The 45698-nt window shown below is 73.3% G+C and carries 47 protein-coding genes; 23 read left to right on the plus strand and 24 right to left on the minus strand.

What is annotated here, in order from left to right; translation table 11 throughout:
• Positions 1 to 665: class F sortase (locus tag ACFWFZ_RS30440; RefSeq protein WP_387126498.1), on the plus strand; the 665-nt coding region annotated here is incomplete at its 5' end.
• Positions 666 to 737: 72 nt separating this feature from the next.
• On the opposite strand, the gene ACFWFZ_RS30445 is transcribed toward ACFWFZ_RS30440, so the two are convergent.
• Entirely contained in the window at positions 738 to 1121 is a 384-nt protein-coding gene (locus ACFWFZ_RS30445; protein ID WP_387126500.1) for a CATRA system-associated protein, read from the minus strand.
• A 145-nt stretch (positions 1122 to 1266) separates the two neighbouring features.
• Here ACFWFZ_RS30445 and ACFWFZ_RS30450 point away from each other — a divergent pair, with 145 nt between their 5' ends.
• From ACFWFZ_RS30450 to ACFWFZ_RS30465, 4 genes are all read left to right on the plus strand, one after another.
• On the plus strand, positions 1267 to 2646 hold the full coding sequence (locus tag ACFWFZ_RS30450; RefSeq protein WP_387126502.1) for a macro domain-containing protein: 1380 nt from the start codon (positions 1267 to 1269) through the stop codon (positions 2644 to 2646).
• On the plus strand, positions 2643 to 4421 hold the full coding sequence (locus ACFWFZ_RS30455) for a CATRA conflict system CASPASE/TPR repeat-associated protein (RefSeq protein WP_387126504.1): 1779 nt from the start codon (positions 2643 to 2645) through the stop codon (positions 4419 to 4421). Before ACFWFZ_RS30450 ends, ACFWFZ_RS30455 begins: the two co-directional genes overlap by 4 nt.
• Positions 4422 to 4483: 62 nt before the next feature.
• Positions 4484 to 4804 (plus strand): YkvA family protein, encoded by a 321-nt coding sequence (locus ACFWFZ_RS30460; RefSeq protein WP_387126506.1) that lies wholly within the window; start codon positions 4484 to 4486, stop codon positions 4802 to 4804.
• 74 nt (positions 4805 to 4878) lie between these two features.
• Positions 4879 to 7410: a CHAT domain-containing protein gene (locus ACFWFZ_RS30465; protein WP_387126508.1), complete on the plus strand. Its 2532-nt coding sequence runs from the start codon at positions 4879 to 4881 to the stop codon at positions 7408 to 7410.
• Positions 7411 to 7424: 14 nt separating this feature from the next.
• On the opposite strand, the gene ACFWFZ_RS30470 is transcribed toward ACFWFZ_RS30465, so the two are convergent.
• The 3 genes from ACFWFZ_RS30470 to ACFWFZ_RS30480 form a co-directional block, all read right to left on the minus strand.
• Positions 7425 to 8057 carry a hypothetical protein gene (locus tag ACFWFZ_RS30470; RefSeq protein ID WP_387126510.1) on the minus strand — a complete coding sequence of 211 codons (633 nt, stop codon included), beginning with the start codon at positions 8055 to 8057 and terminating at the stop codon, positions 7425 to 7427.
• Complete coding sequence (locus ACFWFZ_RS30475; protein ID WP_387126513.1) at positions 8054 to 8392, minus strand: hypothetical protein; 339 nt, start codon at positions 8390 to 8392, stop codon at positions 8054 to 8056. The genes ACFWFZ_RS30470 and ACFWFZ_RS30475 overlap by 4 nt, the downstream gene beginning before the upstream one ends.
• A gap of 243 nt (positions 8393 to 8635) precedes the next feature.
• Positions 8636 to 9793 (minus strand): glutamate--cysteine ligase, encoded by a 1158-nt coding sequence (locus ACFWFZ_RS30480; RefSeq protein ID WP_387126515.1) that lies wholly within the window; start codon positions 9791 to 9793, stop codon positions 8636 to 8638.
• A 216-nt stretch (positions 9794 to 10009) separates the two neighbouring features.
• On the opposite strand from ACFWFZ_RS30480, the gene ACFWFZ_RS30485 reads away from it, so the two are divergent.
• On the plus strand, positions 10010 to 11272 hold the full coding sequence (locus tag ACFWFZ_RS30485; RefSeq protein WP_387126517.1) for an MFS transporter: 1263 nt from the start codon (positions 10010 to 10012) through the stop codon (positions 11270 to 11272).
• Positions 11273 to 11453: 181 nt separating this feature from the next.
• Here ACFWFZ_RS30485 and ACFWFZ_RS30490 read toward each other — a convergent pair whose 3' ends face one another.
• Complete coding sequence (locus ACFWFZ_RS30490) at positions 11454 to 11816, minus strand: cupin domain-containing protein (RefSeq protein WP_387126519.1); 363 nt, start codon at positions 11814 to 11816, stop codon at positions 11454 to 11456.
• Between the two features lie 48 nt (positions 11817 to 11864).
• Between ACFWFZ_RS30490 and ACFWFZ_RS30495 the strand changes: the two genes are divergently transcribed.
• On the plus strand, positions 11865 to 12710 hold the full coding sequence (locus tag ACFWFZ_RS30495; protein ID WP_387126521.1) for a helix-turn-helix domain-containing protein: 846 nt from the start codon (positions 11865 to 11867) through the stop codon (positions 12708 to 12710).
• A gap of 112 nt (positions 12711 to 12822) precedes the next feature.
• Here ACFWFZ_RS30495 and ACFWFZ_RS30500 read toward each other — a convergent pair whose 3' ends face one another.
• Positions 12823 to 14166 (minus strand): carboxyl transferase domain-containing protein, encoded by a 1344-nt coding sequence (locus ACFWFZ_RS30500; protein ID WP_387126523.1) that lies wholly within the window; start codon positions 14164 to 14166, stop codon positions 12823 to 12825.
• A gap of 248 nt (positions 14167 to 14414) precedes the next feature.
• On the minus strand, positions 14415 to 15086 hold the full coding sequence (locus ACFWFZ_RS30505; protein ID WP_387126525.1) for a LysE family transporter: 672 nt from the start codon (positions 15084 to 15086) through the stop codon (positions 14415 to 14417).
• Positions 15087 to 15156: 70 nt separating this feature from the next.
• Here ACFWFZ_RS30505 and ACFWFZ_RS30510 point away from each other — a divergent pair, with 70 nt between their 5' ends.
• Positions 15157 to 15597, plus strand: a complete 441-nt coding sequence (locus ACFWFZ_RS30510; RefSeq protein WP_387126527.1) for an Lrp/AsnC family transcriptional regulator — start codon at positions 15157 to 15159, stop codon at positions 15595 to 15597.
• 13 nt (positions 15598 to 15610) lie between these two features.
• Here the strand turns inward: ACFWFZ_RS30510 and ACFWFZ_RS30515 are convergent, their stop codons facing one another.
• Together ACFWFZ_RS30515 and ACFWFZ_RS30520 are read right to left on the minus strand one after the other, a co-directional pair.
• Entirely contained in the window at positions 15611 to 17266 is a 1656-nt protein-coding gene (locus ACFWFZ_RS30515; RefSeq protein ID WP_387126529.1) for a GAF domain-containing protein, read from the minus strand.
• Positions 17263 to 18300, minus strand: a complete 1038-nt coding sequence (locus ACFWFZ_RS30520) for a rod shape-determining protein (protein WP_030037471.1) — start codon at positions 18298 to 18300, stop codon at positions 17263 to 17265. Before ACFWFZ_RS30520 ends, ACFWFZ_RS30515 begins: the two co-directional genes overlap by 4 nt.
• A gap of 211 nt (positions 18301 to 18511) precedes the next feature.
• On the opposite strand from ACFWFZ_RS30520, the gene ACFWFZ_RS30525 reads away from it, so the two are divergent.
• Positions 18512 to 19225 carry an esterase/lipase family protein gene (locus tag ACFWFZ_RS30525; protein WP_387126531.1) on the plus strand — a complete coding sequence of 238 codons (714 nt, stop codon included), beginning with the start codon at positions 18512 to 18514 and terminating at the stop codon, positions 19223 to 19225.
• A 101-nt stretch (positions 19226 to 19326) separates the two neighbouring features.
• The gene (locus tag ACFWFZ_RS30530) at positions 19327 to 19758 is read left to right on the plus strand and encodes a hypothetical protein (RefSeq protein WP_387126533.1); all 432 of its coding nucleotides are present in this window, start codon (positions 19327 to 19329) and stop codon (positions 19756 to 19758) included.
• A 7-nt stretch (positions 19759 to 19765) separates the two neighbouring features.
• Here ACFWFZ_RS30530 and ACFWFZ_RS30535 read toward each other — a convergent pair whose 3' ends face one another.
• On the minus strand, positions 19766 to 20314 hold the full coding sequence (locus ACFWFZ_RS30535) for a hypothetical protein (protein ID WP_387126535.1): 549 nt from the start codon (positions 20312 to 20314) through the stop codon (positions 19766 to 19768).
• A gap of 78 nt (positions 20315 to 20392) precedes the next feature.
• Between ACFWFZ_RS30535 and ACFWFZ_RS30540 the strand changes: the two genes are divergently transcribed.
• Complete coding sequence (locus ACFWFZ_RS30540; protein WP_387126537.1) at positions 20393 to 21115, plus strand: hypothetical protein; 723 nt, start codon at positions 20393 to 20395, stop codon at positions 21113 to 21115.
• Between the two features lie 9 nt (positions 21116 to 21124).
• Here ACFWFZ_RS30540 and ACFWFZ_RS30545 read toward each other — a convergent pair whose 3' ends face one another.
• On the minus strand, positions 21125 to 21547 hold the full coding sequence (locus ACFWFZ_RS30545; RefSeq protein WP_356810373.1) for a MarR family transcriptional regulator: 423 nt from the start codon (positions 21545 to 21547) through the stop codon (positions 21125 to 21127).
• 96 nt (positions 21548 to 21643) lie between these two features.
• Here ACFWFZ_RS30545 and ACFWFZ_RS30550 point away from each other — a divergent pair, with 96 nt between their 5' ends.
• The 3 genes from ACFWFZ_RS30550 to ACFWFZ_RS30560 all read left to right on the plus strand — a co-directional run bounded on the left by ACFWFZ_RS30550 (position 21644) and on the right by ACFWFZ_RS30560 (position 24020).
• Complete coding sequence (locus ACFWFZ_RS30550) at positions 21644 to 22666, plus strand: NADP-dependent oxidoreductase (RefSeq protein ID WP_387126539.1); 1023 nt, start codon at positions 21644 to 21646, stop codon at positions 22664 to 22666.
• Positions 22667 to 22731: 65 nt separating this feature from the next.
• Positions 22732 to 23154, plus strand: coding sequence for an organic hydroperoxide resistance protein (locus ACFWFZ_RS30555; RefSeq protein ID WP_387126541.1), 423 nt, complete (start codon positions 22732 to 22734; stop codon positions 23152 to 23154).
• A 65-nt stretch (positions 23155 to 23219) separates the two neighbouring features.
• Positions 23220 to 24020, plus strand: a complete 801-nt coding sequence (locus tag ACFWFZ_RS30560; RefSeq protein ID WP_387126543.1) for an EI24 domain-containing protein — start codon at positions 23220 to 23222, stop codon at positions 24018 to 24020.
• A gap of 19 nt (positions 24021 to 24039) precedes the next feature.
• Here ACFWFZ_RS30560 and ACFWFZ_RS30565 read toward each other — a convergent pair whose 3' ends face one another.
• Complete coding sequence (locus ACFWFZ_RS30565) at positions 24040 to 24927, minus strand: NAD(P)-dependent oxidoreductase (RefSeq protein ID WP_387126545.1); 888 nt, start codon at positions 24925 to 24927, stop codon at positions 24040 to 24042.
• Between the two features lie 147 nt (positions 24928 to 25074).
• On the opposite strand from ACFWFZ_RS30565, the gene ACFWFZ_RS30570 reads away from it, so the two are divergent.
• The 3 genes from ACFWFZ_RS30570 to ACFWFZ_RS30580 all read left to right on the plus strand — a co-directional run bounded on the left by ACFWFZ_RS30570 (position 25075) and on the right by ACFWFZ_RS30580 (position 28806).
• On the plus strand, positions 25075 to 25359 hold the full coding sequence (locus ACFWFZ_RS30570) for a winged helix-turn-helix transcriptional regulator (protein ID WP_387126547.1): 285 nt from the start codon (positions 25075 to 25077) through the stop codon (positions 25357 to 25359).
• A gap of 164 nt (positions 25360 to 25523) precedes the next feature.
• Complete coding sequence (locus tag ACFWFZ_RS30575; protein ID WP_387126549.1) at positions 25524 to 27206, plus strand: hypothetical protein; 1683 nt, start codon at positions 25524 to 25526, stop codon at positions 27204 to 27206.
• A gap of 13 nt (positions 27207 to 27219) precedes the next feature.
• On the plus strand, positions 27220 to 28806 hold the full coding sequence (locus ACFWFZ_RS30580; RefSeq protein ID WP_387126551.1) for a DUF2142 domain-containing protein: 1587 nt from the start codon (positions 27220 to 27222) through the stop codon (positions 28804 to 28806).
• A gap of 13 nt (positions 28807 to 28819) precedes the next feature.
• On the opposite strand, the gene ACFWFZ_RS30585 is transcribed toward ACFWFZ_RS30580, so the two are convergent.
• Positions 28820 to 29536 (minus strand): carbon-nitrogen hydrolase family protein, encoded by a 717-nt coding sequence (locus ACFWFZ_RS30585; RefSeq protein ID WP_387126553.1) that lies wholly within the window; start codon positions 29534 to 29536, stop codon positions 28820 to 28822.
• Positions 29537 to 29814: 278 nt separating this feature from the next.
• On the opposite strand from ACFWFZ_RS30585, the gene ACFWFZ_RS30590 reads away from it, so the two are divergent.
• Positions 29815 to 30138 carry a putative quinol monooxygenase gene (locus ACFWFZ_RS30590; RefSeq protein WP_387126555.1) on the plus strand — a complete coding sequence of 108 codons (324 nt, stop codon included), beginning with the start codon at positions 29815 to 29817 and terminating at the stop codon, positions 30136 to 30138.
• Positions 30139 to 30157: 19 nt separating this feature from the next.
• Here ACFWFZ_RS30590 and ACFWFZ_RS30595 read toward each other — a convergent pair whose 3' ends face one another.
• Positions 30158 to 30742, minus strand: coding sequence for a TetR/AcrR family transcriptional regulator (locus ACFWFZ_RS30595; RefSeq protein ID WP_387126557.1), 585 nt, complete (start codon positions 30740 to 30742; stop codon positions 30158 to 30160).
• Positions 30743 to 30912: 170 nt separating this feature from the next.
• Here ACFWFZ_RS30595 and ACFWFZ_RS30600 point away from each other — a divergent pair, with 170 nt between their 5' ends.
• Positions 30913 to 33390 carry a beta-glucosidase gene (locus ACFWFZ_RS30600; RefSeq protein ID WP_387126560.1) on the plus strand — a complete coding sequence of 826 codons (2478 nt, stop codon included), beginning with the start codon at positions 30913 to 30915 and terminating at the stop codon, positions 33388 to 33390.
• A gap of 85 nt (positions 33391 to 33475) precedes the next feature.
• Here ACFWFZ_RS30600 and ACFWFZ_RS30605 read toward each other — a convergent pair whose 3' ends face one another.
• Positions 33476 to 34372, minus strand: coding sequence for an SGNH/GDSL hydrolase family protein (locus ACFWFZ_RS30605; RefSeq protein ID WP_387126562.1), 897 nt, complete (start codon positions 34370 to 34372; stop codon positions 33476 to 33478).
• Positions 34373 to 34621: 249 nt separating this feature from the next.
• Here ACFWFZ_RS30605 and ACFWFZ_RS30610 point away from each other — a divergent pair, with 249 nt between their 5' ends.
• Positions 34622 to 35116 carry a DUF3145 domain-containing protein gene (locus ACFWFZ_RS30610; protein WP_030657058.1) on the plus strand — a complete coding sequence of 165 codons (495 nt, stop codon included), beginning with the start codon at positions 34622 to 34624 and terminating at the stop codon, positions 35114 to 35116.
• An 82-nt stretch (positions 35117 to 35198) separates the two neighbouring features.
• Here ACFWFZ_RS30610 and fabF read toward each other — a convergent pair whose 3' ends face one another.
• From fabF to ACFWFZ_RS30635, 5 genes are all read right to left on the minus strand, one after another.
• Positions 35199 to 36464 carry a beta-ketoacyl-ACP synthase II gene (gene fabF, locus ACFWFZ_RS30615; protein WP_387126564.1) on the minus strand — a complete coding sequence of 422 codons (1266 nt, stop codon included), beginning with the start codon at positions 36462 to 36464 and terminating at the stop codon, positions 35199 to 35201.
• 79 nt (positions 36465 to 36543) lie between these two features.
• Complete coding sequence (locus ACFWFZ_RS30620; protein WP_030026030.1) at positions 36544 to 36792, minus strand: acyl carrier protein; 249 nt, start codon at positions 36790 to 36792, stop codon at positions 36544 to 36546.
• 55 nt (positions 36793 to 36847) lie between these two features.
• Entirely contained in the window at positions 36848 to 37852 is a 1005-nt protein-coding gene (locus tag ACFWFZ_RS30625) for a ketoacyl-ACP synthase III (RefSeq protein ID WP_387126568.1), read from the minus strand.
• Positions 37853 to 37871: 19 nt separating this feature from the next.
• A complete protein-coding gene (locus ACFWFZ_RS30630) occupies positions 37872 to 38789 on the minus strand; it encodes an ACP S-malonyltransferase (protein WP_387126570.1) in 918 nt (305 codons plus the stop codon).
• 89 nt (positions 38790 to 38878) lie between these two features.
• On the minus strand, positions 38879 to 40096 hold the full coding sequence (locus ACFWFZ_RS30635) for a PucR family transcriptional regulator (protein WP_387126572.1): 1218 nt from the start codon (positions 40094 to 40096) through the stop codon (positions 38879 to 38881).
• 80 nt (positions 40097 to 40176) lie between these two features.
• Here ACFWFZ_RS30635 and ACFWFZ_RS30640 point away from each other — a divergent pair, with 80 nt between their 5' ends.
• Positions 40177 to 40833, plus strand: a complete 657-nt coding sequence (locus ACFWFZ_RS30640; RefSeq protein WP_387126575.1) for a pirin family protein — start codon at positions 40177 to 40179, stop codon at positions 40831 to 40833.
• A 76-nt stretch (positions 40834 to 40909) separates the two neighbouring features.
• Here ACFWFZ_RS30640 and ACFWFZ_RS30645 read toward each other — a convergent pair whose 3' ends face one another.
• On the minus strand, positions 40910 to 41755 hold the full coding sequence (locus tag ACFWFZ_RS30645; protein WP_387126590.1) for a serine hydrolase domain-containing protein: 846 nt from the start codon (positions 41753 to 41755) through the stop codon (positions 40910 to 40912).
• A 78-nt stretch (positions 41756 to 41833) separates the two neighbouring features.
• Here ACFWFZ_RS30645 and ACFWFZ_RS30650 point away from each other — a divergent pair, with 78 nt between their 5' ends.
• Entirely contained in the window at positions 41834 to 42217 is a 384-nt protein-coding gene (locus ACFWFZ_RS30650) for a MerR family transcriptional regulator (RefSeq protein ID WP_387126577.1), read from the plus strand.
• A 25-nt stretch (positions 42218 to 42242) separates the two neighbouring features.
• Positions 42243 to 43268 (plus strand): aldo/keto reductase, encoded by a 1026-nt coding sequence (locus ACFWFZ_RS30655; protein ID WP_387126579.1) that lies wholly within the window; start codon positions 42243 to 42245, stop codon positions 43266 to 43268.
• Between the two features lie 12 nt (positions 43269 to 43280).
• Here the strand turns inward: ACFWFZ_RS30655 and ACFWFZ_RS30660 are convergent, their stop codons facing one another.
• From ACFWFZ_RS30660 to ACFWFZ_RS30670, 3 genes are read right to left on the minus strand one after another with little or no spacing between them, the layout of a single operon-like run.
• A complete protein-coding gene (locus ACFWFZ_RS30660) occupies positions 43281 to 44195 on the minus strand; it encodes an ABC transporter permease (RefSeq protein WP_387126582.1) in 915 nt (304 codons plus the stop codon).
• Positions 44192 to 45079: an ATP-binding cassette domain-containing protein gene (locus ACFWFZ_RS30665; protein WP_387126584.1), complete on the minus strand. Its 888-nt coding sequence runs from the start codon at positions 45077 to 45079 to the stop codon at positions 44192 to 44194. The genes ACFWFZ_RS30660 and ACFWFZ_RS30665 overlap by 4 nt, the downstream gene beginning before the upstream one ends.
• A complete protein-coding gene (locus tag ACFWFZ_RS30670; RefSeq protein ID WP_045320762.1) occupies positions 45076 to 45462 on the minus strand; it encodes a GntR family transcriptional regulator in 387 nt (128 codons plus the stop codon). Before ACFWFZ_RS30670 ends, ACFWFZ_RS30665 begins: the two co-directional genes overlap by 4 nt.
• Positions 45463 to 45698 lie beyond the last annotated feature (236 nt).

Below are 45698 nucleotides of genomic sequence, written 5' to 3' on the forward strand. Positions count from 1 at the left end.
GTGTCGCGGCCGGCGCGGCCGCGGCCGCCGTCCCCGCCTGGCTGTTGTCCCCCTCGGGTGATCGGGGCCGGTGGGCCGCCTTCGGGCAGGGGCCCGAAGGCGGCCGCGGTACGGGGACGGCTGCGAATCCTTCTGCCCGGGCGGCAACGCCGCCCGGGCAGAAGCCCGTTCCCTCCATAGGGGCCTCCGACCAGAACAGCACCACCAGGGCCCAAGGCGCTCCACCGGTTCGCGTCGTCATCTCAAGAGCCGACCTGTCCGCCCCCGTCGTTCCTGTCGGCGTGCGGGACGACGGCCGGGCCGAGGTGCCGGCCGACCCCGCCCAGGCGGGCTGGTACCGCTTCGGGCCGGCGCCGGGCGACGCTCACGGCTCGGCTGTCCTCGTCGGACACGTCGACTCGCGTACAGGAGGACTCGGCGAGCTCGCAGCCCTCTACGACGTACGCGCCGGCGACCGCGTCGACGTCCAGCGAGGAGACGACACGACGATCGCGTATGAGATCGTCGCCCGACGCATCGTCAAGAAGGACCGGATGCCAGCCGACGTCTTCCGGCGTGAGGGCGAACCAGTCCTTACCCTCATCACCTGCGCACCCCCATACGACCCCGACCGAGGCGGCTATCAGAGCAACCTCATCGTGACAGCCGTCCGCTCAACGTCTTGAGCGGTTTCTCCTTCGCGGCCGCCGGACCGAATAGCAGGAACCCTCGCCATCGGTGCCGATGCCGCGCCGAGGTCAGCGGCGGTCGTCGGGCGGCGCGGACCGCGGGGCCGGCGCAGCCGCGGGGGGCACGGGGGGCGTCAGGGTGTGGATCAGGTGGTTCATGCGCTCGCGGTGGCGCGCGCTCATCCCCACCGGCCGCACGGAGCCGATCGGGATCACCCGGTCGGGGGCCGCGAGCTGCAGCTGCACGAGGGTGCGGCGCAGGGCCTCCTCCTCGCCGCCGCGGGCCTCCGCGGCGATCAGCGTCTCGACGGTCACGGCGAGCTTCTCCCAGCGGTGCGGGGGCAGCTCCCAGTCCGTCAGCGCGTGGTCGAGGAGGGCCAGGATCCGGTCGACGAGGGCGGTACGCCCGTCCGGTCCGGGGGGTGTCCGAGGAGAGGCTCCGGGCGCTGACATGGCGTCAGCATAGCCAGCGGAGCCCGCCCGGGAGGGCGTTCGCGCAGGAGACGGCGATGATCCCGGACCACCCTTCGCGGCCGGTGCTCCCTTGGTACGCTCGACCGGCCGCATGGGGGGCACGGAGCCTGCGATGGAGTCCTGATTGACGGACGTTTACGTGAGCGTGCTGGGGGCCACCACGCTCGAACGGGGAGGCACCGGCATCCGGCTCACCCCCCTCACGACCAAGCTGCTGTTACGCCTGGTCGCGGCGGAGGGCGAGGCCGTCGCCTCCGGGATCCTGTACACGGATCTCTGGGGGAAGCCGGAGCGGGGCCGGATCACCCGGGCCCACCGCACCGAGGTGCAAAAACGCGTCCTTGAGCTGCGCCGGGCGCTGGAACCCGCCCCCGGCGGTGCGGACGAGCCCGTACTGCGGACCGAACAGCTTCTGACCCAGGGCGGCCAGGAGTCGGCCTACCGGCTGGTGCTCGGCCCGGACCGCCTCGACGCCCTGCAGTTCACCGACCTCTTCCACCGGGCCGCCCACACCGGGTCGGCCACGTCGACGATGCTCCTCAACCGGGCGCTCGGGCTGTGGCGGGGACGCCCGCTGGGCGACGTGGCCGACGCGGAGTTCGCCCGGCCCCTGGTGCGGCGGCTGGCGGGGATGTACGAGGCGGCCTGCGCCGAACTGATCCGGACCCACACCCAGTGGGACCGGCCCGAGCTCGCCCTCCCGGTCGCGGAGCGGCTCGTGGCGCAGCGGCCCGACGACGAGGCGGCGCTGGCGACGCTCCAGGGGCTGTGGGCGCAGCTGCGCGAACGCAACGGCGCCGAGCTGCTGCGCCACGAGTTCCCCCGGCTCCGGACCACGGTCGTCGTCAAGAGCGGGGACCTCTTCGAGGAGACCGACGCGAGCCTCGTCGCCGGCTTCGGGGACACCTTCGACACGGCCACCGAGGACGACCTCGTCATCAGCCGGGGCAGCGTGCAGGGGCAACTGCTGCACCGGGTCTTCGACGGCGACCGGGCGCTGCTCGACCGGGAACTGCGCAAGGGGCTGCGACCCGTCCAGCCGGTCGGCCGGGAGAGCGCCCGGGACAAACCGAGGGGCAAACGCCTGCGCTACCCGATCGGGACGGTGGTCCCGGTGCCGCTGGCCGAGCCCGGCCGCCGGGTGTTCGCGGTCGCCTACAGCAGACAGGGGCTGGACCTGGTCGCCCGGTCGAGCCCGGACGAACTGCGGGTCGCCCTCGACCGGCTGTGGGAGTCCGTCGCAGTCCATGGCCTGCTCAGACCGGTCGCGCTCCCGCTGGTGGGATCCGGTCTGGCGCGGGTCACCGCGCTCCAGGGGCACGAGTTGATCGCCCTGATCGCGGACACCTTCCTGCGCGCCTGCCGGGACCGGCCGGTCACTCCGGAACTACGGGTCGTCGTACGCCCGGAAGACCTGCGCGGGGTCGGGCTCCCCGATGTCGCACGCTACTTCGAGGGTCTGGACGGCGACGGGCTCCGATCGCAGGAGGCGGCGCCGCGGTGATCCTCGATCAGCAGTTCGTCGCGCACCTCGTCCTGCCGGCCGACGGCCCCGCGGCCGATGCCGCCCACCGGGGGCTGGTGCAGATCTGGCGGGGCTGCACAACCCTGTTGCACCTCACCGACCCCGTCCCGGGCACCGGGCTCCCGCCGATGCCCCCGGCCACTCCCGACGGCCTGCCGCACGCGGGCGAGCACGCGGTGGCCGCCCTCCAGCACCCGGCCGCCCACTCCCAGGTGATCCTGCGCCGCCACCACGACGTGCTCCTGTTGTCCGTGGCGCTGGCCCCGCCGGAGGCCGCCGCGCCGGCCGGCCCTGCGCCGTCGGCCCCGTGGCTGTGGTGGCGCATCCTCGACCACCAGTGGGAGGCACTGGTCGGCGCCCACCTCCCGTACGCGATCGGCGAGTCCCGGATCTACCTGGCCCGGGTCGACGCGCGGGAGCAGGTCGCATCGGCGGATCCGGCGCTGCACCGGGCGCTGGACGAAGTGCTTCCGGACGCGGCCCGGGGACGGCCCGGACAGTATCCCGGCGTACGGCTGTCGGCGAGCCTGGCGCTGTGGGAGAACCTGCCCGAACCCGACGAGCGCGCGCTGCGCAGGTTCGTCCTCGCGGTACGTCAGGACGCCGACCCGGAGGCCAGCGCGTGGATCTGGTCCGACGGCGGCAGCGCCGTCCCCCCGCTGGCGCGCTACCTCCTGCACGCTGCCAAGATCCGCTACCAGCTGCTGGTCTGGCAGCGTGACGGGCAGGCACGGCGGCTCCGGGAGGCGATCGACCTGCTGGTCCCGCAGGTACGGGTGCCAGGGGCGGACCGCCGCGCGAAGGCGGAGCAGCTCCGGGAGTACCGGCGCGACGCCCTGCTGCTGCGTTCCGGCCTGCAGGACATGCGCCGCACGGCGGAGATAGCCGCCGACAACCTCGGCCGGGCGCTCGACCTGGCGGGGCCGTGCGAGCGGGGCGGTCCGTTCGCCGACGACCTGGAGCTGGCCCACTCCTTCGCGGAACGGATGGAGGACGAGGTGGCCTACCTCGCCGCGGCTGCCTCCCGCGCGGGCATCGCGGCCGCCCCCGTTCCCGCGCCCGAGGTGCCGGGCGCGACGGAGCCCGGCGCCGGCACAGCCCCCGTCCCACCGATCACCTCCGGGTCCGCGGACCCGGAGACGGCGCGGAACGTCTTCGTCGTCTACGGCCGGGACGAACCGGCCCGCAGCGCGGTCTTCACCTTCCTGCGCGCGCTCGGGCTCAATCCCCTGGAGTGGGAGGAGCTGGTGGCCCTCACCGGGAAGGCCACCCCGTCCCTGGGCGAGGCGATCGGCCGGGCGCTGCCGCTGGCCGGGGCGGTCGTCGTCCTGCTGACGCCCGACGACGTCGTCGGCCTCCACCCCGACCTGCACGAGGGACGGGAGTCGCGGGCCGAGAAGGGTCCCAGCCTCCAGGCGCGCCCCAACGTCCTTCTGGAACTCGGCATGGCACTCGCGGTCCATCCGACGCGGACGGTGATCCTCCAGTTCGGTGACCTGCGTCCGGTCACCGACCTGGGCGGCCTCAACTACATCACCGTCTCGGACTCCCCGGGCTTCCGCTCGAAGGTCGCCAACCGGCTGGCGCTCATCGGCTGCCCGGTCAAGCCCCGGGGGCAGGACTGGCTCACCGCGGGCGACTTCGGGGCCCTGACCGCCTACGACCGCAGCCCGCGCGTACCGGGCGGGGAACCGCCCCGGAAGCGCACCGGAAGCAGCGGGGAGCTGCCGGGGGAAGCAGGACGGGACCTCTGATGGACCGCACGAGAAGGGTCGTCCGCGGCCCTTCCCACCTGCGCGGTACAGAGGAGAAGCGGTTGAGTGAACTGTCCACAGGCGTGCTGATCGTCCTGGCTGTCGCGGTCCTCGTGATGCTCGGCATCGCGATCGTGCTCGCGGTGAAGCTCGTGAGGATATCCAAGCTGCTGCGCAGCGAGGACCTCCCCCTGTCCAACAAGGTGGCCTTCTGGGCCTCCCTCGTCTACACCGTCAGCCCGGTCGACCTGATCCCCGACCCCGTCTACCTCGATGACATCGGAGTACTGCTGCTGACGGTCCACTTCATCCAGAACACGGCGAAAAGGCTCGGTGTGCTCACCGGCTCCGCCTCCGACGGGGCGGCACGCATCGAACGATGAGCGGCGGCCCGGTTCCGAACGAGCGGCCGCCGGAGCACGCCGGCGGCCGCAGGCACAAGTAAGGATGACGACGCATGATCGGGAAGCTGTTCGGCATACTCCGTCAGGCCCGGCTCCGGCACGACGCCAGCCGCATGGAGGCCGAACTCCTCGCAGCGGGGAAGGGGCGGCTTTCCGACCAGCGGCTCGACGAGCTGATCGAGGCCCTTGAGGCGACCGACCCGGCGGACCCCGGTTTCGGACTCGCCCAGCACCACCTGCAGCTCGCGCTGCTCCTGCGCTACCGCGGCCGCGGGGCCGCCGCCGACCTGGACCGCAAGCTGGAGCTGGCGACGGACATGCTCGGCTGGGTGCCCGAGGACCATCCCGGTCACCTACTGGCCCAGGGGCACCGCCTGGCCACCCTGCTGATGGTCCACGAGAAGGAAGGCGCCCCGGCCCTCCTCGACGAGGTGGCCGGCACCGGACAGCCGCTCCTGGCGGACGACACACTCGATCCGCAACTGCGCCTGTGGCTCGCCGACATCGTCGCCAGCGCCCTGGTCAGCCGGTTCAAGCGGAACGGGCGCAAGGAAGACCTGACCCAGGGCGTCGACCTGCTGCGGGAGATGTGCGACGGCACCCGCCCCGGCTCTCCCGACCGGGAGCAGTTCCTGGCGAAGCTGGGCCTGGCCCTGCTGTTCCTCCACGAGATGTCCCAGGACGCGGCCGATCTGGACGAGGCGGTGCGACGCTGCCGGGAAGCGGCCCGCACGACCCTGCCCTCGTACCCGGAACACCCCTCGATCCAGTCCAGCCTCGCCCTGGTCCTCGCCCACGCGGGCCGGGCCCGCGCCGCCACCCCGGAGGGGAGGGCGATGCTGCTGGAGGCGGTGGAGGCGGGCCGCACCTCGGTGCGCTCCACCCCGCCGGGGCATCCGGCACTGATCGACCTCCTCAACCACCACGTGGGATCCCTGATGACGGCCGGTGAACTGCTTGCCCGGACCGACCTGCTGGACGAGGCGCTGCAGACGTGCGCGGTGATTGTGGAGCGGCTGCCGGCCGACCACCCGACGTACGCCGAGTGCCTGACCAACCGGGGTACCGCCGCACGGATGCGCTACGACCTGACCGGGGACGCCGCGGACGCGGCGACGGCCGTCGCCGCCTGGCGGGAGGCGGTCGGTGCGACCGGCGGACGGCCGTGGGCGCGGCTGGACGCCGCCCAGAAGTGGGGTCTGCTGGCGGGGAAGCGCGGCGAGTGGGCCACGGCCCTGGAGGGCTACCGGGCCGCCGTGCACCTGCTGCCGGAACTCGCCCACCGCGGGCTGGAACGATCCGACCAGGAACTGCACCTGTCACGGCGGGCCTGGGCCGGCATGGCGGCGGACGCGGCCGCGTGTGCCCTCCACGCGCAGGAACCCGCGGCGGCCGTGGAACTGCTGGAGCGGGGCCGTGCCGTGACCTGGGCGCAGTCGCTGACCGGCCCGGACGCCACCGATGCGGACGCCGGACCGTCCTTGCTCACCTTGGAGGACCTGGTCTCGGGGTGGGCGGTGGACGGCCCGGCCGTCCTGATCAACTTCAGCCGCTGGCGCAGCGACGCGCTCGTCGTCTCCTCCGACGGGCTGCGGGTGGTGCCGCTTCCCGACCTGCGCTTCGAGGAGACGGTCGACCTGGTCGCCGGACACCTCGGGGTCCTTCTCGGCGAGGAGGAGGCCGAGCCCGAGGACCGGCAGACCCGCGCCCGCATGCTGCTGGAGTGGGCCTGGGACGTGATCGCGGAGCCGGTCATGACGGCGCTCGGCCTGGAGCCGGACGAGTCCGGGCAGGAACTGCCCCGCATCTGGTGGTGCCCCACCAGCCTGCTGTCCTTCGTACCACTGCACGCCGCCGGACGCCACGACGGCGCGGCGGGCCGCGGAGCGAGCGTGATCGACCGGGCCGTCTCCTCCTACACGCCCACGCTGCGACTGCTGAGCGGTGCCGCGCCCGCACCGGAGGCGACGAAACCGACGGGACCCGGCGGCGTCCCGCCCCGGCTGCTCATCGCGGCGGTGCCGGAGGCCGAAGGCCTGCGGCACTTGAGAGTTCCGGAGGCCAAGCGGCTGGCCGAGCTCTTCCCGGGGGACCGGCACACGGCGCTGCATGGACCCGAGGCCCGCCACGAGCGGGTCCGGGAGGAGCTGCGCCGCCATCCGTACGTGCACTTCGGCTGCCACGGCCGGCAGGACCTCGCCGACCCCTCCGAGGGCGGACTGGTCCTGTACGACGGGGTACTGACCGTCGCCCGGCTCGTGGAGGACGCGCACCCCGGCCGGCTGGCCTTCCTCGCGGCCTGCCACACGGCGACCGGCGGACTGGTCAACATGGACGAGGCCATCAGCCTGACCGCCGCGCTGCGGTTCGCGGGCTGGCAGGACGTGGTCGGTTCGGTCTGGTCGGCCAGCGAGATCAGCATTCCGGACGTCGCCGAGGCGGTCTTCGCCGCCGTGGCCGGGCAGGAGGACCTGCCGCCGGACGCCGTGGCCCGGGCCGTGCACGCCGCGACCCGCGAGCTACGGGACGGGTTCGGCGACGAACTCCCGGCCCTGTGGGCCCCGTTCCTCCACATGGGGCGCTGAGCCCGGGCGCCGGTTCACCTGGGCGGGCAGGCCTCCACGGCCGTCAGGTCGAGCACCTGGTCGAGCGGGATCCGCATGTCCACGGTGCGGGTCCGCACCGTGAGCGCTCCGCCGCCGACGCTCCGTACGGTGCCGCATGCGGTGACGTCCGGGGTGACCACCTTCACCTGCGGCTTCGCCCGCTCCGGGCCGTACCAGGTGACGGCGACGGCGGCGATCAGCAGCGTCGCGTGGACCACCACCAGGGCGCTGCCCCGGCGCAGGTCGCGGGCGGCGGCGGTGGCCAGCTGGTGCTCGTGCGCCACCCGGCCGGGCAACTGCTCGGCCGGGACCACCCGGGGCAGGCCGTGCGCGGCCCGCAGTACCAGCCAGGCGGCGAGTGCCCCGAGCAAGGCCGCGAGGCCCAGCAGTACGCCCACCGCGGCGGCCGCGTCGGGTGCCAGCTGGGTGACGTCGGAGCGGCCCTTGACCAGCCCGAAGCCGATCAGGCCGGCGATCAGACCGGCCAGGCCGTTGCGCCAGGCGAGCGCCGCGGAGCGGATGCGCTCCAGTTCGCCGCCCTCCAGCAACTCCTCCTGGTACTGGGCGCGGTGCAGGTCGTCCGGGGTCGCGGGAGGCCCCGGGCGCAGCGTCGGACCGGTCGTCACGGCTGCCTCCGCTGCTCGACGAGGACATTCCAGTACGCGCCGCAGCCGCGCAGGCTCTCCGGCCGTCCGGGGTGCGGAGCCCGGCAGTTGCACCGCACCGTCCGGTACGGCTGCGGCGGTGCCTGCCGGGCCCGTCGGCGCACTCCGCGGCGCAGGACGTCGTTGACCAGGTGGACGGAGATCACCGCCCGGCAGCGGGGGCAAGGCCCCGTCAGCAGGCTGACGCCTTCGGCGAGCCGGCGCGCGCCGAACGTGCCTGCGGCAGCGGTCGCGTAGGCGTCGGAGGTGGCTTCCCGGTAGGGAAGGGCGTCATCGTGGCCGGGGGCGGCCGTCATCGCCGTGCACCCCGGCGGGCTACCGGCTCCCGCTGTCCTCGTTCCCCGCTCATGGCGGCCTCCCTCGCTCCGGCGCCCGCATCCGCGGACCTCCGTCAGGAGACCCGGTCGGCCGCTGCCGGGGAAAGCCCCGGACCGCTTCCGGTCCGCTTCCGGCCGCCACGGTCTCGCAGCCGCAGGTGCGCGCGGGCACCTGCGGCTGCGGCGGGCGCAGGCGCCCCGCCGCAGCGGCGGGCATTCGGGTCAGAAGTCCTCCGTTTCGTCCACGAGGTGGCGCAGGACGTCCGACAGGTCCTGGCGGCGGGCGTAGGCCGCTCGCTGGCGGTGGGCTCCCGAGCCGTCGCGCAGGAGGCCGGCCAGGGTCTTGGCCGCGTGGTCCAGGTCGCCGGCGGCGGCCAGTTCCGGGGCGACCAGGTCCAGCAGGGCCTCCGCGAGGTCGGCCGCCGGGAGTTCCGCGCCCGTGTACGGGTCGAGGCCGAAGCCCTCCAGGCCGTCGTGGGCCGCCCGCCAGCGCGCGAGGTGCAGTACGTCGTCCCGCAGGGCCGGCTCGGGGCGCTTCTCGCCGATCTCGCGCAGCGCCGTGGCCACCAGCGCGCGGGCCAGTTCGGCCTGCAGGACCGCCGAGTCGACGGCCGGGGACATGTCCGGCGCGCGGAACTCCAGCGTCGGCCAGTGACCGGAGGGGCGGAGGTCCCAGTAGACCATCTTGGTGTCCAGGGCCGCCCCCGACCCGAGCAGGGTCTGCACGGAGCGCCGGAAGTGGGCCGTGGACGTGAAGTGCGGAGGCGGGCCCGCCGAGGGCCAGCCGGACCAGGCCATCGCCCGCCAGCTGGAGTGGCCGGTGTCGCGGCCACCCCAGAACGGCGAGTTGGCGGCCAGCGCGATCAGCGTGGGCAGCCATGGTCTGATCCGGTTGGACACCGCCACCGCCGTGTCCACGTCGAGCGTGCCGATGTGGATGTGGCGGCCGCAGCTGACCAGGGTGTCGGTGAGCGCGCCGAAGCGGCGGTGCTGCTCGCGCTGGCGCGGCAGGTCATCCGTCAGGTGCAGCGGCCCCTCCACCGCGACGACCGGCGAGGGCGCGGCCAGGAGCCGGCAGCCGTGGGCGCGGGCCGCCCGCCCGAGGGTGCGCCGCAGCGCGACGAGTTCGGCGCGCAGCGAGGCCGCCGAGTCGGCGACCGGGGTGGATATCTCCACCTGGTAGCGGGTGCCTTCCGGGTGCATCTCGCCCGGCATCCCGGCGGCCGTCGCCAGGACCAGCGGGGCGGCGGGGACCACCCGGAGCGTGCGGGCGTCGACGAGCAGGAACTCCTCCTCGACGCCGACGGTGAGGGGCACGGTGGGGGGCACCGTGTTCTGCGTCGTGCCGGTGCTCGTGGTGCTGTTGCCAGGTTCGATCACTACGCCTCCCTGGACATACGAGTCTTTTCATCATGAGCCGAACACGAGGTGGGGAGCGCACGGCGAATCAGTCAAATGTCCGGTGATAGTGGCGGGTTACCGGCAATGAGCCGCCCGTGCCGGGAGCCCGGAGCAGGGTGGGGCGACTGTTGCCGGTGTGTGAGGACGGCGGACGGCGTCCTGGGGGCGCCGACGGGCTGATGCTTATCATCCGATGTGACTCGTACCAGTGCGCCGCCCCGCCCCCGGCGGCGAATATTCGCCGACCTCACCCCGCTGCGCACGTCCCCGGACTACCGGAGACTGTGGTTCGGCGGGACGATCTCCTGGGTCGGCCAGGCGATGACCGCCCTTGCGATCTCGCTCCAGGTCTACGACATCACGCGTTCCAGCTTCGCCGTCGGCCTGGTGGGGCTCTTCTCCCTCGTCCCGCTGATCGTCTTCGGCCTCTACGGCGGGGCCATCGCCGACACCGTGGACCGGCGCAAGCTCGGCCTCTACAGCTCCCTCGGCGCCGCCGCGCTGTCGATCGTGCTCGCCGCGGCGGCGCTGCTCGGCTACCACCATGTCTGGTTCCTGTACGCCGTCGTCGCGCTCCAGGCCGTCTGCGGGGCGCTGAGCGGTCCGGCGCGGTCCGCCATGATCCCGAGGCTGCTGCCGGTGGAACAGCTTCCCGCGGCCAACGCCCTGAACTCCGTGACCATGACGTTCGGCACGATGGTCGGCCCCGCCCTGGGCGGGCTGATCGTCGCCGTCGGGGGTTACGAATGGGCGTACCTGATCGACGCGGTGACCTTCACCGCCGCGCTTTACGCGATGTGGCGGCTGCCGTCGATGAAGCCGGACCGGGCCGAGGGCGCGCGGGGGAGGGCCTCCGTCGCCGACGGCCTGCGCTTCCTCGGTACCCGGCCCAACATCCGGATGACGTTCTTCACCGACATGGCCGCGATGGTGCTGGCCCAGCCGAAGGCGCTGTTCCCCGCCATCGCCGTCCTCTGGTACGGGGACGACGCGAAGACGGTCGGCCTGATGGTGGCCGCGATAGCCGCCGGGGCGCTGATCGGCGGGCTGTTCTCCGGCTGGCAGTCCCGCATCCGGCGGCACGGGCTGGCGATCCTGCTGGCCGTGGCCGGATGGGGGCTGGCCATCGCGGTGTTCGGCCTCACGCGGAACCTGTGGCTCGGCCTGTTCTTTCTGGCCCTCGCCGGGTACGCGGACACCGTCTCGATGGTGTTCCGCACCACCATGCTCCAGGCCGCCACCCCCGACGACATGCGCGGGCGCCTCCAGGGCGTCTTCATCGTGGTCGTCGCGGGCGGGCCCCGGCTCGGGGACTTCCTCGCCGGGACCGCAGCCGACCTGACCTCCCCGGCCATGGCCGTCACATGCGGCGGGCTGGCCTGCGTACTGGTGGTGGGCCTGCTCGCCCTGCGCTGGCGCAACTTCGCCCGCTACGACGCGCACTCCCCGCAGGCGTAGCCGCTGGGACCGCTGGGCCGGACGGCATCGGGTGGTTGCCGGGCGATGCTGCCCGCTGCCGGCTGGTGGGGGTCGACGCGCGTGCCGGCCCGCGCCGACCCGCGCCGGGGCCGGTCGCGCCGGGTCCCGGTCGTGCCGGTCCGGGCGCGCACCCCGGCACACCCGGCCGCGGCCGGACCGGCTACGCGTCCACCGGCTCGCGGGTGCGTTCGCCGCCCGCATCACCGGTGTTGGCGGTGCCGGAGGGTTCGAAGAGCAGGATGTGGGCCTCCTCGTCGGCCGCCGGGCAGTGCTCCACCCCGCGCGGGACGACGAACATCTCGCCCGGGCCCAGGACCACGTCCCCGTCGCGCAGGCGGATCGTCAGGGTGCCCGAGACGACGAGGAACAGCTCGTCGGTGTCCTCGTGGGCGTGCCACACGAACTCCCCCCGGACCTTGGCGACCTTGACCTCGTAGTCGTTGACGCGGGCGATGCGGCGCGGCGACCACTGCTCGGTGAAACCGGCCAGCTTCCCGGCGATGTCGATCTTCTGTGTCGTCATGCGGACAGCCTGGCGTCGGGCGGGCGGCCGGTCTTGTACGTTCCTGACATGGCCGCGATACCTCCGCCGCGCAGCACCGTGCGCGCCTGGCAGCCGCCGGTGCCGGGCATCGCCGAGGTCTTCCACGCCCGCTTCACCGAGCACGCGTATCCGGCCCATGTGCACGACACCTGGGCGCTGATGATCGTGGACGGCGGGCGGGTGGACTTCGCCCTCGACCGGGAACGCCACGGCGCCGGGGTGTCGGACGCGGTGGTCCTGCTGCCGCCCGGGGTGGTCCACGACGGACGGACCGTCACCGAGGCGGGCTTCTGCAAGCGCGTCCTGTACCTGGACACCACGGTGCTGCCGGAGCGGCTGACCGGAGCCGCCGTGGACGCGCCGCTGCTGGCCGACCCCGCGCTGCGCGAGCGCGTGCACGGGCTGCACCTGGCGCTCGGGGAGCGGGAGCGGGACCCTCTGGAGGCACAGTCGCGGCTGGCCTTCGTACAGGAGCGGCTGCACGGGTGGCTGGCGGGGCGCGGGGAGCCGTCGGCGGCCGGGGCGACCGGTGCGGCCGGGTCCGCGCCGGGCGCGCGGCTGGCCGTACGGCTGCGCGAGCTGCTGGACGCCCGCGTGGTGGAGGGGATCACGCTGGCGGAGGCGTCGGCCCGGCTCGGCCACGTCCATCCCACCCACCTCATCCGCAGCTTCCGGACGGCCTACGGGCTGCCGCCGCACGCGTACCTGACGGGGCGGAGGGTCGCGGTCGCACGGAGCCTGCTGCTCGCGGGGGCCCGGCCGGCGCAGGCGGCTACGGAGGCCGGCTTCTACGACCAGGCCCACCTCGCACGGCACTTCGCGCGGCACGTGGGGACCAGCCCGGCCAGGTTCGCCCGATCCCGCGGGGTGTGAAGGAGGGGCACGGAATCATCCGGGAGTCCGCCGTCATACCCGGCAGGTGACACGGCTTTGGCGCAGGGGCCTCCGGCCGCCGGCCCGCCGCCGACGGGCCGTGTCCTGTGGATCAGGCCGGGCCGACGATGCCGCGGGCTACGCCCAGGGCCACCAGGTCCTGGGGGCGGATGCGGAGCTGGTCCGCCGTGGCGGGGGCGGCCGACGGGGGGCGCTTGAGGATGGCCGCGGCCAGTTCCGGGGCGATGACCGAGAAGTAGCTGTCCGGCGTCACCCAGGTGTTCCCCGGCGCGGCCAGCGCCAGGGCGCCGCCCGAACCGCCCTCCCCGATCAGGAGGGTGGTGACGGGGACGGTGGCCGCCGCCAGCGCCGCGAAGGTGTCGGCGATGGCCGCGCCCGCGCCCGCGTGCTCGGCGGCGGCGTCGTTGGCCGCGCCCGGGGTGTCCACCAGGGTGAGCACGGGGACCCCGAGCCGGTCCGCGAGGCGGACCACGCGGGCGGCCGTGCGGTATCCCGCCGGGCGGGTGGCGCTGCCGCACTGGGCGGCGTAGGCCACGGCCCGGCCCTCCCGCAGCCCGAATCCGCACAGCACACCCGGGTCCGTGCCGCCCGCCCGGTCCCCGGAGAGGTGCAGGCGGAGCTCGAAGTACGCGTCCAGGTACGCCTCGGCGCGTGGTCGGCCGGGGTCCCGGGCCTGCCGTACGGCGTCCCAGCCGGTGGCGGGCGGGCGTACGTCGGCCAGTGCGGCCGGGGGCTCGACCGGCCCGCCGGAGCGGGGCGCGGCGAGGACGCGGAGCCAGCCGGCGAGGGTGCCCGGCAGATGGGCGGCGGGGACCACGGCGTCCACGTGACCGGCGGCGTACTGCCCCTCGGCGGTGTACGCCGTAGGGTCCGCGTCCGCCGGGCGCACCCGGGACCCGGCGAAGCCGACCTGCGCGCCGGGCAGCGCGAGGACCACGTCTGCGCCGGCCCCGAGGGTGGCCCAGCCGCCGCCGGTGGTCGGATCGCGCAGGACGGCGAGCTGGGGGAGTCCGGCGGCCCGGGTCAGGACGCTCTGGCGGGCCACGCGCTGCAGCTGGGTCAGCGCGAGCATGCCCTCCTGCATACGGGAGCCGCCGGTGGCGATGAGCGAGACCAGGGGGAGGCGGTGCTCGCGGGCGTGCGCGTACGCGGCTTCGAGCCGGTCTCCGGTGCGCCGGCCCAGCGAGCCGCCGAGGAAGCCGAACTCGAAGGAGACCAGGACGGCTTCATGGCCGCCGATGCGGGCGGTGCCGGTGACGACGGACTCGTGCTCGCCGGTGCGCTCGGTGGCGCGTGCGCGGGAGGCGTCGTAGCCGGCCCAGGCCAGCGGGCCGTCGGCCGGGGACTCCCCGGGGGGTGCGGGCAGTTCGGTGAAGCTGCCGGTGTCGGTCACGGAGGCGATGGCCGCGCGGGCCGAGAGCCGGGTCGTCGTCACGGGTCCACCCCAGGTCGGATCGGTCGAAGTCGTCTACGGGCGACAGTACTTCGGCCGGGGCCCGCGCGGTCGGCGCGGGAACCGGACGGCGCACGGCACGCCGATCCCCCGGCCGACGAGCGCCGCCAGCCGTGGTCCGTGCGTGTGCCGGACCGCGTCGACTCCCACCAGGAAGGGCGGCTCGAAACCGCAGATCCCCCTCTTCACGGGACCGAGTACCGCGGCCGCCGGCCCGGAGGGCGGGGCGGTCACGGGAGCGGGAAGGCGATCTTCAGCGCGTAGGCGGCGACCAGGCCGTAGCCCAGGCGGAAGGTCCAGACGCGGGCCGTCGGGGAGATGCGGGCGCCCGCGAGGGAGCCGATGGCCACGAGGGACTGCTGCCAGAGGAGGGAGGCGACGCCGACGCCGAGGAGGAAGGCGGCCCCCGCCGGGCCGGAGCCGAGGACGGCGCCCTGGGCCGTGGTGAGGGCGGCGAAGTACAGGGCGGTGGTGGGGTTGACCGCGGTCAGGGCCACATAGCGGGCGAAGGTCCTGGCGGGGCGGAGGGCGGTGGCGGTCCGCGCACCTCCCGCGGTGCCGCCGGCCGCGCCCGGACCATCCGGACCCGGGGGCGGCGGGGCCGGGGCTCCGCGGCGGGCTCCGGCGAGGCCGTGGGCCGCGATGGCCAGCAGGATCACCGCCGAGGCCAGCCGCACCCAGGCCTCCACCGGGGAGATGTGGGAGGCCACCCAGGGGCCGACGGCCGTGGCGAGGGCGGCGTAGCCGAGGTCGACCACGGCTACGCCGGCGGCCGCGGCCATCGCCGTCCGGTGGTGCCGTATCGCCTCCTGGAGCAGCAGCACGCTCATCGCACCCATCGGCATCGCCACGCCCAGACCGGCGGCGGCGCCCGCCAGGGCCGGCGTCATCAGGTCGCTCATACGGGGCAGCGTCGGCCTTCACCCCCGCGGTACGAGCGCGCATATCGGCCCCGACTGCGAGAATCGCGGCATGGACCGCCTCGACAGGGAAATCCTCGGCATCCTGCAGCAGGATGCGCGGATCTCGTACCGCGACCTCGGTGTCCGCGTCGGCCTCAGCGCCAACGCCACCGCCGACCGGGTGCGCCGGATGCGCCGGGAGGGGGTGATCCGAGGGTTCACCGTCGTGGTGGATCCGGCCGCCGACACGGCCGGCGGCCTCGTCGTCTTCATCGACGTCACCCTGCGCCAGGACACCACCAACGAGGAGTTCGAGCGGCAGGTCGACAAGCTCCCCGGGATCACCGAGGTCGTCCATGTGACCGGCGCGCACGACTACCTCGTACGTGCCCGGGCGGCCGACCCCGCCGCCCTCGACGGGCTGCTGCGCCGCCTGAAGCGGGAGGCGGGGGTGGCCCAGTCCCACACCCGGATCGCCCTGCGCGCGGCCAACCGCCCCGACCGGCTCTGAGGCGAGGCCGATATCAGAGCGCCGACTCCCACGTCACCGTCGTGCCCCACGCCCCCGATTCCGTGCGCCCGTCGTCCGTCACCGTCAGGCGGACCCGGGCTGGCGACGCGTCGACCAGCACCTCGATCGCGGTGACCCCGCTGCGCCGGTGCGCCGCGGCCAGGGCGCCGCGCAGGGCCGTGAGCAGGCCGCCCGCCGCAGCCGCCGTGAGCAGGGCGTCCACCGCGCCCGTGAAGTGCACCGACGGCTGGAAGCCGAGCAGGACCGCGGCGCCGCCCGTCTCGCGCAGGACCCGCCCCCGGAAGGTGGTCGGGGCGTCGGTCGGCGGCTGCTGGAGGGCGAAGATGGCGGTGCGGACGTCCTGGATCGTGGAGTCCAGCTCGTCCACGGCGCGGGTGAGTTCGTCGCCGACCGTGTCCCCGGAGGGGGCGTTCTCGGCGCGCCGCCGCGTGCTCTCCAGCATCATCTCGGTGGCGAACAGCCGCTGGACGACCAGGTCGTGCAGGTCCCGCGCGATCCGGTCGCGGTCCTCGTACACCGCGAGCTGTTCCCGGTCGTGCTGGGCGTCCGCCAGTACGAGGGCCAGCGCGGCCTGGGAGGCGAACTGCGAGGCGAGCAGCCGGTCGACGGCGTCGTACGCCGGGCCGCCCCGTGCGCGCGGCAGGGCCAGGGTGCCGATCAGCTGACCGCCGCTCTGCAGCGGCAGCATCATGCTCGGCCCGAACCGCATCCGGACGTGGGTGGTCATCCGGGGGTCGGTGGCCGAGTCCTCGATGAAGACGGGTTCGCCGCCGAGCAGTTGTTCCAGCACCGGTGAGCCGGGGGCGATCGCCGTCCCCACCAGGTCCCCCGGGTCCCCCTGGGTGGAGGCGGCCACGATCTCCATGCCGCCCTCGGGGGTCGGCTGGAGCACCACCCCGGCCGCGGCATCGGCGAGCAGCCGGGCCCGTTCGGCCACGCACATCAGGGCGTCCGCCGCGGGACCCCCCGCCAGCAGGGTCGTCGTCACGGCGGCCGCTCCGTCGATCCAGCGCTCCCGGCGGCGCGCGGTCTCGTACAGCCGGGCGTTGCCGATCGCTATGCCCGCCTGGGCGGCCAGGACGCGCACCAGGGCGAGATCCTCCTCGGTGAAGGGGCCGCCGCCGCGCCTCTCGGCGAGGTAGAGGTTTCCGAAGACCTCGCTGTGGACCCGGATCGGGACGCCGAGGAAGCTGCGCATGGGCGGGTGGCCGGGCGGGAAGCCGACGGCCCGGGGGTCCTGGGCGAGGTCGTCCAGGAGCAGCGGCCTCGGGTCCCCGGCGAGGACGCCGAGCAGGCCGCAGCGGCCGTCCGGCAGGTGGGGGACGGCCGCCCGCTCCTCCTCGGTCAGCCCTGCCGTGTACAGCGCGGTCACCCGGACGCGCTCGGGATCGATGATCCCGAGCGCGACGTACCGGGCCGAGCACAGCTCGGCCGCCGAATCCACGATGTGCTGGAGCGTGGCGCGCAGCTCCAGCTCGGAGCCGACGCTCAGCACGGCTTCCAGCAGCACGTGGAGGCTCGCCGCGTCCTCGTCGGACCGGGCGGCGGGCCTCCCGTGCCCTGCGGCGCGCCCTGCCTGCCCTTCGAGGCGTCCCTCGTGGGGATCTCCGGCGGGTTCCCCGGCTGCTTCCTGTGCGGCGTCCGTCATCCGGCCAGCGGGTTGAGGACCATGGGGGCGATCTTCCCTTCGAGCATCGCGCCGAGACCCATCACGGCGCACACGTCGGGCCGTTCGGCGATGGCGACGGGCATTCCGGTGGCGTCCCGCAGCATCTGGTCCAGGCCCGGCAGCAGGGCGCTGCCACCCACCATCATGATCCCCCGGTCCGTCAGATCGGCCACCAGGTCGGGCGGGCAGTCGCGCAGCACCTTGCCGATCCCGTCGAGGACGGCGGTCAGCGGAGTGTGGATGGCGTCCCGTACGGCCGCGGTGTCCACATGGACGGAACGCGCCAGTCCGGTGGCGACGTCACGGCCGTGGATGAGGGTGGAGGCCGGACCTCCGGAGGTGAGGCCGTTTCCGTGCAGGGCCAGTTGGAGCGGCCGGACGGCCTGGCTGGGCAGCATCAGCTCGTGCGCGTGGCGCAGGTGCTGGACGACGGCGTGGTCGATGGCCTCGCCGCCGACGGGGATCCGCTGGGCGGTGACGATCGAACCGAGGGAGAGGACGGCGACCTGGGTGGCCGCGGCCCCGCACACCATGATCATCGTCGCGGTCGGCTGCTCCACGGGCAGTCCGCAGCCGACGGCCGCGGCGATCAGGGTGTCGACCAGTTCGACGCGCCGGGCGCCGAGTCCGACCAGGGTCTCCACGGCCGCGCGCTGGGCGAGCGGGTCCGCGTCGTGCGGCGTGCAGGCGGCGGCCCGCAGCCGCGGCTTGCGCCGCAGGGCGCGCCGCAGCTTCTCGCCGAGGAGGTGGCGCAGCATCCGCTGGGCCATCTCGATGTCGACCACGGTGCCGCCGGACACGGGGCGCACGACCCGGATGTAGTCGGGCGTGCGGCCGGTCATCCGCTCGGCGAAGGTTCCGACGGCGATGAGTGCGCCGGTGCGCGTGTTCACCGCGGCGACGCTGGGTTCGTCGACGACGAGGCCGGCGCCCTTGACGTACACGCGGGTCCTCGCCGCCCCCAGGTCGACGGCGACGTGGCAGCGGCGCAACTGCTCAAGACTGACGGTCACGGCAGAACCTCCCGAGAGCGCTGACGCAAGAGGACCGGCGGAAGTGCCGGTCGCTTGTCCTATCATCTCGGGTATTTCGTACTATCCGCCCGCTGGAATGCTCCGGCCGTGGGTGTGTCGCGGCTGCATGGGGGTGGATTTCTGTACCGACAGGCAGCAGCATGCCCGCACTGCACGCGCTACTCGTGCGTAACAAGGTAAGGGGAAACCGATGCTGACGGCCCGACAGGGACCGATCGCGCTCCTGACGCTCTGCCTGGCGCTCATGGCGCCCGCCGCGGCTGCCCATGCCGCCGGCCGGAGCCCGGTCCCCGCCCCTGACCGGTTATCACCGCGCACCCCGGTGGTCTTCGTGCACGGATACAACGCCGGCCCGGGCGTCTGGGGGTCCCTCCGAGCCGACCTGCGCGCCGACGGGTACACCGACGCGGAGCTCTTCTCCTTCGGCTACGACACCCACCAGTCCGTCAACGAGGTCCTCGCCGGCCGGCTCGCCGCCTACGTCGAGCAGGTCCGCCGGGATACCGGCGCCGCGAAGGTCGACGTCGTGGCGCACTCCTTCGGCTCACTGGTCAGCCGCTGGTACGTCAGGTTCGGCGGGGGCGCGTCCGCCGTCGACCACTGGGTCTCGCTGGCCGGCCCCAACCGGGGCACCTCCACCGCCTGGGCCTGCGCCCTGTGGGACCAGGCGTGCCGGGACATGACCCCCGGGTCGTACGTCGTCAGGAACCTGGGCAGCGGGGACCCGACCCCCGGTGCGGTGAAGTACGCGACCTTCTGGTCGGCCTGCGACGAGGTGATCAACCCCGACGACAGCGTCCCGCTCACGGGCGCCGCCAACACGCCGGTCGGCTGCCTGGCGCACAACGACCTGCTCGGCGACGACGGCACCTCGGCCGGAGTGCGCGCCTTCCTCGCGTCGTAGGCGCGCGTCCCGCGCCGGGGCGGCGAACGGCGCTGACGCTCTGTTGAGGGAACGCGCGCGACCATCGGGGAGGCCGTCGCGTCCTGAGGGGGAAAGTGCCGATGCCGTACCGGGCCCGAGCCCGCGCCGCCGACGAGCGGCGGCCCGCGCCGCCGAGGCGTTCCGTCACCCGCCTGCGCCTCACCTGCCTCTACGGTGGGGTGTTCATGCTGGCCGGGACGGCGTTCGTCACCGTTGCCCTGCTGCTGGCCGAACAGGCCGTGAGCAGGGGCAGCGGGCCGCTCCTGGGGTCGGGCTCCGCAAGCAGGGCCGTCCTCGCGCCCGCCGACTGCCCGGACGCGGCGGCCGGCGGGCCCTCCTGCCCGTCCCTCGGGCAGGAGCGCCCCCACGACCCGCTGTTCCTGTCGGCCCTGCCGCTCCTGGCCGCGCTCGGGCCCCTGTCGGTGGGCGCGGGGTACGTGACGGCGGGGTACGCCCTGTCACGGGTCCGCCGGATCACCCGCACCGCCCGCAGCGCCCACCGCCACGCCTGAGGACCGGCTAAGGACCGACCCGCTGGAGCAGGCCGTAGGTGAACTCCGCCACGCAGGGGCGGCCCTGTGCGGTGAAGGCGAGGCGCCAGCGCGTCGGGGCGGTGCCCTCCATCGGCCGTACCGGCGCGAAGGCCCGCGCCACCTCGTCCACCGTCGCCGACCAGGGCAGCAGGTCGTCCGGAGACTCCAGTACGGGCCCGCGCGCGCCCGGGGCCCGTACGAGCCACTCGTTCCACACCGCCCCGTCCGGAGCCGCCAGCACCTCGAAGCGCAGGTCCGGCCAGAGCGGCAGCGGCCACAGCAGGGCCTCGCACTCCAGATCGCCGATCGTGCGGTGCTCGACCGACTCTGGCGCCCCGAGCACCGAGCGGTACCGGGCCAGCGCCCCGCGGGCGCGCGGCGAGCGCACCATCGCCTGCCAGCGCTTGTTCGCCTCCCGCTGGTCCGCCAGGGAGGAGCCCAGCCGGCGGCGGGCCTCGTCGGCGAGGTCGGGCTGGAAGTCGGCCATCCGCCGCAGCAACACCAGCTGGAACGCGGCCGGCCCGAAAGTTGTCATGGAGGAAACGATTCCACACAGGATCCTTACGTTCTCGGGATCCGGATGTTGCCGCGTACGGCATAGCCTGCGGGCGCCATGAACTTTTGCCACGCCTGCCGGAGGCACCTCAACGGCGCGCTGGCGTGCGCCGGATGCGGAACCCCCGCCGAGTACCTGATACCCGCCGCGCCCGCCGCCGGGCCGCCGCAGCCGCCCATGGTGGAGGGGCCCGCCGCGGATCCGCCGACCGCACTGGCCGATGTGTACGCGGACTCGCTCGTGGTGCTCTCCGCCCCGAACGAGCGCAGAGCCGGCGCCCGGCGGCGGGCCACGAACCGGCGCCGTCGCCGGACCGCGGTCTCCCTCTCGCTGGGCGTACTGCTCGCGGCCGCGGGCTCCCTGCTGGTGGCGGGCATGGCGGCCGACGGGGAGACCACCGACCGTGCCTCCACAGTGGTGCTGACCGACGACGGCCCCCGGCAGCCCGCCCCGCTGCCGGACACGCCGACGGCCGGGGCGCCCACGGGCTCCGGCAAGGCCACCGCGAAGGCCGGCGGCTCGACCACGAAGAAGTCCGGGACCGCAGCGCCCTCCGGCAGCGCCGGCCAGCCGGGGCCGACCCAGTCGGCTCCGGCACCGACCGTGTCGGGGTCGGCGTCCGGCACCCCCGGGCGCGGGCCGTCCGTACAGGCGTCCGGGATGGGCACGCCCTCGCAGGGCGCCACCGGCACCAGCCAGGCGCCGTCCCCGGTGCCGCCGACGCAGTCGCCCACGCCCACGCCGACCAAGAGCTGTGTGTTCTGGATCTTCTGTTCGTGACAGGCGGGGTCAGGCCAGCATCCGCTTGAGCAGGTCCCGCAGCACGGCCCGCTCCGCCGGGGACAGCCCGGCCAGGGGTTCGCGCGCGAAGTCCAGCGACTCGCGCAGCCGCTCCGCCGTCCGCAGGCCCTCCTCGGTGGGGGCGGCCAGCTTGACCCGGCGGTCGGCGGGATCCGGACGGCGCTCCACCAGGCCCCGGCCCTCCAGCCGGTCGATGATGCCCGTCACGTTGGAGGGCTCGCAGCGCAGCTTCTGCGCGATGCGCCGCATGGGCGTCGGCTCCATCGCGAGCAGGTTCAGCACCTTGGCCTGGGCACCGGTCAGCTGATGGCTGGCCGCCGCGTGCTCGTACTCCATGTGGTACCGGGTCACGACGTCACCGATGAGTTCGACGACCTCGACGGTCACTGGGTCTACACGACGACTGGGCATGGATCCAGCGTACCCGTTTACTTGACAACATGAAATATCCAGGCGCATGGTTGTTTCACCTAGTGAAGCAATTTCGTTCTGACCAGGAGCGCCGCAATGCCTGAGATTCCCGCCGTGAGCCGCGAGTGGCACCTCGTCCGTCGCCCGCAGGGCTGGCCCGTCGCCGAGGACTTCGCCCTGCGTGAGGTGCCCGTGTCCGCCGAGCCCGCCGCCGGCCGGATCCTCGTGCGCAACCTGCACATGTCCGTCGACCCGTACATGCGCGGACGGATGAACGACGTGAAGTCCTACGTCCCGCCCTTCCAGCTCGACCGGCCCATGGACGGCGGCGCGGTCGGCGAGGTCGTCGCCTCCGACGCCGAGGGCTTCGCCGTCGGCGACCACGTCCTGCACGGCCTGGGCTGGCGCGAGTACGCGGAGCTCGATGCCAAGCACGCCACCAAGATCGACGCCTCCCTCGCCCCGCTCTCCGCCTACCTCGGCGTCCTCGGCATGCCGGGCCTGACCGCCTACGCCGGCCTCTTCGAGGTCGCCTCCTTCAAGGAGGGCGATTCCGTCTTCGTCTCCGGCGCCGCGGGTGCGGTCGGCGGCCTCGTCGGCCAGTTCGCGAAGATCAAGGGCGCGTCCCGGGTGATCGGCTCCGCCGGCTCGGACGCGAAGGTGACGCTCCTCACGGAGAAGTACGGCTTCGACGCCGCCTTCAACTACAAGAACGGCCCCGTCGCCGAGCAGCTGCGCGCGGCCGCCCCCGAGGGCGTCGACGTCTACTTCGACAACGTCGGCGGCGACCACCTGGAGGCCGCCATCTCCTCCATGAACGTGGGCGGACGCGCCACCCTCTGCGGTGCGATCGCCCACTACAACGACACCGAGGTCGCCCCCGGCCCGCGCAACCTCATGCAGGTCATCGGCAAGCGCCTGCGCCTGCAGGGCATCCTCGTCAGCGACCACGCCGGCCTGCAGCAGCAGTTCGTCCAGGACGTCGCCGGATGGCTGCGCTCCGGCGAGCTGCGCTACGACGAGACGGTCGTCGAGGGCGTCGAGAACGCCGCCTCCGCCTTCCTCGGCATGCTCCGCGGAGAGAACACCGGAAAGATGATCGTTTCCTTCACCGGTTAGGCTCACCCCACAACCGTCGTGACCGTGGGCGCGAGTCGCGGCGATTACCAGAAGGAACATTCTTCATGTCCATCCAGCAGTCCGACGTCGCGTACACCGCCGTGGCCACCGCCGAGAACGGCCGCGACGGCCGCGTCGCCACCAGCGACGGCCGGCTCGACGTCGTCGTGAACCCGCCCAAGGAGCTCGGCGGCAGCGGTGCCGGCACCAATCCGGAGCAGCTCTTCGCCGCCGGCTACAGCGCCTGCTTCCAGGGCGCCCTCGGTGTCGTCGCCAAGAACGTGAACGCCGACATCTCCGGCTCCACGGTCACCGCCGAGGTCGGCATCGGCAAGAACGACGAGGGCTTCGGCCTGATCGTCAAGATCTCCGCCATGATCCCGAACGTGGACGCCGCCACCGCGAAGGAGCTCATCGAGAAGGCCCACGAGGTCTGCCCGTACTCCAAGGCCACCCGCGGCAACATCACCGTCGAGCTCGCCGTCTGATCCGGCAGCCGCAGGGCGAAGGCCGCACCCCGATCGGGGTGCGGCCTTCGCCGTACACTGGCGCCATGCACGATCTTGCGGGGGGCTTCCGGTACTTGCTGGCCGGACAGCGATGGGTGTTGCGACACGGGCGATGGCTGGGCTTCGGGCTGCTGCCGGGGCTGGTCTCGCTCGCCCTCTACGCCGGCGCCCTCATCGGGCTCGGCTACGGCGCCGACGACCTGACCGCCTGGGCGACCCCCTTCGCCGACGACTGGTCCGCCCCCTGGATCGGCCTCTTCCGCGGCTTCCTCACCGCCCTGTTCTTCGGCTTCGGGCTCTTCCTCGCGGTGATCACCTTCACCGCCGTGACCCTGCTGATCGGCCAGCCCTTCTACGAGTCCCTCTCGGAGCAGGTCGACCGCAGCGAGGGCGGCGAGGTCCCGCAGTCCGGCCTGCCGCTCTGGCGGGAGCTGTGGATCTCGGCCCGGGACAGCGTGAGGGTGCTCGGGCGGGTGGTGCTGTACGGCATCGGGCTCTTCGTCCTCGGCTTCGTCCCGGTGATCGGCCAGACGGTCGTCCCGGTGATCGGGTTCTGCGTCTCCGGGTACTTCCTCACCCAGGAGCTCACCTCCGTCGCCCTCCAGCGCCGCAAGGTGGAACTGCCCGAGCGGCTGGTGCTGCTGCGGTCCCGGCGGATGCTGGTGCTGGGCTTCGGAGTGCCGCTGGTGCTGGCGTTCCTGGTGCCGCTCGTCGCGGTGTTCCTGATGCCGGGCGCGGTGGCGGGAGCCACCCTGATGGCGCGCGACCTGATGCGCACCGACGAAGCCCCGGCCGCCGAGGCCACCCCCGCGGGCTTCGGACCGCCGCCGCCGGCCTTCCCGTAACCACCCGCCCGGCGGGCCGCTACGGCTTCAGCAGCAGGATGGCCCCCGCCGTGTCCTCCCCGCCGTGAGCCGCCGGGTCGGCCGTCAGCCGGCGGCGCATCAGGTCCAGGTACGGGGAGATCAGCTCCGCGCTGACGTTCTGCTCCTGCGCGGTGCGCAGCAGGGTGCCGCTGGCCGCGACCTGCATGGCGAGGTTGGACACCACCCCGCTGGTGAAGTCGCGCGAGGTGAGCCGCTCGGCGGCGTTGCCGACGAAGAAGCCCATCGCGCCCAGCCACTCGGACAGCAGCGGAGCCAGGTCCTTCGGGGCGATGTCCTCGCCCTCGGTCAGCGCGTAGGCGTGCGAGATGCCGGCGAACAGTCCGTACATCGCGCTGAGCAGCGCGACGTCGTGCAGGGCGGCGTGCCCGGGGTCCTCCCCGACGAAGCGGGCCCCGGCCGGGACCTCCAGCGTCGCGCGATGGGCGTCGAAGAGGGCGCGCGAGCCGCTGTAGAAGACGTACCCGCCGGCCTCCGGGACGCCGATCATCGTGGGCGTGGCCATGATCCCGCCGTCCGTGTACCGGGCGCCGCGGGCCTCGGCCCAGGCGGCCCGGGCGCGGGCCTCGGCGGGGGTGCCGGTGGTGAGGTCGACGAGGTCCTTGCCGGTCAGGTCGACGCCCTCCAGGGCGGAGCGGACGCTGGCGTCGTCCAGCAGGCAGGTCACGACCAGGGTGTTCGCCGCGACGGCGGCCGCTGCGCTCGCGGCGGTGACGGCGCCCTCGGCGGCGAGCGGCCCGGCCTTGGCGGGGGTGCGGTTCCAGACGGTGAGGTGGTGCCCGGCGGCGAGCCAGGTGCGGGCGAGGGCGGTGCCCATGTCGCCGAGGCCGAGCAGGGTGAGCGATTTCCGCGGTGTGGTGTCGGTCATGGCGTTTAGCCTGGTGGCAGGCAGTGGGGCGCTCAAGTACGCACTTCGGAGTGGGTGGTTACCCCAAGGTGAGCGAGCAGGTCGGGAGGGTGCGCGATGGCGGGGGCACGAAGGCCCGGTGCGGATGAGTGCGGGATCGCCGCGGCGATGTCCGTGATCGACGGGAAATGGAAGGTGTCGCTCCTGTGGGAGCTGGAGCAGTGCCCGCGCCGCTTCGGTGAACTGCGCCGGCTCGTCCCCGGGGTCTCCGAGAAGGTGCTCGCCGCCCAGCTGCGCGAGCTGGAGACCGACGGCATCGTGCACCGCGAGGTGTACGACGAGGTACCGCCGCGCGTCGAGTACTCCCTGACCCCGCTGGGCCAGGACCTGAACGCGGCTCTGGAACCGCTCGGGGAGTGGGGCACCAAGCACCTCCTCCCGGATTCGGCCTAGAATCCCGGGCCCGTAGGATGCATGGCAGCAAGTGCCAAGGCTGTCTCTCACTGCCCTTGAGTTCGCCCTGGCCGGAGCTTCGGCGGGGGCCGCAGTCGCGCGGCGGCTTGCCGAGCCACGACCGGCCACCGGGCCGAGGACCGACCAGCAGTAGGGACACAGCAGTGACAGTCAGTACCGAGGGCACGGCGACCGTGCTGCCCCCGGGCGGACCGGCCGCGCCCGCCCGCCCGATACCGGCCGCCGGGCGCGGGGTCGGCTCACGCGGCACGCTCCTGCTCCTCGAAGCCGCCGTCGCCTTCGCCGCGGCGCTCGTGCTCCCGCTGCTGGCGCGCGGCTTCAACTTCAACCCCCTCGACCGGATCGCGCAGGTCAGCGGCCTCGCCGCGATCCAGCTGCGGTTCGCGCTCATAGGCCTGCTCCTCATCGGCGCGGTGGCGCTGGCCGTGCGGCTGCGGGGGGGCCGGCACTTCGACCTGGCCACCCGGTTCGCCTCCGCCGGCCTGGCCGGCCTGGCCAGCGGCTTCGTCGCCGCCGGCGCGGTCGTCGCCCTCCACGGGACGCCGTGGCCGATGTTCGGCCTCAACGGCGACAGCGGCCGCATCGTCGAATGGGCCCACGCCGTGGCCAACGGCCGCCCCTCGGGCTCGCCCGTCTACCCGCCGGCCCCCCTCCACACCCTCGGCTACTACGCCGAGTGGTTCCGCGGCGGCAACACCGCGTACGCCTTCAAGGACCTCCAGATCCTCGGCGCCGCCGCGTTCGGACCGCTGGTCTACCTCTCCTGGCGCCTGCTGCTCGGCCCCGTCCGGGCCCTCGCCTTCGGCGTCGCCCCCGCCTTCGCGCTGATCGACGCGTACAAGCCGTACAGCCAGAGCGTCCTCGTGGTGCTCGTCCCCGTCCTGGTGGCGATGGTGGTCTCGCTCAGCCGCAGCGGCACACAGGGCTGGCGCCCGCTGCTGCTCAAGGGCGCGGGATTCGGCGCGCTGCTCGGCGTGCTCTTCCTCACCTACTCGGGCTGGTTCCTGTGGAGCGCGGCGGGCGTGCTGTTCGCCGCACTGCTGTACTTCCCGTGGCGGGACGGCCGGCTCGGCCGGATCAAGGGCGCAGCCTTCCTCGGCGCGTCCATGGCGGCGTTCCTGGTGGTCGCCGGCCGCTACCTCATGGTCATGCTGACCGAGGGTCAGACCACCAAGGACTACAACTTCCGGTTCGACAACTTCACCGACCCGGCGTACTACCTCATGTGGCGCACGGACATGCCCGGCAAGGTCGGCGAGTGGCCGCTGCCCGGCGAGTACGGCGGGGTCGGGCTGTTCGCCCTGGTCACCTTCGCCGGCCTGGGCGCCGCGATCTGGCTGGGCATCGCCAAGCCGATGGTGGTCACCATCGCCGCCATGTTCATCAGCGCGTGGGTGATGCGCATGTACATCGCCTCGCACATGTACGAGACGCAGACCGTCCAGCTCTACACCCGCACGAACAACCAGCTGCTCTACTGCGGGCTGCTGCTGTGCGCGCTGGTCGTCCACCTGGTCTCGCAGCGGATGGCCGCGCGCCGCGCGCAGCCCACGGCGGACGCCGAGCCCGCGGCGGGTGCGGGGGGCAGCGGTTTCCCCGGCCGTGAAGGCGCGGTGATCGGGGCCATGTGCGCCCTGCTGCTGCTCCTGGGCACCGTCTCCTCCTCGATGGCCGACCGCTACATGCCGGCCAAGGAGAACACGTACCGGATCCTGCCGTGGGTGTCGCACACCATCACGGAGCAGGACGGCAGCTGCCCGAAGTACGCGCCCGGCGGCACGTGCTCCAAGGACGGCGACCAGAGCTGGCTCAGCTTCATCCGATGACCCCGGGGGACCGATGACTTCCGCACTGACGCGGCTGGCCGACTGGTCGGCCAGGACACCCAAGCGGCTCTGGCTGATCGCCTTCGCGCTGTTCTTCACACTCACGGGCGCGTGGGCGGCTGCCAGCCCGCTGGGCAGCTCCCCCGACGAGCACGCGCACTTCATCCGTGCCGCCGCCGTCGCCAGGGGGCAGATCGGCGGGACCGAGGTGATGGTCCCGCACACGGTCGCGGGCATCGAGGGCCACTTCGCCGAGACCGGGGTCCAGCTCCCGGCGTGGTACCGGAACCTGCCCACCGTGCACGAGTGCTACTCGTGGCGGGAGGCGCAGCCGGCGTCCTGCGCGCCCTCGCTCGGGAACTCCGAGAAGACCGTGCAGGCCACCACGGCGGCCGGCCGCTACCACCCGGGCTACTACCTGGTGACCGGCTGGCCGAGCCTGCTGGTCGACGGCCCCAAGGGGCTGTACCTCATGCGCTTCATGTCGGCGCTGCTCTGCTCGGCGCTGCTGGCGAGCGCGGTGGTCACGGCCGCCGAATGGCGGCGGCGCTCGCTGGCGATGCTCGGTGTGTTCGCCGCGGCCACGCCGATGACGCTCTACATGGCGGGCATGGTCAACCCCAGCGGCGGCGAGATCGCCGCCGGGATCCTGGTGTGGACGGCCCTGCTGTCGATCGTCCTGTCGCCCGACCCTGTCCTGCTGAACCGCCGCCTGGCCAGGCTGGGCGTCGGCGGCCTGGTGCTGATCAACATCCGGCCGCTCGGCCTGATCTGGTTCGGCGGGGCGGTCTTCTTCTGCCTGCTGCTGACGCAGCGGCGCGGGGTACTGGGACAGGTGCTGCGCCGCAAGGCGCTGTGGCTCTGGACGGGCCTGCTGGGCCTGGCGACGGCCGGTGCGCTGCTCTGGGCGGCGAGGCACCCCGACAACTCGAAGATCGACATTCCCGACTCGCTGACCACGGGCGTGGCCGCGAAGAAGACCCTCGGCAACACCGAGGTCTACATCAAGCAGATGCTCGGCTTCTTCGGCTGGCTGGACACCCCCGCACCCGCCCTCATGTACCTGATGTGGATGGCGGTCCTCGCGACCGTCGTCGCGCTGGCGCTCGCCCACGGCCGCGCGCGCGACGTGGTCGCGGTGCTCGGCATGCTCGCGGCCGTCGTGATGGTGCCGGTCGTCGCGCAGGCCTCCCAGGCGGAGCGCATTGGTATGGTGTGGCAGGGCCGCTACCTGCTGCCCTTCGCCGTCGGGCTGCCGCTGATGGCCGTGCTGATCTGCGCCACGCGCGCGCCCGGGCGCGGCTTTCCCTGGCGGCGGCTGGTCGGGTTCTCCGTCGCCGGCCTCGCGCTGGCGGACCTGGCGGCCTTCTACTGGACGCTGCGCCGGTTCGCGGTCGGCACCAAGGGCTCGTGGGTGGCGACCTCGGCGCACTGGGCGCCGCCCGGCGGCTGGGCCCTGTGGACCTGCGTGTACGCGGTGGCCGCCGTCGCCGTCGTGCTGCCCGCCCTGCTCGCCGACCGCGAGGACGCCGCCGCGCAGCACCCGGACCGCACCACGCCGCGTCCGGAGCGCCACCCGCGGGTGCCCGAGCCCGCCTGAGGCACCCGCCCCGTCAGCCGGCGGCGCCGATCTCGGCGGTCACCACCGACGGGGTGCGGTCGTCCGCCTCGGCGAGCAGCGCGCCGCCCGGGGCCCACACGGCCGCGCCGCCGCAGCCGGTCCACGGGCCCGCCGGGCCGACGTGGTTGGCGAGGACGACGTACAGGCCGTGCCGCTCGGCGATCCCCGGGTGCACCGTGGCGCGCTCACGGATCCCGTCGCCGGTCCCGTAGAGGGAGCTCGCCAGGTGGACCCGGCAGCCATCGGCGGCGCCCCGGCCCGGCGGCCCGGGGAAGTGGTTGTCGTAGCAGACGCCCAGCGAGAAGCGGACCCCGAGGAGTTCGAAGCGCCCGTCGTCCGTGCCGGCCTCGAAAACGTCCTGCTCGTGCCGGAACAGGTGCTGTTTGCGGTACGTCGTCACGTGCGCGCCGTCCGCGTCGTGCACCAGCGTCGCGATGGCGGGCCGCGGGCCCTCGCCGGGCAGGGCCACGTTGACCGCGGTGGCGATCCCGGCGGCGCGCAGCGGGTCCAGCCGCGGGTCGTCGGCGGCGGTCCACAGGCCGGGGTCGGCGGCGAGCGCCTCCAGCTCGTAGCCGGTGAGTGTGAACTCGGGGAACACGACCAGCGCGGCGCCCTGCTCACGGGCCGTCACGGCGAGGGCGGCGGCCCGCGCGGCGTTCGACCGGACATCGGCGGGGACGCACGTCATCTGTGCGGCGGCGATCTTCACCGGCTCAGGATGCCAGTCCGTCCGCGGCCTCCTTCAGCAGGGTCGGCAGGGCCGGCAGGGCCGCGGCAGCGGGGGAGCCGTGGGTGCTGGCGGTCGGCGGTCCGCTGCCCGGCCCGGTCCGGCGGGTCCTGGAGGCCCTCGGCGAGGTCACCGTGTGCGGGCCCGGCGGGATCGGGCGCGGCCCTGAAGCCGGTGCTGAACACCACGGCGGTCGGCGGGGTGGCCCTGGTGGCCGGACCTCGCCCCACGGTGTGGATCAACCTGCATAAAATGGCTGTGTGATCTTCATTGTGGTGAAATTCCCCGTCAAGCCCGAATACGTCGACGCGTGGCCCGACAAGGTCACGCCCTTCACCCGCGCCACCCGCGCCGAACCAGGGAACCTCTGGTTCGAGTGGTCGCGCAGCCTGGAGGAGCCGGACACCTACGTCCTGGTCGAGGCCTTCGAGGACGACGCCGCCGAGGCGCACGTCACCTCGGAGCACTTCCGCGCCGCGCTGGAGACCATGCGGCCGATGGTGACCCGTACGCCCGAGATCGTCAGCACCACCATCGAGGGTGCGAACGGCTGGAGCCGGATGGGCGAGCTCGAGATCGGCTAGGGGGCCGCAAAGGCCCCCCTCAGGGGCTGTCCTGCCCTCGCAGCAGGGTCAGGAAGGCCCGGAAGGCGGCGGGCATGTCCACGGACTCGGGGGCCAGCAGCCACTGGTACTGCAGGCCGTCCATGACCGCCGTCAGCAGCGGGGCCGCCTGCTCCGGGGTGAGCCCCGAGGGCAGGCGCTCGCCGAACTCGGCGCGCAGCACCGCCGCCATCTCCGTACGGACCTGCGCGTAGCGCTCGGTGAAGAACTCCCGGGCCGGGTGCCCTTCGGTGACGCTCTCGCCCAGCAGCGCCGAGAAGGTCTGCACGATGCCCGGGCGCATGGCGTTGTACTCCACCAGCGAGGCCAGCAGGTCGAGGCGCCAGGTGTCGGCCGCGGCGCGCGAGCCGCCGCCCGTGTCCCACCGGTCCCGTTCCTCCAGCACCGCGACGAGCAGCGCCTCCTTGGTCGGGAAGTAGTGCAGCAGCCCCTGCTGGGTCAGGCCCACGCGCTCGGCCACCGCGCCCAGGGACGCGCCCCGGTAGCCGCGCTCCGCGATCACCTCGACGGCCGCGCGCACGATCTCCCCACGGCGTTCCTCGCTCCTCGCCCTGGCCGTCGCCATGGCACCCCTTCCGTCCGCTCCCGTCCGCAGGACCGTAGGAGGACCGTACGGCATTCGAATATCACGAAGAGATAACAAAGCCTACCGCTCAACAGGCGACGGGTCCACGATGGGGCGCCCGCACCGCGCCGCACGCGCGACCGCACCGCTCTCGACGAGGAGGCTCGGCCGTGACCGATGCCGATCAGGTCCGCGACCAGATACGGGACGACGCCGTGGAGGCGGCGCTCGGCAAGCTCGATCTCGACACCAAGACCCTTCTCCTGGCGGGCCGGGACATGTGGTCCCTGCCCGCGATCCCCGCCGTGGGGCTGCGGTCCCTGGTCATGTCCGACGGCCCCGTCGGGGTCCGCGGCGTGCGGTGGACCGCCGACGACCCGTCGATCGCCCTGCCCTCCCCGACCTCGCTCGCCGCCGCCTGGGACCCGGAGCTCGCCCGCCGCGCCGGCCGGCTCCTCGCCCAGGAGGCCCGCCGCAAGGGCGTCCACGTCCTGCTCGCGCCCACCGTCAACCTGCACCGCTCCCCGCTCGGCGGCCGGCACTTCGAGTGCTACTCCGAGGACCCGTACCTCACCGGGGCCATCGGCGGCGGCTACGTCAACGGCGTCCAGGACGGCGGCGTCGGCACCACGGTCAAGCACTTCGTCGGCAACGACGCCGAGACCGACCGCTTCACCGCCGACAGCGTCATCGCCCCGCGCCCGCTGCGCGAGCTGTACCTGGCCCCCTTCGAGGCCGTCGTCGAGGGCGCCCACCCGTGGGGCATCATGACCGCCTACAACCAGGTCAACGGCACGACGATGACCGAGCACCGGTATCTCGTGAACGAGGTCCTGCGCGGCGAGTGGGGCTTCGACGGCGTCAACGTCTCCGACTGGATGGCCGCCCGCTCCACCCGCGGCGACATCCTGGGCGGCATGGACGTGGCCATGCCCGGCCCGACCACCGTCTACGGACCGGCCCTCGCCGAGGCCGTGCGCGCCGGGGAGGTCCCCGAGGCCGCCGTCGACGACGCCGTGCGCAACGTCCTGCGCCTCGCCGCCCGCGTCGGGGCCCTGGAGGGCGCGCCCGCGGTCGTCGAGACCGCCCCGGCCCCCGTCGACGGCCGGGCGCTCGCCCGCGAACTCGCCGCGCGCGGATTCGTCCTCGTCCGCAACGAGGACGGCGCCCTGCCGCTGGACGCCTCCGACGGCCGCGCCGTCGCCCTCCTCGGGGCCGCCGCGCGCGACGCCCGGGTCCTCGGCGGCGGCAGCGCCACCGTCTTCCCCGAACGGGTCGTCTCCCCGCTCGACGGACTCGCCTCGGCCCTCCCGGAGGGCGCCTTGACCTACGCGGTCGGCGCCGACCCCTCAGAGGAGCTCACCCCCGCCGCCCAGGGCTTCGAGCTCGTCGCCGTGTGCCGCGACGCCTCGGGGGCCGTCCTCGGCGAGGGCGGCCTGCCCACCGGCCAGGTCCAGTGGATCGGCGACGACCTCCCCGCGGGCGCCACGTACGAGACCATGGCGAGCATCGAGGTCCGCGGTACTTTCGTGCCGCGCGAGAGCGGTGAACACGCCTTCGGTACCCGCGGACTCGGCGCCTTCGCCCTCACCGTCGCCGGACGGCGGCTGTGGAGCGGCGTCCAGGGGACGGGCGACGAGGCCGACCCCTTCGAGGCCTTCTTCGGGGCGCCCAGCGAGCGCGCCCGCGTCACCCTCGCCGAGGGCGAGCCCGTCGAGGTGTCGCTGACCTTCCAGGTCCCCGACATGAGCGCGCTGCCGCTCAGGGCGGTCATGTTCTCGCTGCTCCACCTCGGCCCCCGGCGCGACCCCGACGAGCTGATCGCCGAGGCGGTCGCGACCGCCCGCGCCGCGGACACCGCCGTGGTGGTCGTCGCCACCACCGAGCGCGTGGAGTCCGAGGGCTTCGACCGGAGCGACCTCGCCCTCCCGGGCCGCCAGGACGACCTGGTGCGGGCCGTCGCCGCCGTCAACCCGAACACCGTGGTCGTCGTCAACGCCGGCTCCCCGGTGGAGCTCCCGTGGCGCGAGGACGTCGCCGCCGTCCTGCTGACCTGGTTCCCCGGGCAGGAGGGCGGGGCCGCGCTGGCCGACGTACTCCTCGGGGAGGTGGAGCCGGGCGGCCGGCTGCCCACCACCTGGCCCGCGCGGCTCGCCGACGCGCCCGTCACCGAGGTCGTCCCCACCGACGGGCGCCTGGAGTACGGCGAGGGCCTCTTCATCGGCTACCGGGCCTACGAGAAGCACGGCGTCACCCCCGCCTACCCCTTCGGGCATGGCCTCGGCTACACCGACTGGGCGTACGAGTCCCTGGAGGCCACCGCCGACTCCGTACGGGTCCGCGTCACCAACACCGGCTCCCGGCCCGGCCGCGAGGTCGTCCAGGTCTACCTGGCGCCCGTCGCCACTGCGTCCGACGGCGCGCGGAGCGCGACGGTGGAGCGCCCGGCGAGCTGGCTGGCGGGCTTCGCGAGCGTCGCCGCGGGCCCCGGCGAGAGCGTCGAGACCGAGATCCCGCTGCCCGCCCGGGCCTTCGAGATCTGGGACGAGGAGGCCCGCGGCTGGCGGCGGATCGGCGGCGCCTACGAGGTCCGCGCGAGCCACGCGCACGGCGACACCCGGCTGACCGTGACGCTCGACATCGCGTGACACGCCGTATGACCGGAAATCACCCCTGAGAACCGGTCCGGGGGCGGGCCCTGGCACCCGCACCCGGACCCTCCGCGCGCGGACGTCAACGCGGCGGCTCGGCCGCCGTCACCTGGCGGTGCGCCAGTTCCGCCAGCCTCGCCTGCCCGTCCTTGCCGGGGTGGAACCAGTCCCAGCGGCTCAACTGCTCCGCCGCGAAGGGGTACTGGAACACCGCGCCGCCGTCGTAGCGGCACAGCGGGTCCTTCCCGCAGACCTCGCGCAGCACCTCGTTGTACTCCACCACCCGCGCCCGCACCTGCTCGCGCCGGGCCGTGGCCCCCGTGGCCAGCGACAGCGGATCGGCGAGCATCGACTGGCAGATGCCCAGCTTCCACACCTGGCGCACCATCGGGAGGTCCTTGCCCTGCTCCCACAGCCGTTGCAGGTCCGGCACGCTGGAGACGTACACCTGAGAGGCCGGGGACGCGGCCCGCAACTGCGCGAGGGCCTGCTCGAAACCGGACCGGAACTCCGCCACCGGCGTCATCGACGAAGCGGTGGGGCGGCAGGCGTCGTTCGACCCCACCATCACCGTGACCAGGTCGGGCTTGTTCGCGGCGGCCGCCGTCAGCTGGGCCGGCAGGTCCGCCATCCGCGAGCCGGTCACCGCGTGGTTCCAACTGCGCTCGGGCACCCCGGCCTCTCCCAGCAGCCGGCTGGCGAGGGAGCGGACGGCGGGGTCGCTGCCGGTGGCCCAGGAGACCTCGGGACAGTCGGCGAGGACCGAACAGGCGTCGAAACCACGCGTGATGGAGTCGCCGACGGCAGCGACCGAGGTGGGCGCGGTGTTCCACCGGGGCCCCGACTGCGCTCCGCCCTCGCCGCGGTCGGGCGACCCGCCCGACTGACACCCGCTCAGAACCCCGGCCAGTAGCGCCACCGCCGCGCCCGCGCCCGCGAGAGTACGGCGCGCGCGGCGCCCGGCGGCGGTGGTGCGCATGGGAAGGACCCCTCCTTGTGGCCCCCACGCCGATCGGGGGGTCCTGCTGAGTGAAAGCTCTGTGTTTACCGGCCTTGGAGCGACCGTACGTCACACCGTGACCCCTGGCGCACGGTAGCTTTTCCCCGTGGCGTTTCGGCCGCAGGTCCCGTAGCGCAATGTCAAATGATTTCCGTTACATTACATCACGTCACAAACTGTCCGTTTTCTGGAGTTTATTCCCGACCTCGTCCACCACTGGAGGTCCCGGTGACGACACGTGGAGTTCTGTACGTGCATTCCGCACCGCGCGCGCTCTGCCCGCATGTGGAATGGGCCGTAGCGGGCGTGCTCGGGGTGCGGGTGAACCTCGACTGGATCAGGCAGCCCGCCTCCCCGGGCACCTGGAGAGCCGAGTTCAGCTGGCAGGCCGAAGCGGGCACCGCCTCGAAACTCGCCTCCGCGCTGCGCGGCTGGCACCTGCTGCGCTTCGAGGTGACCGCGGAGCCCTGTCCGACCGCCGAGGGCGAGCGCTACAGCTCCACACCGGAGCTCGGCATCTTCCACGCCGTCACCGGCATGCACGGCGACATCCTGATCCCGGAGGACCGGCTGCGCGCCGCCCTGGCCCGGTCGGCGCGCGGCGAGACCGAGCTGGAGGCGGAGATCGCCAAACTGCTCGGCAAGCCCTGGGACGACGAACTGGAGCCCTTCCGCTACGCGGGCGAGGGCGCGCCCGTCCGCTGGCTCCACCAGGTGGTCTGACCCCTCGCCCGACGCAGAAGGCCCACCCGCCGATCACCCGGGTGGGCCTTCTGCCGTGTTCAGACGACGAACACCGCAACCACTAGACGGTGCGGAACGCCAGGGTGACGTTGTGGCCGCCGAAGCCGAAGGAGTTGTTGATCGCGGAGATCGGACCGTCGGCCGGCAGCTTGCGCGGCTCGCCCACGACGATGTCCGCGTCGATGTCGTCGTCGAGCGCGTCGACGTTGATCGTCGGCGGCGCCAGCCGGTGGTACAGCGCCAGCACGGTCGCGACGGTCTCGATACCGCCCGCGCCACCCAGCAGGTGACCGGTCATCGACTTGGTCGCGGAGATCGCGATGTGGTCGAGGTCGTCGCCCAGGACCTTGCGCAGGGCCTTGATCTCGGCCGTGTCACCCTGCGGGGTGGACGTGGCGTGCGCGTTGACGTGGACCAGCTCGGCCGGGTCGAGACCCGTGTTGTCGAGCAGGTTCTGCACCGCGGCCGCGACACCACGGCCGGTCGGCTCGGGCTGCGCGATGTGGTGGCTGTCCGCGGACAGGCCCTGGCCCAGCACCTCGCAGTAGACCCGGGCGCCGCGCTTGGCGGCGTGCTCGGCCGACTCCAGGATGACGACGCCGGCGCCCTCGCCGAGGACGAAGCCGTCACGGGCCTTGTCGTACGGACGGGAGGCCGTCTGCGGGCTCTCGTTGTTCTTCGACATCGCCATCATGTTGGCGAAGGCGGCGATCGGCAGCGGGTGGATCGCGGCCTCGGTGCCACCCGCGACGACCACGTCGGCGCGGCCGGTGCGGATCATCTCGACGGCGTAGCCGATGGCCTCGGCGCCGGACGCGCAGGCGCTGACCGGAGTGTGCACGCCCGCCTGGGCGTTGACCTCCAGGCCGACGTTGGCCGACGGGCCGTTCGGCATGAGCATGGGGACGGTGTGCGGGGAGACCCGGCGCACACCCTTTTCCTTCAGTACGTCGTACTGGTCGAGCAGCGTGGTGACACCGCCGATGCCGGAGGCGATCACGGTGCCGAGCCGGTCGGGCGCGACCTGCTCGTCCTCGCCGGCCGGAGCGGTGTAGCCGGCGTCGGCCCACGCCTCGCGGGCCGCGATGACGGCGAACTGCGCCGAGCGGTCGAGCTTGCGGGCCAGCGGCCGGGGCAGGACCTCACTCGGGTCCACGGCGACAGGGGCGGCGATACGTACCGGGAGTTCGGCGAAGCGCTCGCCCTCCAGGGGCTTGACGCCGGAACGGCCGGCGAGCAGACCTTCCCAGGTCGAAGCGCTGTCGCCACCCAGCGGAGTGGTTGCGCCGATACCGGTGACGACCACGGTGCGATTGGTCGGGCTCACAGGAATTCTTTCTCCACGTCTCAGGGGGTGCTGAATTGTCACGGCGCCACCGCCAGGTGGCGACAAACGCTCGTCAGGCTCAGGCCTGGTGCTTCAGGATGTACTCCGCGGCGTCGCCGACCGTCTTGAGGTTCTTGACGTCCTCGTCCGGGATCTTGACGTCGAAGCGCTCTTCGGCGGCGACGACGACCTCGACCATGGACAGGGAGTCGACGTCCAGGTCGTCGGTGAAGGACTTGTCGATCTCGACGTCCTCGACCGGGATGCCCGCGATCTCGTTGACGATCTCGGCGAGGCCCTCGACGATCTCCTGCTGCGTGGCGGCCATGTGGCGCTCCTTCTCTGGGTAACTGGGTAGGAAGACCGGGATGTGGATCCCGGCCCTAGGGGAGGGTAACGACCGTCGCGGCGTAGACGAGCCCCGCCCCGAAGCCGATGACGAGCGCGGTGTCGCCGCTCTTCGCCGCTCCGGTCGCCAGGAGCCGCTCCATGGCGAGCGGGATCGAGGCGGCCGACGTGTTGCCGGTGGTCTCCACGTCACGGGCGACCGTGACGTGGTCCGGCAGCTTCAGAGTCTTCACCATCGAGTCGATGATCCGCATGTTCGCCTGGTGCGGGATGAAGACATCCAGGTCCTCAGCGGTGATCCCGGCGGCGTCGAGCGCCTGCTGGGCCACCTTGGCCATCTCGAAGACGGCCCAGCGGAAGACCGCCTGACCCTCCTGCGTGATGGCCGGGAACTTCTCTCCGGCGTCCTTGCCGAGGTACTCGTCCCACGGCACGGTCTGCTTGATCGTGTCGGACTTGTCGCCCTCCGAACCCCACACCGTGGGGCCGATGGCCGGCTCGTCCGAGGGGCCGACGACCACGGCGCCGGCGCCGTCGCCGAACAGGAAGGCCGTCGCGCGGTCCTCCAGGTCCGTCAGGTCCGAGAGCCGTTCCACGCCGATGACGAGGACGTACTCCGCGGAACCCTCCACCACCATGCCCTTGGCAAGGGTCAGGCCGTAGCCGAAACCGGCACAGCCCGCGGAGATGTCGAAGGCGGCGGGCTTGACCGCGCCGACCCGGTGCGCGATCTCGGTCGCGACGGCCGGGGTCTGCTTGAAGTGCGAGACCGTGGAGACGATCACCGCACCGATCTGCTCGGGGGCGACACCGGCGTCGGCCAGCGCCTTGCCCGAGGCCTCCACCGACATCGCGGCGACGGTCTCCTGGGGCGAGGCCCAGTGCCGGGTCGCGATGCCGGAGCGGGAGCGGATCCACTCGTCGGAGGAGTCGATGGTCTCGAGGATGACCTCGTTGGGCACCACACGGGTCGGGCGGTAGCCGCCGACACCGAGGATGCGGGCGTAGGGGGAGCCCTTGGCCGGCTTGATCTTGGACATGCTGTGTGGGCTCCTTCTCTCAGGCCGTCAGTTCGGCGACCAGCGCCGCGGCCTTCTCGAGATCGTCCGGGGTCTTCAGCGCCACGCTCGGTACGCCCTTCAGCGCGCGCCTGGCCAGACCCGTCAGGGTGCCACCGGGAGACAGTTCGATGATCCCCGTGACGCCCAGCTCGGCGAACGTCTCCATGCACAGGTCCCAGCGGACCGGGTTCGCGACCTGGCCGACCAGGCGGGCGACGACGTCGGCGCCCGTGGTGACGACGAGGCCGTCCTTGTTCGAGACGTACTTCAAGGCCGGGTCGGCCGGGGAGAGGGCCTCGGCGGCCTTCTCCAGCTCGGCGACCGCGGGGGCCATGTGGTGCGTGTGGAACGCGCCCGCGACCTTGAGGGGAACGACCTTCATGGAACCCTCGGGCTTGTCGGCCTGCAGGGCTTCGATCTGCTCCATCGTGCCGGCGGCCACGATCTGGCCCGCGCCGTTGATGTTGGCCGGGGTCAGGCCGAGCTTCTCCAGGTGCGCGACGACGACGGCGGGGTCTCCGCCGAGTACCGCGGCCATGCCCGTCTCGGTGACGGCGGCGGCCTGCGCCATGCCCAGCCCGCGGGTCCGGACGAACGACAGCGCGTCCTGCTCGGGCAGCACGCCGGCGATGGCCGCGGCGGTGATCTCACCGACGCTGTGGCCGGCGACGGCACCGAAGACCGAGGTGGAGCCCAGCGCGGAGGCGGACAGCAGACCGGCGGCGACCAGCAGGGGCTGGGCGACCGCGGTGTCGCGGATCTCCTCGGCGTCGGCCGTCGTGCCGTAGCGCGCGAGGTCCAGCTTGATGGCGTCCGACCAGGCGGCGACGCGGTCAGCGGCACCGGGGAGGTCGAGCCAGGGAGTCAGGAAGCCGGGCGTCTGAGCGCCTTGGCCGGGAGCGACGAGTACGAGCACCCTCACACTCTCTCTTGTGGATGGTCCCTGCCGCCCGTGGGGACAGGGACCAAGAACCGTCGGGGTAATTGTTGATGTCCCACAAAAGGCTAGGACTGGGTATCACCGTCAGCCAGACGCCCCAGAATCAGGGCGATCCGCAGCGTGAACGCCGATCGGACATCCGACGGCGACCAGCCGGTGACGTCGGTCACACGTCGTAGCCGGTAGCGCACCGTATTGGGGTGCACGAACAGCATCCGAGCAGCCCCTTCGAGACTGCTCGCCTGCTCCAGATACACGCTCAACGTCTCCAGCAGCGCCGACCCCGCCTCCTCAAGCGGTCTGTAGATCTCCTCCACCAGCTGTTCCCTTGCAGCCGGATCGGAGGCGATCGCGCGTTCCGGCAGGAGATCATCCGCCAGGACCGGCCGCGGCGCGTCCTGCCACGCCGTACAGGCCTTCAGTCCGGCCGCCGCGGCCTGCGCCGACTTCGTCGCGTTCAGCAGGTCGGACACCACCGGGCCGGCCACCACCGGACCCGCCGCGAACGGCCCGATCAGGGACTTCGCCACCTGCATCGGGTTGTCGCTGCCGCCCGCGATGACGACCAGGCGGTCCCCGAGCACACCGGTGAGGACCTGGAGCTTGTGGTGCCGCGCCGCGCGCCGGATCGCCTCGACCGTCAGCTCGCTGTCGCCCTCCGGGGCGGTGCCGAGCACCACGCACACGTGCTCCGGGGAGTTCCAGCCCAGCGCCGCCGCCCGCGACAGCGCGCCCTCGTCGGCCTCACCGGACAGCACCGCGTTGACGACCAGGGACTCCAGCCGCGCGTCCCACGCCCCGCGCGCCTCGGCGGCCTGCGCGTACACCTGGGCGGTCGCGAAGGCGATCTCCCGCGCGTACACCAGCAGCGCCTCGCGCAGGATCGACTCGTCACCGGGGGCGGCCACCTCCTCGATCGCGGTCTCCATGACCTCGATCGTGGTGCGGACCATCTCGACGGTCTGGCGCAGCGTGATCGCCCGGGTCAGCTCGCGCGGAGCCGTGCCGAAGACGTCGGTGGAGATCGCCTGCGGGGTCTCCGGATGCCGGAACCACTCGGTGAACGCGGCGATACCGGCCTGCGCGACCAGGCCGATCCACGAGCGGTTCTCGGGTGGCATCGCCCGGTACCACGGCAGGGTCTCGTCCATGCGCGCGATCGCGTTGGCGGCGAGCCGGCCGGAGGACTTCTCCAGGCGGCGCAGCGTCGCGGTGTGCGGATGGGCGGGAGCGGGATGCGCGGGGTGTGTGGCGGGGGAATGCTCACGTTCGGGTTGGGGCACGGGACAAGACTGCCTTATCGGGAAGGCTGCGCCGAGTCCGGTCCCGCGCCGTGCCCCGCCCGGCCGCTACCGTGGCCCCCATGATTGATGTACGCCGCGGCGCCGACCGGTACGAGGGAGGGGACCCGGAGGCCGGGATCACCACCCGCCACGCCTTCTCCTTCGGGTCCTTCTACGACCCGGACAACCTGCGCTTCGGCCCCGTCCTGGCCTGCAACGAGGAGACCCTCTCGGCCGGCGCCGGCTTCGACGAGCACCCGCACAGCCACACCGAGATCGTGACCTGGGTGATCGACGGCGAGCTCACCCACCAGGACAGCACCGGCGAGAAGAGCACCGTCCTGCCCGGCGACGTCCAGCGGCTCAGCGCCGGATCCGGGGCGCGCCACGTCGAGCGCAACGACGCAGACCGGCCGCTGCGCTTCGTGCAGATGTGGCTCTCGCCGCTCGCCGCGGGCGGCGATCCTTCGTACGAGGTGCTGCGCGGTGTCCCCGACGGCTCGCCCTACGAGATCCCCGCGGCCGGCGCCGCCCTGCACGTACGGCGCCCCGGCGCGGGCGAGCGGGTCGCCGTACCGGCCGCCGAGCGGGTGTACCTGCACGTCGTGCGCGGGGACCTGCGCCTGGACGGGGCGGAGCTGGGCCCCGGGGACTCGGCGCGGATCACCGCCGAGAAGGAGCTGGAGATCATCGCCGGGTCCCCGGGGGAGCTGCTGATCTGGGAACTGCCGGCCTGAGGGCTGTCTAGGGCCTGTATCGAGTTGCCCCGCTCCTTGCTCCACGGGGCGACTCGATACAGACCCTAGTGCCGCGTCAGGCAGCCCGACCGGCCGGGCCGGCCTGGCCGGAGCGGAGTTCGGCGAGGACCGCGTCGGTGAACGGCGTCCAGGCCCCGACCGCCCACGGGCCGAAGGGCCGGTCCGTGAGCGCCACGCACGCGGCGCGCGCGTCCGGGTCGACCCACAGGAAGGTGCCGGCCTGTCCGAAGTGGCCGAAGGTGCGCGGCGAGGAGGTCAGGCCCGTCCAGTGCGGGGACTTGCCGTCGCGGATCTCCATCCCGAGGCCCCAGTCGTTGGGGGACTGGCTGCCGTACCCCGGCAGGACGCCCTTGAGCCCGGGGTGGACGACGGAGGTGGCCTCGGCGACCGTGCGGACGTCGAGCAGCCGCGGAGCCTGCAGTTCCGCGGCGAAGCGCAGCAGGTCGGAGACGGTGGAGACGCCGTCCCTGGCGGGCGAGCCGTCCAGGGTGGTCGACACCATGCCCAGCGGCTCGAAGACGGCCTGGTGCACGTACTCCGCGAACGGGATGCCGGTGGCCTTGGCGATGTGGTCGCCGAGCACCTCGAAGCCGGCGTTCGAGTACAGCCGACGCGTACCGGGCGCGGCCATCGCGCGGTGCTCGTCGAAGGCCAGGCCGCTGGTGTGCGCGAGCAGGTGACGGACCGTCGACCCCTCGGGTCCGGCCGGTTCGTCCAGCTCGATCGCGCCTTCCTCGAAGGCGACGAGGGCGGCGTACGCGGCGAGCGGTTTGGTGACCGACGCCAGCGCGAAACGGTGGCCGACGGGGCCGTGCGAGCCGGCGACGCTCCCGTCGGCGCGTACGACGGCCGCCGCGGCGGTCTCCACCGGCCAGGTCTCGATGATCCGCAGGCTTTCCATGCCGCTCACGGCCTCCTTGCTGTCCATGCGGCCGAGCCTACTTGCTTGGAGTGCGCTCAAGGGTTTTAGCGTGGGGGCATGAGCCAGAGCCTGAGCCTGACGCAGACGCGGTACACGATCAGCGAGGTGGCGGCCCGGACCGGCCTGAGCCAGCACACCCTGCGCTGGTACGAGCGGATCGGGCTGATGCCGCACGTGGACCGCTCGCATTCGGGCCAGCGCCGCTTCAACGACACGGACCTCGACTGGCTGGGCTTCGTGGGCAAGCTGCGCGCCACGGGGATGTCGGTGGCGGACATGGTCCGCTACGCCGAGCTGGTCCGCGAGGGCGAGCACACCCGGGGGGAGCGCCGTGAGCTGCTGGAACGGACGCGGCGCGAGGTGCGGGCCCGGATCACGGAGCTGACGGACGCACTGGCCGTACTGGACTACAAGATCGACATGTACGCGAGCACACGATGAAGACGGTCTCGCGGAGGGGACAGCGATGACGGAGTACGGCAACAACACCCTGGACCAGGCGGAGCTCGGCAAGGGCGGCCCGAGGGTCGGCGTCCAGGGCCTGGGCTGCATGGGCATGAGCGAGTTCTACGGCGACACCGACGAGGCGGCCGCCCGGGAGACCCTGGAGGCGGCGCTGGCCGCGGGGGTCACCCTCTTCGACACGGCCGACGTCTACGGCCGCGGCCGCAACGAGGAGTTCCTGGCGCCGTTCGCGGCCGCGCACCGGGACGAGATCACCCTGGCTACGAAGTTCGCCATAGAGCGCACCGACGACCCCGCCTACCGGGGCATCCGCAACGACCGCGCCTACGTCCGCGGCGCCGTCGAGGGCAGCCTGCGCCGGCTCGGCGTGGATGTCATCGACCTGTACTACATGCACCGGCGCGACCCGGCCGTGCCGCTCGCCGAGTCGGTGGGCGCCATGGCGGAGCTGGTGCGGGAGGGCAAGGTGCGCCACCTGGGGCTGAGCGAGGTCACCGGCGCGGAGTTGCGCGAGGCGCACGCCGTGCACCCGATCGCGGCGATCCAGTCGGAGTGGTCGCTGTTCAGCCGGGACGTGGAGCGCAGCGCGGTGGCCGCGGCGGCGGATCTGGGCGTGGCCTTCGTGCCGTACTCCCCGCTCGGCCGGGGCTTCCTGACCGGGTCCTTCGCGGACGCGTCCGCGGAGCTGTCGCAGAGCGACTTCCGGCGCCACCAGCCGCGCTTCACCGGCGACAACGCCAGGACGAACGCGGCGCTGCTGGCCCCGGTCCGGGAGATCGCGCGGGAACTCGGCGCGAGTCCCGCGCAGATCGCCCTCGCCTGGGTCCAGCAGCGGGCGGCGGTGCACGGGCTGACCGTGGTCCCGATCCCGGGCACCCGCCGGGCGGAGCGGCTGCGCGAGAACGTCGCGGCGACCCGGATCGCCCTGACGCCCGCGCAGCTGTCCCTGCTGGAACCGATCGCCGCGCAGGTCGCGGGCGACCGCTACCCGGACATGACCTTCACCTCGGCGGCCCGGGAGGCGTAGCCGAAGGCCCTCTCAGGGGTGCCGGGCCCGCAGCACCGCGAAGGCGCCCCAGAGGGCGAGCGCGGCCAGGACCAGGACCACGGCCGTCTCGATGGTCTGCGTCGGCCAGTAGTGGCTGACCGGGTGGTATTCGACATACCACCCGGTCACGTCCAGGTCGGCGGGGCACTGGCGCAGGTTGCCGGTGCGTTCGAGGCAGGCCCACTCGGGCAGACGTCCGCCCGAGGTCGTGGTGAGCCCGAGGTCCGTCATGAAGGCGCCCTTCGGCAGCTTCGGGGTCCTGGAGCCCAGGGGCGCGGTGAGGGTCTGCACGGGCAGGAAGGACCATCGCAGGGCGCCCAGCGCCAGCATCACCAGGCCGGTGACAAGGCCGGTGACGGCCATGGCGGGCAGGGTGCGCCGTACGAGCTGGCCCACGAGGGCTCCCACGGCCACGCCCAGCAGGCAGTACGCCACCACCACCGTGCCGGTCGACTCGTACGGCCCCCGGTCCGGCCAGCCGAACTGGTACGTGCCGCTGAGCGGGCTCAGGCCGAGGCGGTAGACCCCGACCAGGGCGGCCGAGCCGGCCGCGGCGGCCGCCGCGGCCACCACGACCTTCGAGGCGAGCCAGGCCCTGGGCGTCGTCGACTGGGTCAGGGCGAGGCGGTAGGTGCCGCTCTCCAGTTCGCGGGCGACCATCGGACCGGCGACGAAGGCACCCACCAGCAGCGGCAGGAGCAGCATGGCGGTGCCGGCGACATCCATCGCGGACCGCAGCGGGCCGTCCGGGCCGGCCTGGTACACGTCGGCGGCGTACGACGCCCACCAGCGCAGCGCGATCACGCCGGCCAGGCTCGCGGCGACGACGGCGGGCACCGTCCACAGCGCGCGCCGGTGCTGGCGGACGGTGACCCAGCGCGGGCCCTTCAGGGTCAGCATGCTCATGACCCCACCGCCTCGGCGGCGCGGGGGCCGATGGCGAGGGCCGGGGCGTCGGGGGAGCGCAGATGGGCGAGCAGGAGTTCCTCCAGTGACGGGTGGGCCGTCTGCCAGGTGTCGGTGTCGAGCGGGCCGTGCGGTCGCGTGAGCGCCGTGAGCAGGCGGCCGGTCGTCCGTGACTCGACGACGGTGTGGGAGGCGAGATGGGCGATGGCCGCCGCCGGTCCGGTGATCAGCCGGTGTGCCGCGACGATGTCGTCGACGGGGCCGGACAGGCGGACGCGGCCGCCGTCGACGAGCAGCAGGTGGTCGCAGGCACCCTCCAGCTCGGCGACGATGTGCGAGGACATCACCACGGACGTGCCGTGTTCGGCGGCGTCGGCCATCAGCGCCCCCATGAGCCGGTGCCGGGCCAGCGGATCGAGGTCGGCCATCGGCTCGTCCAGCAGGAGCAGGCGGGGGCGCTTGCCGAGGGCGAGGGCCAGGGCGACCCGGGTGCGCTGGCCGCCCGAGAGGGACCGGATCCTGGCGCCGCCGTCGAGCCCGCCCTCCTCGACGATCCGCGCGGCGCCCTTGGCGTCCCAGCGGCCCGGGTTGAGTTCGCGTCCCATGCGGAGGGTCTCGTCGACGGTCAGCTGCGGGTACAGGGGCTTGTCCTGGCCCACGTACGCCGTCTCCTCGCGCGGCGGCGCACTGATGGCGCCCTCGGTCGGTCGGAGCAGTCCCGCGGCGAGCGCCAGCAGGGTCGACTTGCCCGCCCCGTTGGGACCGACGAGCGCGCACACGCGGTGGGCCGGCAGCCCGAAGGAGCAGTCGCGCAGGGCCCAGCCGCGCCGACGTGCGTAGCGCACGCCCAGTCCTGTCGCCTCGATCACCGGATCGTCCGTCACGTGTCGTCCCCCTTGAAGTGTTGGTCCAGTACGGCAGTGAAGAGCGCGGCCACGTCGTCCCGCTCCATCCCCGCGGCGCTCGCGCGCCGTGCCCAGTCGGCCAGTTCCCCACGCAGGGGCGAGTCGGCCGGGGCACCCCCCAGGGACCTGCGCACGAAGGTGCCCATGCCCCGGCGTGCCTCCACGAGGCCCTCGCGCTCCAGCTCCCGGTAGGCCTTGAGCACCGTGTTCGGGTTGATGGCCGTCGCTTCGACGACCTCGCGCGCGGTGGGCAGCTTGTCGCCCGGTTCCAGCAGTCCCAGGCGCAGGGCCTGCTTCGTCTGGTGGACGATCTGCAGGTAGGTGGCCATGCCGCTGCGCCGGTCGATGCGGTACTCCAGCACGTGCAGCACCCTTTCACTAGTTAAGTAGTGAAAGGGTGCTGCACGAGGCGCCCGATGTCAACGGGCGCCCTTGCCGGGCGTGTTGGGCCAGGGGGCTAGGTCCTGTCTGGAGTTCCGGCGCGGGAGAAGGAGCGGGCGTCTGGTGCCGTCGAATCCAAGGCGGAGGAGGGAGTCGACGCGGAGCGTCGGCGACTGACGACAACGCCGGAAGCGGCGGTGCCGGACGCCGCAACGCC

This window comes from Streptomyces sp. NPDC060232, assembly GCF_042726555.1.
Classification (GTDB): domain Bacteria; phylum Actinomycetota; class Actinomycetes; order Streptomycetales; family Streptomycetaceae; genus Streptomyces.

What these genes read in the sequence shown, in the direction of transcription:
- ACFWFZ_RS30445 (WP_387126500.1), bottom strand. Translation starts at nt 1,121, where the DNA reads ATGTCAGCGCCCGGAGCCTCTCCTCGGACACCCCCCGGACCGGACGGG.
- ACFWFZ_RS30465 (WP_387126508.1), top strand. Translation starts at nt 4,879, where the DNA reads ATGATCGGGAAGCTGTTCGGCATACTCCGTCAGGCCCGGCTCCGGCAC.
- ACFWFZ_RS30475 (WP_387126513.1), bottom strand. Translation starts at nt 8,392, where the DNA reads ATGACGGCCGCCCCCGGCCACGATGACGCCCTTCCCTACCGGGAAGCC.
- ACFWFZ_RS30490 (WP_387126519.1), bottom strand. Translation starts at nt 11,816, where the DNA reads ATGACGACACAGAAGATCGACATCGCCGGGAAGCTGGCCGGTTTCACC.
- ACFWFZ_RS30495 (WP_387126521.1), top strand. Translation starts at nt 11,865, where the DNA reads ATGGCCGCGATACCTCCGCCGCGCAGCACCGTGCGCGCCTGGCAGCCG.
- ACFWFZ_RS30505 (WP_387126525.1), bottom strand. Translation starts at nt 15,086, where the DNA reads ATGAGCGACCTGATGACGCCGGCCCTGGCGGGCGCCGCCGCCGGTCTG.
- ACFWFZ_RS30510 (WP_387126527.1), top strand. Translation starts at nt 15,157, where the DNA reads ATGGACCGCCTCGACAGGGAAATCCTCGGCATCCTGCAGCAGGATGCG.
- ACFWFZ_RS30515 (WP_387126529.1), bottom strand. Translation starts at nt 17,266, where the DNA reads ATGACGGACGCCGCACAGGAAGCAGCCGGGGAACCCGCCGGAGATCCC.
- ACFWFZ_RS30525 (WP_387126531.1), top strand. Translation starts at nt 18,512, where the DNA reads ATGCTGACGGCCCGACAGGGACCGATCGCGCTCCTGACGCTCTGCCTG.
- ACFWFZ_RS30530 (WP_387126533.1), top strand. Translation starts at nt 19,327, where the DNA reads ATGCCGTACCGGGCCCGAGCCCGCGCCGCCGACGAGCGGCGGCCCGCG.
- ACFWFZ_RS30535 (WP_387126535.1), bottom strand. Translation starts at nt 20,314, where the DNA reads ATGACAACTTTCGGGCCGGCCGCGTTCCAGCTGGTGTTGCTGCGGCGG.
- ACFWFZ_RS30540 (WP_387126537.1), top strand. Translation starts at nt 20,393, where the DNA reads ATGAACTTTTGCCACGCCTGCCGGAGGCACCTCAACGGCGCGCTGGCG.
- ACFWFZ_RS30545 (WP_356810373.1), bottom strand. Translation starts at nt 21,547, where the DNA reads ATGCCCAGTCGTCGTGTAGACCCAGTGACCGTCGAGGTCGTCGAACTC.
- ACFWFZ_RS30550 (WP_387126539.1), top strand. Translation starts at nt 21,644, where the DNA reads ATGCCTGAGATTCCCGCCGTGAGCCGCGAGTGGCACCTCGTCCGTCGC.
- ACFWFZ_RS30555 (WP_387126541.1), top strand. Translation starts at nt 22,732, where the DNA reads ATGTCCATCCAGCAGTCCGACGTCGCGTACACCGCCGTGGCCACCGCC.
- ACFWFZ_RS30560 (WP_387126543.1), top strand. Translation starts at nt 23,220, where the DNA reads ATGCACGATCTTGCGGGGGGCTTCCGGTACTTGCTGGCCGGACAGCGA.
- ACFWFZ_RS30565 (WP_387126545.1), bottom strand. Translation starts at nt 24,927, where the DNA reads ATGACCGACACCACACCGCGGAAATCGCTCACCCTGCTCGGCCTCGGC.
- ACFWFZ_RS30570 (WP_387126547.1), top strand. Translation starts at nt 25,075, where the DNA reads ATGTCCGTGATCGACGGGAAATGGAAGGTGTCGCTCCTGTGGGAGCTG.
- ACFWFZ_RS30580 (WP_387126551.1), top strand. Translation starts at nt 27,220, where the DNA reads ATGACTTCCGCACTGACGCGGCTGGCCGACTGGTCGGCCAGGACACCC.
- ACFWFZ_RS30595 (WP_387126557.1), bottom strand. Translation starts at nt 30,742, where the DNA reads ATGGCGACGGCCAGGGCGAGGAGCGAGGAACGCCGTGGGGAGATCGTG.
- ACFWFZ_RS30605 (WP_387126562.1), bottom strand. Translation starts at nt 34,372, where the DNA reads ATGCGCACCACCGCCGCCGGGCGCCGCGCGCGCCGTACTCTCGCGGGC.
- ACFWFZ_RS30620 (WP_030026030.1), bottom strand. Translation starts at nt 36,792, where the DNA reads ATGGCCGCCACGCAGCAGGAGATCGTCGAGGGCCTCGCCGAGATCGTC.
- ACFWFZ_RS30625 (WP_387126568.1), bottom strand. Translation starts at nt 37,852, where the DNA reads ATGTCCAAGATCAAGCCGGCCAAGGGCTCCCCCTACGCCCGCATCCTC.
- ACFWFZ_RS30640 (WP_387126575.1), top strand. Translation starts at nt 40,177, where the DNA reads ATGATTGATGTACGCCGCGGCGCCGACCGGTACGAGGGAGGGGACCCG.
- ACFWFZ_RS30645 (WP_387126590.1), bottom strand. Translation starts at nt 41,755, where the DNA reads ATGGAAAGCCTGCGGATCATCGAGACCTGGCCGGTGGAGACCGCCGCG.
- ACFWFZ_RS30650 (WP_387126577.1), top strand. Translation starts at nt 41,834, where the DNA reads ATGAGCCAGAGCCTGAGCCTGACGCAGACGCGGTACACGATCAGCGAG.
- ACFWFZ_RS30655 (WP_387126579.1), top strand. Translation starts at nt 42,243, where the DNA reads ATGACGGAGTACGGCAACAACACCCTGGACCAGGCGGAGCTCGGCAAG.
- ACFWFZ_RS30660 (WP_387126582.1), bottom strand. Translation starts at nt 44,195, where the DNA reads ATGAGCATGCTGACCCTGAAGGGCCCGCGCTGGGTCACCGTCCGCCAG.